Origin of the sequence: Aeromonas sp. FDAARGOS 1415, assembly GCF_019048365.1 — a bacterium.
GTDB classification, from domain to species: Bacteria; Pseudomonadota; Gammaproteobacteria; order Enterobacterales; family Aeromonadaceae; genus Aeromonas; species Aeromonas taiwanensis.
Genome location: NZ_CP077363.1, coordinates 1,950,192 through 2,006,033, shown reverse-complemented (window position 1 = coordinate 2,006,033; position 55,842 = coordinate 1,950,192). Strand labels below are relative to the sequence as shown.

Annotated in this window: 50 protein-coding genes (2 of these 50 running past the window's edge); 20 read left to right on the top strand and 30 right to left on the bottom strand. The window is 64.6% G+C overall.

Annotated features, from left to right (window positions below):
- From I6L45_RS09600 to I6L45_RS09560, 9 genes are all read right to left on the bottom strand, one after another.
- Positions 1-649, bottom strand: partial view of an FAD-binding oxidoreductase gene (locus tag I6L45_RS09600; protein ID WP_216984078.1) — the start only. The gene continues 653 nt to the left of window position 1, outside the view; 649 of the gene's 1,302 nt are visible here — the first part of the coding sequence; the start codon lies at positions 647-649; the stop codon falls past the left edge of the window.
- Positions 650-855: 206 nt separating this feature from the next.
- Positions 856-1,935 carry a class II fructose-bisphosphate aldolase gene (fbaA, locus tag I6L45_RS09595; RefSeq protein WP_216984077.1) on the bottom strand — a complete coding sequence of 360 codons (1,080 nt, stop codon included), beginning with the start codon at positions 1,933-1,935 and terminating at the stop codon, positions 856-858.
- Between the two features lie 115 nt (positions 1,936-2,050).
- Positions 2,051-3,214: a phosphoglycerate kinase gene (locus tag I6L45_RS09590; RefSeq protein ID WP_042016220.1), complete on the bottom strand. Its 1,164-nt coding sequence runs from the start codon at positions 3,212-3,214 to the stop codon at positions 2,051-2,053.
- A 63-nt stretch (positions 3,215-3,277) separates the two neighbouring features.
- Complete coding sequence (gene epd, locus I6L45_RS09585) at positions 3,278-4,288, bottom strand: erythrose-4-phosphate dehydrogenase (protein ID WP_043763230.1); 1,011 nt, start codon at positions 4,286-4,288, stop codon at positions 3,278-3,280.
- A gap of 49 nt (positions 4,289-4,337) precedes the next feature.
- Positions 4,338-5,267, bottom strand: coding sequence for an ROK family protein (locus I6L45_RS09580; protein ID WP_216984076.1), 930 nt, complete (start codon positions 5,265-5,267; stop codon positions 4,338-4,340).
- 175 nt (positions 5,268-5,442) lie between these two features.
- Positions 5,443-6,510 carry a uroporphyrinogen decarboxylase gene (gene hemE / locus I6L45_RS09575; protein WP_216984075.1) on the bottom strand — a complete coding sequence of 356 codons (1,068 nt, stop codon included), beginning with the start codon at positions 6,508-6,510 and terminating at the stop codon, positions 5,443-5,445.
- A 155-nt stretch (positions 6,511-6,665) separates the two neighbouring features.
- Positions 6,666-7,445, bottom strand: a complete 780-nt coding sequence (gene nudC, locus I6L45_RS09570) for an NAD(+) diphosphatase (protein ID WP_134694628.1) — start codon at positions 7,443-7,445, stop codon at positions 6,666-6,668.
- A 153-nt stretch (positions 7,446-7,598) separates the two neighbouring features.
- Complete coding sequence (locus tag I6L45_RS09565; protein WP_043763221.1) at positions 7,599-8,204, bottom strand: TIGR04211 family SH3 domain-containing protein; 606 nt, start codon at positions 8,202-8,204, stop codon at positions 7,599-7,601.
- 153 nt (positions 8,205-8,357) lie between these two features.
- A complete protein-coding gene (locus tag I6L45_RS09560) occupies positions 8,358-9,179 on the bottom strand; it encodes a potassium channel family protein (RefSeq protein ID WP_216984074.1) in 822 nt (273 codons plus the stop codon).
- A gap of 31 nt (positions 9,180-9,210) precedes the next feature.
- Between I6L45_RS09560 and I6L45_RS09555 the strand changes: the two genes are divergently transcribed.
- The 3 genes from I6L45_RS09555 (at position 9,211) to glnE (ending at position 13,984) form a co-directional block, all read left to right on the top strand.
- Positions 9,211-10,461: a methyl-accepting chemotaxis protein gene (locus tag I6L45_RS09555; RefSeq protein WP_134694624.1), complete on the top strand. Its 1,251-nt coding sequence runs from the start codon at positions 9,211-9,213 to the stop codon at positions 10,459-10,461.
- A gap of 79 nt (positions 10,462-10,540) precedes the next feature.
- Positions 10,541-10,981: a GNAT family N-acetyltransferase gene (locus tag I6L45_RS09550; RefSeq protein WP_216984073.1), complete on the top strand. Its 441-nt coding sequence runs from the start codon at positions 10,541-10,543 to the stop codon at positions 10,979-10,981.
- A gap of 120 nt (positions 10,982-11,101) precedes the next feature.
- Positions 11,102-13,984, top strand: coding sequence for a bifunctional [glutamate--ammonia ligase]-adenylyl-L-tyrosine phosphorylase/[glutamate--ammonia-ligase] adenylyltransferase (gene glnE, locus I6L45_RS09545; RefSeq protein ID WP_216984072.1), 2,883 nt, complete (start codon positions 11,102-11,104; stop codon positions 13,982-13,984).
- 54 nt (positions 13,985-14,038) lie between these two features.
- Here glnE and I6L45_RS09540 read toward each other — a convergent pair whose 3' ends face one another.
- From I6L45_RS09540 to I6L45_RS09530, 3 genes are all read right to left on the bottom strand, one after another.
- Complete coding sequence (locus I6L45_RS09540; protein WP_216984071.1) at positions 14,039-14,773, bottom strand: SDR family oxidoreductase; 735 nt, start codon at positions 14,771-14,773, stop codon at positions 14,039-14,041.
- Between the two features lie 139 nt (positions 14,774-14,912).
- A complete protein-coding gene (locus I6L45_RS09535) occupies positions 14,913-17,057 on the bottom strand; it encodes an AsmA family protein (protein ID WP_216984070.1) in 2,145 nt (714 codons plus the stop codon).
- A gap of 142 nt (positions 17,058-17,199) precedes the next feature.
- Positions 17,200-19,347, bottom strand: coding sequence for a prolyl oligopeptidase family protein (locus I6L45_RS09530; protein ID WP_216984069.1), 2,148 nt, complete (start codon positions 19,345-19,347; stop codon positions 17,200-17,202).
- A gap of 200 nt (positions 19,348-19,547) precedes the next feature.
- Here I6L45_RS09530 and I6L45_RS09525 point away from each other — a divergent pair, with 200 nt between their 5' ends.
- The 4 genes from I6L45_RS09525 to I6L45_RS09510 all read left to right on the top strand — a co-directional run bounded on the left by I6L45_RS09525 (position 19,548) and on the right by I6L45_RS09510 (position 22,131).
- Positions 19,548-20,810, top strand: a complete 1,263-nt coding sequence (locus I6L45_RS09525; RefSeq protein WP_210547884.1) for an MgtC/SapB family protein — start codon at positions 19,548-19,550, stop codon at positions 20,808-20,810.
- An 86-nt stretch (positions 20,811-20,896) separates the two neighbouring features.
- Positions 20,897-21,484, top strand: coding sequence for a sugar O-acetyltransferase (locus I6L45_RS09520; protein WP_216984068.1), 588 nt, complete (start codon positions 20,897-20,899; stop codon positions 21,482-21,484).
- Entirely contained in the window at positions 21,481-21,822 is a 342-nt protein-coding gene (locus tag I6L45_RS09515; protein WP_216984194.1) for a DUF1294 domain-containing protein, read from the top strand. Before I6L45_RS09520 ends, I6L45_RS09515 begins: the two co-directional genes overlap by 4 nt.
- Before the next feature lie 96 nt (positions 21,823-21,918).
- Positions 21,919-22,131 (top strand): hypothetical protein, encoded by a 213-nt coding sequence (locus I6L45_RS09510; protein WP_216984067.1) that lies wholly within the window; start codon positions 21,919-21,921, stop codon positions 22,129-22,131.
- Positions 22,132-22,213: 82 nt separating this feature from the next.
- Here the strand turns inward: I6L45_RS09510 and I6L45_RS09505 are convergent, their stop codons facing one another.
- From I6L45_RS09505 to argC, 6 genes are all read right to left on the bottom strand, one after another.
- Positions 22,214-22,852, bottom strand: a complete 639-nt coding sequence (locus tag I6L45_RS09505; protein ID WP_216984066.1) for an FMN-binding negative transcriptional regulator — start codon at positions 22,850-22,852, stop codon at positions 22,214-22,216.
- 146 nt (positions 22,853-22,998) lie between these two features.
- On the bottom strand, positions 22,999-24,381 hold the full coding sequence (gene argH / locus I6L45_RS09500; RefSeq protein WP_216984065.1) for an argininosuccinate lyase: 1,383 nt from the start codon (positions 24,379-24,381) through the stop codon (positions 22,999-23,001).
- Positions 24,382-24,583: 202 nt separating this feature from the next.
- Entirely contained in the window at positions 24,584-25,819 is a 1,236-nt protein-coding gene (locus I6L45_RS09495; protein WP_216984064.1) for an argininosuccinate synthase, read from the bottom strand.
- Between the two features lie 56 nt (positions 25,820-25,875).
- Complete coding sequence (locus tag I6L45_RS09490; protein WP_216984063.1) at positions 25,876-26,787, bottom strand: ornithine carbamoyltransferase; 912 nt, start codon at positions 26,785-26,787, stop codon at positions 25,876-25,878.
- Between the two features lie 25 nt (positions 26,788-26,812).
- On the bottom strand, positions 26,813-27,592 hold the full coding sequence (gene argB / locus I6L45_RS09485; RefSeq protein WP_216984062.1) for an acetylglutamate kinase: 780 nt from the start codon (positions 27,590-27,592) through the stop codon (positions 26,813-26,815).
- 23 nt (positions 27,593-27,615) lie between these two features.
- Positions 27,616-28,623, bottom strand: a complete 1,008-nt coding sequence (gene argC / locus I6L45_RS09480) for an N-acetyl-gamma-glutamyl-phosphate reductase (protein WP_216984061.1) — start codon at positions 28,621-28,623, stop codon at positions 27,616-27,618.
- 261 nt (positions 28,624-28,884) lie between these two features.
- On the opposite strand from argC, the gene argE reads away from it, so the two are divergent.
- From argE to I6L45_RS09465, 3 genes are all read left to right on the top strand, one after another.
- Positions 28,885-30,030 (top strand): acetylornithine deacetylase, encoded by a 1,146-nt coding sequence (gene argE / locus I6L45_RS09475; protein WP_216984060.1) that lies wholly within the window; start codon positions 28,885-28,887, stop codon positions 30,028-30,030.
- A gap of 215 nt (positions 30,031-30,245) precedes the next feature.
- On the top strand, positions 30,246-32,879 hold the full coding sequence (ppc, locus tag I6L45_RS09470; protein ID WP_216984059.1) for a phosphoenolpyruvate carboxylase: 2,634 nt from the start codon (positions 30,246-30,248) through the stop codon (positions 32,877-32,879).
- 282 nt (positions 32,880-33,161) lie between these two features.
- Positions 33,162-34,742 carry an EAL domain-containing protein gene (locus tag I6L45_RS09465; RefSeq protein ID WP_216984058.1) on the top strand — a complete coding sequence of 527 codons (1,581 nt, stop codon included), beginning with the start codon at positions 33,162-33,164 and terminating at the stop codon, positions 34,740-34,742.
- Positions 34,743-34,822: 80 nt separating this feature from the next.
- Here I6L45_RS09465 and I6L45_RS09460 read toward each other — a convergent pair whose 3' ends face one another.
- Positions 34,823-36,304 carry a diguanylate cyclase gene (locus tag I6L45_RS09460; protein ID WP_043763117.1) on the bottom strand — a complete coding sequence of 494 codons (1,482 nt, stop codon included), beginning with the start codon at positions 36,302-36,304 and terminating at the stop codon, positions 34,823-34,825.
- Between the two features lie 178 nt (positions 36,305-36,482).
- Between I6L45_RS09460 and ybaK the strand changes: the two genes are divergently transcribed.
- Positions 36,483-36,953 (top strand): Cys-tRNA(Pro) deacylase, encoded by a 471-nt coding sequence (ybaK, locus tag I6L45_RS09455; protein WP_043763115.1) that lies wholly within the window; start codon positions 36,483-36,485, stop codon positions 36,951-36,953.
- An 83-nt stretch (positions 36,954-37,036) separates the two neighbouring features.
- On the opposite strand, the gene I6L45_RS09450 is transcribed toward ybaK, so the two are convergent.
- Genes I6L45_RS09450 through I6L45_RS09440 form a run of 3 tightly spaced genes read right to left on the bottom strand, consistent with a single transcriptional unit; the run spans position 37,037 to position 38,699 of the window.
- On the bottom strand, positions 37,037-37,786 hold the full coding sequence (locus I6L45_RS09450) for a GNAT family N-acetyltransferase (RefSeq protein WP_216984057.1): 750 nt from the start codon (positions 37,784-37,786) through the stop codon (positions 37,037-37,039).
- Positions 37,776-38,213 (bottom strand): rhodanese-like domain-containing protein, encoded by a 438-nt coding sequence (locus tag I6L45_RS09445; RefSeq protein ID WP_216984056.1) that lies wholly within the window; start codon positions 38,211-38,213, stop codon positions 37,776-37,778. Before I6L45_RS09445 ends, I6L45_RS09450 begins: the two co-directional genes overlap by 11 nt.
- Positions 38,214-38,231: 18 nt before the next feature.
- Complete coding sequence (locus I6L45_RS09440; RefSeq protein WP_043763109.1) at positions 38,232-38,699, bottom strand: OsmC family protein; 468 nt, start codon at positions 38,697-38,699, stop codon at positions 38,232-38,234.
- Positions 38,700-38,850: 151 nt separating this feature from the next.
- Here I6L45_RS09440 and I6L45_RS09435 point away from each other — a divergent pair, with 151 nt between their 5' ends.
- Together I6L45_RS09435 and I6L45_RS09430 are read left to right on the top strand one after the other, a co-directional pair.
- Positions 38,851-40,278 (top strand): PLP-dependent aminotransferase family protein, encoded by a 1,428-nt coding sequence (locus I6L45_RS09435; RefSeq protein WP_216984055.1) that lies wholly within the window; start codon positions 38,851-38,853, stop codon positions 40,276-40,278.
- 154 nt (positions 40,279-40,432) lie between these two features.
- Entirely contained in the window at positions 40,433-41,284 is an 852-nt protein-coding gene (locus tag I6L45_RS09430; RefSeq protein ID WP_216984054.1) for a hypothetical protein, read from the top strand.
- A 3-nt stretch (positions 41,285-41,287) separates the two neighbouring features.
- On the opposite strand, the gene I6L45_RS09425 is transcribed toward I6L45_RS09430, so the two are convergent.
- On the bottom strand, positions 41,288-42,163 hold the full coding sequence (locus I6L45_RS09425; protein ID WP_216984053.1) for a LysR family transcriptional regulator: 876 nt from the start codon (positions 42,161-42,163) through the stop codon (positions 41,288-41,290).
- Between the two features lie 127 nt (positions 42,164-42,290).
- On the opposite strand from I6L45_RS09425, the gene I6L45_RS09420 reads away from it, so the two are divergent.
- Positions 42,291-42,692, top strand: coding sequence for a CidA/LrgA family protein (locus I6L45_RS09420; RefSeq protein ID WP_216984052.1), 402 nt, complete (start codon positions 42,291-42,293; stop codon positions 42,690-42,692).
- A complete protein-coding gene (locus I6L45_RS09415; RefSeq protein WP_043763091.1) occupies positions 42,685-43,374 on the top strand; it encodes an LrgB family protein in 690 nt (229 codons plus the stop codon). Before I6L45_RS09420 ends, I6L45_RS09415 begins: the two co-directional genes overlap by 8 nt.
- Before the next feature lie 75 nt (positions 43,375-43,449).
- On the opposite strand, the gene I6L45_RS09410 is transcribed toward I6L45_RS09415, so the two are convergent.
- Both I6L45_RS09410 and metB read right to left on the bottom strand, forming a co-directional pair.
- Positions 43,450-45,906 (bottom strand): bifunctional aspartate kinase/homoserine dehydrogenase II, encoded by a 2,457-nt coding sequence (locus tag I6L45_RS09410; RefSeq protein ID WP_210547902.1) that lies wholly within the window; start codon positions 45,904-45,906, stop codon positions 43,450-43,452.
- Positions 45,906-47,084, bottom strand: a complete 1,179-nt coding sequence (metB, locus tag I6L45_RS09405; RefSeq protein WP_216984051.1) for a cystathionine gamma-synthase — start codon at positions 47,082-47,084, stop codon at positions 45,906-45,908. Before metB ends, I6L45_RS09410 begins: the two co-directional genes overlap by 1 nt.
- A gap of 208 nt (positions 47,085-47,292) precedes the next feature.
- Between metB and metJ the strand changes: the two genes are divergently transcribed.
- From metJ to I6L45_RS09390, 3 genes are all read left to right on the top strand, one after another.
- Positions 47,293-47,616 carry a met regulon transcriptional regulator MetJ gene (gene metJ, locus I6L45_RS09400; protein ID WP_005327165.1) on the top strand — a complete coding sequence of 108 codons (324 nt, stop codon included), beginning with the start codon at positions 47,293-47,295 and terminating at the stop codon, positions 47,614-47,616.
- Positions 47,617-47,651: 35 nt separating this feature from the next.
- Complete coding sequence (locus tag I6L45_RS09395; RefSeq protein ID WP_216984050.1) at positions 47,652-48,392, top strand: AraC family transcriptional regulator; 741 nt, start codon at positions 47,652-47,654, stop codon at positions 48,390-48,392.
- Between the two features lie 83 nt (positions 48,393-48,475).
- Positions 48,476-48,814, top strand: a complete 339-nt coding sequence (locus I6L45_RS09390) for a tRNA-binding protein (RefSeq protein WP_134694569.1) — start codon at positions 48,476-48,478, stop codon at positions 48,812-48,814.
- Positions 48,815-48,887: 73 nt separating this feature from the next.
- Here the strand turns inward: I6L45_RS09390 and I6L45_RS09385 are convergent, their stop codons facing one another.
- The 3 genes from I6L45_RS09385 to nudE form a co-directional block, all read right to left on the bottom strand.
- A complete protein-coding gene (locus tag I6L45_RS09385) occupies positions 48,888-50,156 on the bottom strand; it encodes an aromatic amino acid transport family protein (RefSeq protein WP_216984049.1) in 1,269 nt (422 codons plus the stop codon).
- A 410-nt stretch (positions 50,157-50,566) separates the two neighbouring features.
- Positions 50,567-51,379: a 3'(2'),5'-bisphosphate nucleotidase CysQ gene (gene cysQ, locus I6L45_RS09380; RefSeq protein ID WP_216984048.1), complete on the bottom strand. Its 813-nt coding sequence runs from the start codon at positions 51,377-51,379 to the stop codon at positions 50,567-50,569.
- A 43-nt stretch (positions 51,380-51,422) separates the two neighbouring features.
- A complete protein-coding gene (nudE, locus tag I6L45_RS09375; RefSeq protein WP_043763069.1) occupies positions 51,423-52,031 on the bottom strand; it encodes an ADP compounds hydrolase NudE in 609 nt (202 codons plus the stop codon).
- Between the two features lie 147 nt (positions 52,032-52,178).
- Between nudE and yrfG the strand changes: the two genes are divergently transcribed.
- Positions 52,179-52,847 carry a GMP/IMP nucleotidase gene (gene yrfG, locus I6L45_RS09370; protein ID WP_216984047.1) on the top strand — a complete coding sequence of 223 codons (669 nt, stop codon included), beginning with the start codon at positions 52,179-52,181 and terminating at the stop codon, positions 52,845-52,847.
- A 69-nt stretch (positions 52,848-52,916) separates the two neighbouring features.
- Here yrfG and I6L45_RS09365 read toward each other — a convergent pair whose 3' ends face one another.
- Positions 52,917-54,023 (bottom strand): NADH:flavin oxidoreductase, encoded by a 1,107-nt coding sequence (locus I6L45_RS09365; protein WP_216984046.1) that lies wholly within the window; start codon positions 54,021-54,023, stop codon positions 52,917-52,919.
- Between the two features lie 115 nt (positions 54,024-54,138).
- On the opposite strand from I6L45_RS09365, the gene I6L45_RS09360 reads away from it, so the two are divergent.
- Positions 54,139-55,044 carry a LysR family transcriptional regulator gene (locus I6L45_RS09360; protein ID WP_216984045.1) on the top strand — a complete coding sequence of 302 codons (906 nt, stop codon included), beginning with the start codon at positions 54,139-54,141 and terminating at the stop codon, positions 55,042-55,044.
- Here the strand turns inward: I6L45_RS09360 and tyrS are convergent.
- Positions 55,039-55,842: the 3' portion of a tyrosine--tRNA ligase gene (gene tyrS / locus I6L45_RS09355; protein WP_216984044.1), read on the bottom strand. Its footprint extends 462 nt past the window's final position; 804 of the gene's 1,266 nt are visible here — the last part of the coding sequence; the start codon falls outside the window, past its right edge — the gene reads right to left on this strand; its stop codon occupies positions 55,039-55,041. The two genes, I6L45_RS09360 and tyrS, sit on opposite strands and share 6 nt — an antisense overlap.

The following is a 55,842-nucleotide window of genomic DNA, read 5'->3' as shown; positions in this document are numbered from 1 at the left end:
GGGTGACTCTGGAGTGTTCGAACAGGGAGACGCCCAGGCTTTGGGCGGCGCGCGCCTCGCCAAGCGCCAGATTGAGGGGATGCAGATGACCGGAGCCCATGTCGACCATGCCGCCGATGTAGCGATCCGACCCCACCACTGTGCGGATCTCCTCTCTGGGAACCATCCTGATCTCGTGCCGGTAGCCGAGGCTCGCCAGATGCTCTGCATCCTCCTCGAACCCCTTCAGGTGACGCGCCTTGGTGGCGAGATCGCAGTACCCCCAGGTGAGATCGCAGGCGATGTTGAAGCGCTCGACCCGCTCGCGCACCAGCTGCACCGCCTCCAGCCCCATCAGATCCAGCTCGCGCACGCCTTCTTCACCAATCCAGCGGGCAAACTGGCTGGTGTCATGGCCAATGCCGCGAATGAGCTGGCCGCCGTTGCGCCCTGAGGCCCCCCAGCCGATGCGGTTCGCCTCCAGCAGCACCACCTTGTAACCAGCGTCAGCCAGGTTGATGGCGGTATTGAGGCCGGTGAAGCCCCCGCCGATGATGCAGACGTCGGCCTCCAGCTCGCCGCCGAGCTCGGGCCACTGCCGATGGTCGTTGCGGGTCGCGGCATAGTAGGAGGCCACGTGCTCCTGATGTGTGTTGTGCTTTCCCTGCATGTTCAGCATCCTGCCCTGGTTGCATTCGTTTACTAAATTAAACGGATGTCATCGATAATACCCAGCCCCTGGGTAGCGATCCAGCCTGTCAGGATCACAGAAATGCAAAAGGTGCCCCAAAGGGCACCTGTCCGTGACGACCGCGTCGTCAATGCAAAAGGCGCCCCGCGGGGCGCCTTTTCATGCAATCAAGGTGCTGTAACGAATTACAGTACGTTGATGGCGTTCAGGTCGGAGAAAGCCTGTTCCAGACGCTTGATCATGGAAGTCTGACCGGCACGCAGCCATACGCGCGGATCGTAGAACTTCTTGTTCGGCTTGTCGGCGCCTTCCGGGTTGCCCAGCTGGCCTTGCAGGTAGGCTTCGTTGGTCTTGTAGAAGTCCAGGATGCCTTCCCAGGTCGCCCACTGGGTGTCGGTGTCGATGTTCATCTTCACTACGCCGTAGGAGATGGACTCGCGGATCTCTTCCAGAGTGGAACCGGAACCGCCGTGGAATACGAAGTCCAGAGACTTGGCCGGGATACCGAACTTCTCGGAAACGAACTTCTGGGAAGCGTTCAGGATGGACGGGGTCAGCTTGACGTTACCCGGCTTGTAGACACCGTGCACGTTGCCGAAGGAGGCAGCGATGGTGAAGCGCGGGCTGATCTTGGACAGACGCTCGTAGGCGTAGGCCACGTCTTCCGGCTGAGTGTACAGAGCGGACTGATCCATGTGGCTGTTGTCGACGCCGTCTTCTTCGCCGCCGGTGCAACCCAGTTCCAGTTCCAGAGTCATGTTCATCTTGGCCATGCGGGTCAGGTACTCGCAGCAGATGTCGATGTTCTCTTCCAGAGACTCTTCGGACAGATCCAGCATGTGGGAGGAGAACAGCGGCTTGCCGGTTTCAGCGAAGTGCTTCTCGCCCGCTTCCAGCAGACCGTCGATCCACGGCAGCAGCTTCTTGGCGGCGTGGTCGGTGTGCAGGATTACCGGTACACCGTAAGCTTCGGCAACGGCGTGCACGTGCTTGGCACCGGAGATGGCACCGATGATGGCAGCTTGCTGGCCTTCCAGCTTCAGACCCTTGCCGGCGGTGAATGCAGCACCACCGTTGGAGAACTGCACGATAACCGGGGCTTTCACCTTGGCGGCAGCTTCCAGCACGGCGTTGACGGAGTCGGTACCGACGCAGTTGACGGCCGGCAGAGCGAAGCCGTTTTCCTTGGCGATGGCGAACACTTTCTGAACGTCATCACCAGTGATCACGCCGGGTTTTACGAAGTCGAAAATTTTCTTAGACATGTTTAATCGTCCTGTCTCGTATGCCGTTAATAAAAAGTGGGGGGTTCATCATGAACCGGCACAGCGGCCACATGATAAACGAAACGGGAGGCTTTTGCCCCCCGTCCCGGGTCAATTAGGCTTTGGCGCGCTCTTCGAGAATCGCGACGGCCGGCAGTACCTTGCCTTCTACGAACTCCAGGAAGGCGCCGCCGCCGGTGGAGATGTAGGAAACCTTGTCGGCGATGCCGAACTTGTCGATGGCGGCCAGGGTGTCACCACCGCCAGCGATGGAGAAGGCCGGGGACTCGGCAATGGCGCGAGCGATCACTTCGGTACCCTTGGCGAACTGGTCGAACTCGAACACACCGACCGGGCCGTTCCACAGGATGGTCTTGGCGTTCATGATGATGTCGGCCAGGGCCTTGGCGGAATCCGGGCCGATGTCGAAGATCATGTCGCCGTCGGTCACGTCGGACACGGACTTGATGGTGGCCGGGGTGGATTCGGAGAACTCGGCACCCACGACCACGTCGGTGGTCACCGGGATGTTGGTCTCGGCAGCCAGCTTCTTGGCGGTATCGATCAGGTCGTGCTCGCACAGGGACTTGCCGACGTTGTGACCGGCAGCGGCGATGAAGGTGTTGGCGATGCCACCACCGACGACCAGCTGGTCAGCGATCTTGGAGAGGGATTCCAGCACGGTCAGTTTGGTGGAGACCTTGGAGCCGCCGACGATGGCAACCATGGGGCGCTCGGGCTTCAGCATGGCCTTGCCCAGGGCTTCCAGTTCACCGGCCAGCAGGGGGCCAGCACAGGCAACCGGGGCGAACTGGGCCACACCGTAGGTGGAGCCTTCGGCGCGGTGAGCGGTACCGAACGCATCCATCACGAAGACGTCACACAGGGCGGCGTATTTTTTGGCCAGCTCTTCGGTGTTCTTCTTCTCGCCCTTGTTGAAACGGCAGTTTTCCAGCACGACCAGCTCACCGGCGGCGACGTCTACGCCGTCCAGGTAATCCTTGGCCAGACGAACCGGGCAGGACAGTGCGTCTTTCAGATAGTTGACAACCGGAGCCAGGGAGAATTCTTCGTTGTATTCACCCTCGGTCGGACGACCCAGGTGGGAGGTGATCATCAGCTTGGCGCCCTTTTCCAGAGCCAGCTTGATGGTCGGCAGGGTGGCGACGATACGTGCATCGGAAGTGACCTTGCCGTCTTTTACCGGCACGTTCAGGTCAGCACGGATCAGAACGCGTTTGCCCGCCAGATCCAGGTCGGTCATCTTGATAACAGACATATTCAGTCCTCTATATTTTCAGGTAATGTTAAAAAAACAGTAACCTTGCACCCGTGCAGGCTCTCAGCCTGCGGCCATCATGGCCCGGGTGGTATCCAGCATCCGGTTGGCGAAGCCCCATTCGTTATCGCACCACATCAACATCTTGACGAGGTTGGCATCGCTGACCCGGGTCTGGGTACCATCAATGATGCAGGAGTGTGCATCATGATTAAAGTCTACGGAGACCAGTGGCTCTTCCGTGTAGTCCAGAATACCGTGTAATGTACCTCTGGATGCCCGTTGCAGGGCTTGATTTACGTCACTAACTGTCACTTTTTTACGAACAGTAATGCTCAGATCCATGGCGGTTACATTGATGGTAGGTACCCGCACCGCGATCGCCTCGAACTTGCCGGCAAAGTGCGGCAGAATCCGCTCCAACCCCTTGGCCAGCTTGGTATCCACCGGGATGATGGACTGGCTGGCGGCCCGGGTTCGACGCAAGTCGCCGTGATAGGCATCGATGACTTGCTGGTCATGCATGGCCGAATGAATTGTCGTAATAGTACCACAATTTATTTCGAATTCTCGATGCAATGTTTCTATGACGGGGACCACGCAGTTGGTGGTACAGGAGGCGTTCGAGACGATCCGCTCCCGTCCCGTCAGCACCTGATGATTGACCCCGTAGACGATGGTGGCGTCCACGTCCGCATCCGCCGGATGGGAAAAGAGCACCTTGCCCGCCCCCGCTCCCAGATGCAACTCGGCATCGGCCCGCGAACCGAACACGCCGGTGCAATCCAGCACCACGTCCACCCCCAGCGCCCGCCAGGGCAGCCTGGACGGATCCTTCTCTGCAAACAGGGCGATGAGGTCCTCCCCCACCAGCATGCTGCTGCCCGCCAGTTGCACCGGGTAGCGGAAGCGACCGTGACTGGTGTCGAAGCGGGTGAGGTGCACCATGGCCTCCGGCGCCGCCAGCTCGTTGATGGCGACTATCTTGATCTGTTTGTCGCGTCCGCTCTCGTAGAGGGCCCGCAGCACGTTGCGGCCGATGCGGCCGTACCCGTTGATGGCAATCTTGATCATGAAAGTTCTGTGTCCTTACCTGCGACTGAGGGATGAACGGATGGGCGGCTCACGAGAGCAGCGCTTCCCGGAAGACGCCGCGTGCCAGCAGCGCGGCCCCGAACACCCCGGCACTGTCCCCCAGCGCAGGCGCGGTGAGGGGGGTGGCGAAACGGGGATTGAAGAGAAATGGCAGCACGGTATGGCGGCCGGCGCTGTAGAGGCTCTGCACATTGCCCACCCCGCCGCCGATGACGATGACGTCCGGGTCGAGGATGTTGACCACGTTCGCGAGCGCCTGGCCGAACAGCAGGTGCAACCTGTCTATGGTGAGCCTGGCGACGTGATCGTGGGCCGTGGCTGCCGCAATCTGGGCGAGTGATAGGCGGCGCTTGGCCTTGGCCTCGTACCAGGCCTCCAGGGCCGGGCCGCTGATCATGGTCTCGACACAGCCGCGCTTGCCGCAGTAGCACTCGGGACCATCCGGCGAGAGCACATTGTGCCCCCACTCGCCGGCGATGCCGTGGTGACCGTTGAGGATGCGGCCGTTGATAACGATGCCGGCCCCCACCCCGGTGCCCATGATGATGCCGAACACCACTTTCGCATCCGGATGGTGCTGACGCACCGCCCCCAGGTGGGTTTCCGCCAGCGCGAAGCAGTTGGCGTCGTTGGCGATGAGCACGGGCACGCCGAGCCTTCGCTCCAGATCTTCCTTGAGCGGCTTGCCGTTGAGCTCGGTGGTATTGCAGTTCTTCATCAGGCCGGTTTGCGGATCCCGCGCCCCCGGCGTCCCCATGCCGATGACGGCAGGACGCTGGCCGAGCCGCTCGGCGCACTCGTCCACCAGCCTGGCAATCTGGCCGATGATGTGGTCATAACCGCCGGCACGTTCGGTGGGGATGCGATGGCGCAGCAACACCTCGTCGCCGTCCAGCACCACGCACTCGCACTTGGTCCCGCCAAGGTCGATGCCCCAATCCCACGTACTCTTGCCCATCCCGCCTCCTGCCCTGTTCAGCGACGCCATCATCCGGTGGGCAGGCGCGCTCGCCCAGCCCGTCCGTGACGGTGTTCCATGGTGGTGCAGTGTAACCCGAGCGATGGCCGGGATGCAGCCCCGCCGGCAACGAAACGGGGCCCGAAGGCCCCGTTCACTGCACTGTTTGCCGCGCTCAGCGACCGTGGTACTGGGCCGACAGCTCGTGTACCGCGTTGACGAAGACGCCGGCGTGCTCCGGGTTCACATCCTGATGGATGCCGTGACCCAGGTTGAAGACGTGACCGTTGCCATGACCGAAGCCGGCCAGGATGGAGGCGACCTCCTCGCGGATACGCTCGGGGGCGGCGTAGAGCATGGAAGGGTCCATGTTGCCCTGCAGCGCCACCTTGTCGCCGACCCGGCGCTTGGCGTCCGCGATGTCGGTGGTCCAGTCCAGACCCAGCGCATCGCAGCCGGTGGCGGCGATCTGTTCGAGCCACTGGCCGCCGTTCTTGGTGAACAGGGTGACCGGCACGCGGCGACCGTCGTGCTCGCGGATGAGGCCGTCGACGATCTTGTGCATGTACTGCAGGGAGAAGTCGCGGTAGTCGCGCGGAGTGAGCACGCCGCCCCAGGTGTCGAACACCATGACCGCCTGGGCACCCGCCTTGATCTGGGCGTTGAGATAGGCGATGACGCTGTCGGCCAGCTTGTCGAGCAGCAGGTGCAGGGTCATGGGCTCGGCGTACATCATCTGCTTGATCTTGGTGAACGCCTTGGAGCTGCCCCCCTCCACCATGTAGGTGGCCAGGGTCCAGGGACTGCCGGAGAAGCCGATGAGCGGCACTTCGCCCTTGAGCTCGCGGCGGATGGTGCGCACCGCGTTCATCACGTAGCCGAGCTCGTCTTCCGGATCCGGCACAGGCAGGGCCTGCACGTCGGCCATGGACTGGATGGGGCGCTCGAAGCGCGGGCCTTCCCCGTGCTCGAAGTAGAGGCCCAGGCCCATGGCGTCGGGTACGGTGAGGATGTCGGAGAAGAGGATGGCGGCATCGAGCGGGTAGCGGCGCAGGGGCTGCAGGGTGACTTCACAGGCCAGCTCGGCGTTGCGGCACAGGGACATGAAGTCCCCTGCGACGGCGCGGGTCGCCTTGTATTCCGGCAGGTAGCGGCCAGCCTGACGCATCATCCACACCGGGGTCATGTCCACATCCTGGCGCAGCAGGGCGCGCAGGTATCGATCGTTCTTCAGCTCTTTCATCCCAGTTCCTGACTCATCTCACGCATAAAATGGCGGACATGATACCACTTTGTGCAAGGCTGAGGGCGGCCCAAAGGTGCCGTTGGGCCGTCCGAGTGCAAAGATGTGAGGGGGCGCATACAAGCGCCCCGCGTTTCCTGCCGGTCTAGGGGCCGTCAGCCCACGTCGGCGAGACACTGCTCGATAAGCCGGCGCGCTATGGTACCGTGGGGCGGCAGCCGTGGCAGCGCACCAGCCTCGAAGAAATCGGCCGCCACCAGCTCTTCGTCCTGCACCCGGATCTCGCCGCTCTCGTAGTCGGCGGTGAAGCCCATCATCAGGCTGTGGGGGAAGGGCCAGGGCTGGCTCGCCACGTAACGCACGTTGCGCACCCGGATGCCGCTCTCCTCGAACACCTCCCGCGCCACACACTGCTCGAGGTTCTCCCCCGCCTCCACGAAGCCCGCCAGCACGGTATACATGGGGTCCTCGGCCTGATAGTGACGGCGATGGGCCGCCAGCAGGATGGCCGGCCCCTTGCGCACCGCGACTATGATGCAGGGGGAGATGCGCGGATAGACCACATGACCATGGCGACACCCTTGCGCCCACTCTTCCGCCTTCGGGATCATGGGGGCCCCGCACTCGCCGCAGAAACGATGGGTGCGGCGGAAGGTGGCGAGCTGCCAGGCGCGGCCGGCGAGGCGAAAGCCCTCTTCATCCCCCGCCACCATCAGCTGGCGCAGGGGCGACGTGGCCACGGTGTCGGCGCCCTCCCCCAGATCCAGCAGGTAACAGGGCAGATCGCCCCACTGGTCGAAATGCTCGAACGCAGTGGTGTGAAGCTCGGCTGGCAGACAGGCCTTCGGGCCCTGTGGAATGCGCCCCTGTTCATCCAGCAGGACGAGGTGATCGCCCCCCAGCACGAACCAGAAGGCCTGTTCGGTCGATGACATAAGATGAGAGCTCTTGTTGAGAAGACGTGCTAGGCACGGACAAGTGAGCCCATCTTACACCGATGAGGCGGCATGGCGACCCCCGGGCGGGTCGGATTGCCCATGAAAAAAGGCCGCCATTGGCGACCCTTTTCGTTGTGACCGCCGGGGCGATCAGTTCATCCAGCGTTCGCTGCTCTTGCGGCGACGGGGCAGCATGGGCAACAGGATACCGAGCAGGATGCCGCCACCCACCATGGCACCACCGCGGATGAACCAGTCCATCTGCATGTCGTGCTCCCGGTTGTCGTAGCTCTGGGTCAGGGCGTCGTTCTGCTCTTTCAGGTTGCCCATCTCCTCGCTCTGGCTGGCCAGCTGAGCCTTCAGGTTGGTGATCTCCTGGCTCTGTTCGGCGATCTTGCCATCCTTCTCGGCGAAACGGCGCTCGTTGTCACCGTTGAGGTTCAGCAACCTGGCCTTGGCCTCCTCCAGCTCCTTCTCGATCTGGGGCAGGCGCTCGCGCAGGCTGATATCACCCTGCAGCTCGCTGTTCTTGATCCAGCCTTCACGGCCACGACCATCCACCACCTGGGTGAAGCCGGCCTCCTGGTTCACCGCCTTGACCTCCAGCGGCTCGCCGGCCTTGACGCTGCCGAGGATCCGGTACTGGGTGCCAGGACCGTTGTGGATATAGGTAAAGATGTTGTCTGAGACATAACGGGTATCGGCCAGTGCCTGTTGGGCACACAGACAGATGAGGATCCCGAGAAGGGCGCGCATGGTCGGTCGATTCTCTTCGTTGGATGAGGTTGCAGGCCGAATGTTAAGCCGCCAGCGGGTCAAAGGACAAGCAAAGAAAAACGCCATCCCCCCGAGTGAGAGCCCGCTCGCAGCATCGTCCGTCGGCCACGCGACCATTCCAGACGCCGCAGGCTACTTCTGTTGCAGCGCCTTCACCTCGGCCCGCAGGGCCTTCAGCTCCGCCAGCAGCTGGGCCTGCTGCTCGCTCTGCTGGCGTCGCCACACGGCGGTGTCGTCGCTGGTCTTGCCGGGATGCACGAACAGGCTGGCCATGAAACCGCTGAGGGCGCCGAACAGCCCCACCCCGAACAGGATCAGCAGGCTGGCCACGAAGCGCCCCTCCTCGGTCTTGGGGACCAGGTCCCCGTAACCCACGGTGGAGAGGGTCACGAGTGTCCACCAGAACGCATCGTAGGGGGTCTGGATCTGGCTGCCGGGCTGGCCGGTCTCTAGCCAGTACATGGCACCCGAACCCACCCCCAGCAGCAGGAAGAACAGGAAGAGGATGCCGGAGAGGGTGGTCTCGTTGCGTTCCCGACGGAACATGCCGAGCAGATCCGGCCGATCCCGCAGCAGCTGGTAGACCCGCCACAGCTGGATGAGCCGCGCCCATCGCAGGGGCTCCACCATGGGCAGGCTGCCCGGCAGATAAAACCAGTTCGATTTGAGGAAGGCCATCTTGTTGGTGGCCCGCACCCAGCCGTAGGCGAAATGGGCAAGGAAGAAGTAGCAGATCAGACTGTCGACGTCATAGAAGAGTTGCAGGGTCTGCGGGCTCAGCTCACCGTGCCCCAGCCAGCGGGCTGCCACCAGGCCAACGGAGATGACCGACAGGAAGGCCATCAGCAGATCCATGGTACGCAAATGCGTTAAGTGATGTCGCATACATTTTCCAACTTTGAACACGGTTCCAATTAATAAAAGGGAAGATAATGCCGATAGCCATGACGACAAAGGAAAAATGGACGTTGAAAGGAGAGAGATTATGCAGTTGAACTCGCTGGAACGGCATATGAGCAACATCCGGCTGGTGCCCAAGGTGGTGCTGCTCATGGTGTTCAGCACCCTGCTGTTGCTGGCCAAACTCTGGTTCGATGCGAGCAATCTGGAGGCCACCCTGCTCAGCGAGGGCATAGACGCCACCATGGCCAACGCCATCGCCGATCGCCTGCTCTGGACCGGCTTGATGGAAACGGCCCTGATGGGGGTCATCTTCGTGGTGCTGCTGCTCACCGGCTCCCGTCTCATGGTCAAGCAGGTGCACTACCTGGTGGGGCTGCTTGAGCGCTTCGCCCGCAAGGATCTCAGCCACAGCGTGCTGCTCAAGTCCCGGGACGAATTCGGCGACATCGCCAAGGCGGTCGCCCACTCCCAGGAGAACCTCAAGGAGGTGTTCGGCACCCAGCGCGTCGCCTGCAAGGAGCTCAACGATATCGCCTCTCAGGTGACCCTCTGCATGGAGGAGGCAAACGAGGCGATCAACGAGGAGTTCACCCAGATTGAACAGCTCGCCAGCGCCATGAGCCAGATGGTGGGCGCCATTCGCGAGGTAGCCGCCCACGCGGAGCAGGCCTCTCACGCTACCGCCGACGCCAGCGCCCTGGCCGAGGAGGGGAGCCGCTGCGTCGCCGCCACCGTCAACACCATCGATACCCTCTCCGGCAACATCCAGCGCTCCTCCACCGTGGTGAACGAGGTGGAGCACGGGGTCGATCGCATCGGCTCCGTGGTAGACACCATCCGCAGCATCTCCGAGCAGACCAACCTGCTGGCCCTGAACGCCGCCATCGAGGCCGCCCGCGCCGGCGAGGCGGGCCGCGGCTTCGCCGTGGTGGCCTCCGAGGTGCGCGAACTCGCGAACCGCGCCCAGGCCGCCACCGTCGAGATCCAGAAGATGATCGAGCAGCTGCAGGGCAACGCCCGCCAGGCCGTCGGCCTGATGGCCGAAAGTGTGCAGCAGGCGGACAAGGGGGTGGAGCAGGTGACCCAGGCCGGGGATCAGCTCGCCACCATAGTCCAGCGCGTCCAGGGGGTGGCCGACATGAACCGCCAGATCGCCGCCGCCTCCGAGCAGCAGAGCTCGGTCGCCGAGGAGATGAACGCCAACCTGGAGCAGGTCAAGCAGGTGGTGGAAGGCTCAGTGGTGGTGCTGCGCGAGCTCAAGGATGCTTCCGAACTGGTGGAGCGCCACAGCCAGACCCTGGACGAGCATATCCAGGCTTTCAAGCTGGCCTGACTTTCACCTGGCAATCCGATTAGACTGGAAGGCCCCGCAAGGGGCCTTTCTCATTTTTATGCCACGGCAAGGAGCCAGGATGCAGCGCACAGAACCCGGGCTGGACATCAGCGACGACAAGGGACGCCTCGACGTCCCCCTCATTCACAATTTCCTCAGCAAAGAGGCTTACTGGTGCCTCGGCATCCCCCTCTCTACGGTGCAGAGGGCCATCAACCATTCCCTCTGCTTCGGCGGCTACCTCGACGGCCAGCAGGTGGCCTTCGCCCGGGTCATCACCGACAAGGCCACTTTCGGCTATCTCGCCGACGTCTTCGTGCTGCCCGACCATCGCGGCCAGGGATACAGCAAGGCCCTGGTGGCGGCCATCCTGGCCCATCCCGAGCTGCAGGGGCTGCGCCGCCTCTCCCTCGCCACCTCGGATGCCCATGGCCTCTATGCCGGCTTCGGCTTCGTGCCGCCCCGCAGCCCCGCCAGCCTGATGGAGATCTACGACCCCGAGATCTACCTGCGCCCCTGATCCCGACCCGGATCTCGAATCCGGATCACCTCCCGGACACCCGTGCTGTGACGCCGGTGCCCGGGAGTGCTAGATTGGCAACCGGCTTTTTATTCACTCTGCAGACCGTCAACCACAAGGATGGCAACCGTGGCCCAGCACTCTCCCTCTTTCTCCGCCCTTTCCCCCTTGCTGCAGGAGCAGGCCCAACGTCACTGGCAGCGACTGCTCGACCTGGCCCCCGACTATGGGGAGCTGCCGGAGGCGACCAGACAGACCCTGATGACCCTGCTCGCACTCTCCGACTTCGTTGCCGATTCCCTTATCAAGCAGCCCGAGTTGCTGGGACCGTTGCTCGCCTCCGGCGATCTGGATCAACCCGAACGCTGGCCCGCCTACGAGCCGGATCTGGCAGGCCTGCTCGCCGGGGTGGCGGATGAAGAGGCGCTCAAGCGCCGCCTGCGCCAGTTCAGGCGCAGCCGCATGCTGGTGATCGCCTGGCGCGAGCTGCTGGGGGAGTCCGAGGTCGAGGAGAGTTTCATCCATCTTACAAGGCTGGCGGATGCCCTGATCTGCGGTGCCCGCGACTGGCTCTACGCCAGACAGTGCGGCGAGCTCGGCACCCCCATGGACGGCGACAACAACCCCCAGCCTCTGCTCATCCTCGGCATGGGCAAGCTCGGCGGCGGCGAGCTCAACTTCTCATCGGACATCGACCTTATCTTCACCTTCCCGGAGAACGGCTACACGGTCGGGGGGCGGCGGGAGCTCGCGAACCAGCAGTTCTTCATCAAGCTGGGGCAGCGCCTCATCAACGCCCTGCACCAGAGCACGGTCGACGGCCAGGTGTTCCGGGTCGACATGCGGCTGCGCCCCTTCGGCGACGCCGGGCCGCTCGCCATCTCCTTCGCCGCCATGGAGGATTACTACCAGCACCATGGCCGCAACTGGGAGCGCTACGCCATGGTCAAGGCCCGGGTGCTGGGGCCCCAGTGCGAGCATGCCCAGGCGCTCACCGAGCTGCTGCGCCCCTTCGTGTTTCGCCGCTACATCGACTTCGGGGTCATCGACGGCCTGCGCCAGATGAAGGCGATGATCGCCGCCGAGGTGCGCCGCAAGGGGCTGGAGGGCAACATCAAGCTGGGGGCGGGCGGCATTCGCGAGGTGGAGTTCATCGCCCAGGCGCTGCAGCTCATCCGCGGCGGCCGCGAGCCCGCCCTGCGGGTGCGCCACCTGCCCGAGGCACTCGGCGCCATCACCCAGAGCGGCGACCTCGACACCGAGCGCAGCGCCCGCCTGCTGGCGGCCTACCGCTTCCTGCGCCGGGTCGAGAATATCCTGCAGGAGATCGGCGATCAGCAGACCCAGACCCTGCCCACCGAGGAGCGGGATCGCCAGCGGCTCATCGCCGCCCTCGGCTTTGCGGACTGGGGCGCCTTCATGGCCCACCTGGACGAGGAGATGGCCGCCGTCCATCAGGAGTTCGTCGCCGTGGTGGGGGAAGAGAAGGAGGCCCCCGCCCACCTGGATCAGCTCTGGCTCGATCTCTGGCGCACCGAGCTCGACGCCGCCGAGCTGGAAAAATTGCTGATCACCCAGGGCGTGGCGGAGCCCGCCCCCCTCTGCGCCGCCCTGCTGCGCTTCAAGGAGGAGTACAAGCGTCGCCAGGTCGGTCCCCAGGGGCGCATCGCCCTGGACTGGCTGATGCCGGAGCTGCTGCGCCTGGTGGCCGCAAGCCGCGAGCCCGCCCGCCTCTTCGAGCGGGTCTGCACCCTGCTGACCCGCATCTTCACCCGTAGCGCCTACCTGCAACTGCTGGCGGAAAACCCCGCCGCCCTGCGCCAGCTGGTGCGCCTGTGCGACGAGAGCAACCTGGTGAGCGAGCAGCTCGCCCGCTACCCCATACTGCTGGACGAGCTGCTGGATCCCCAGCACCTCTACCACCCCACCCCACTGGATCAGTACAAGCCCCAGCTGCGCCAGTTCCTGCTGCGCATCCCCGAGGAGGACGTGGAGCAGCAGATGGAGGCACTGCGCCAGTTCAAGCAGGTGCAGCTCTTGCGCATCGTCGCGGCCGACATCGCCGGCGCCCTGCCGCTGATGAAGGTGAGCGACCACCTCACCTGGCTGGCGGAGGCCATCACCGAGGAGGTGGTCAACCAGGCCTGGGCCCAGATGAGCGAGCGCTACGGAGTCCCCCCCGAGGTGGCGGTGAGCGGCCAGCGCGGCTTTGCGGTGGTGGCCTACGGCAAGCTCGGCGGCATCGAGCTCGGCTACGGCTCGGATCTCGACCTCGTCTTCCTGCACGGTGGCGATCCCAACGGGGTCACCGATGGGCGCAAGCCCATCGACAGCCGCCAGTTCTACCTGCGCCTGGCCCAGCGGGTCCTGCACCTGTTCAGCACCCGCACCCCGTCCGGCATCCTCTACGAAATCGACATGCGGCTGCGCCCCTCCGGCGATTCGGGGCTTCTGGTTTCATCCCTCTCCGCCTATGAGCAGTACCAGCAGAATGAGGCCTGGACCTGGGAGCATCAGGCCCTGGTGCGGGCCCGCCCCATCTATGGCGATGATGCCGTGGTCGCCGACTTTGCCCGCATCCGCCGCGACGTGCTGGCCAAAGAGCGCGACCTGCCGACCTTGGCCCGGGAGGTGCGCGAGATGCGCCAGAAGATGCGGGATCACCTGCTCAAAGCTGGCGAAGGTGAATTCGATCTCAAGCAGTCCCCCGGCGGCATGGTGGACATCGAGTTCATCGCCCAGTACCTGGTGCTGGCCCACGCCTGTGGCGAGCCGGATGCCCTGACCCGCTGGTCCGATAACGTGCGCATCTTCGACGAGTGCGTGTTGGCGGGGGTGCTGACCCTGGAGCAGGCGGAGGGGCTCAAGCATGCCTATCTGGAGATCCGCAACCTCGGCCATCGCCTCAACCTCTCGGAGGTCTCCCGCAAGGTGGGAGACGACCAGCTGCCGCGCGAGCGGGGCCATGTGCAGGCAGTCTGGCAGCAGTTGCTGGGGGAATAAACGAAAGGGGCGCCATGGCGCCCCTTGTCACTGAAAGGAAAGGGAACTGTTTCTCTAGCGCCCGCCGGCCACGTCGATAAAGGTGCCGGTGACGTAAGAAGCCTCGTCAGAGAGCAGCCAGGCGATAGCCGCCGCCACCTCACAGGGTTCTCCGCCCCGTTGCAACGGGATCTGCCCCTTCACCCGGTCGACCCGGCCGGGCTCGCCGCCATCGGCGTGCATCTCGGTGTAGATGAAACCCGGACGCACCCCGTTGACCCTTATCCCCTGGGCCGCCACTTCCAGCGACAGTCCCCTGGTCAGCACGTCGACGGCCCCCTTGGCGGCGGCGTAGTCCACGTACTCCCCGGGGGAGCCCAGGCGCGCCGCCGCAGAGGAGACGTTGACGATAGCCCCGCCGTCCGTCATGCGGCGCACCGCCTCCCGGCAGCAGAGAAAACAGCCGGTGACATTGGTGGTCAGGGTTTTGTTGATGCGCTCGGCGCTCATCTCCAGCACCCGCATCTGCGGCTGCAGTCTGCCGGCGTTGTTCACCAGGTGGGTGACGGGCCCGAGCCGGGCGTCCATCTCCTCGAACAGGCGCACCACCTCGGCCTCCTCGCCGACATCCGCCTGCACCGCGATACACTCGACCGGATACCCCGCCCGGATCTCGGCCACCAGCGCCTCGGCCGCCGCCCTGTCCTGACGATAGTTGAGACAGAGATGGTACCCCTGCGCCGCCAGATGGCGGGCGGTGGCGGCCCCTATGCCCCGGCTGCCACCGGTGATCAGCACCCGTTTGTTCATGAACCCTCCTGGTTCCCGCTTATGATGACTGCCCCGGATAGTATCCCATGTGCCTGGGCAAACCTGGCGCCATGGCGCCATGTTCCACAACAAAGAGCCCGCACTGGGCGGGCTCTGGTGGCAATACAGGGGAAGCAGACTACTTGAACAGCCCCTTGAGCAGCTGATCCGCCGCCCCCTTGATCCCCTCGTCATCGGCCTTGTCGCCCAGCAATTTCTTGAGGCCGCGCTCGGCCTCCTTGCGGGCCTTCTCCTCCAGCACCTTGTTGTTGCTGAGCAGCGCCTTCACGTCGAGGCGGTAGCTCGGCGCCTGCCAGTGACCGCCGATACGCACCGGTATGGTGATATCCTTGAGCTCGTCCACCGTCTTGCCCCCCTGCCCCTTGCTGCTCTCCACCACAGAGGTGAGGAACAGGAAATCGAGGGTCTCCGGCACCAGGGCGGTCTGGCCCTGCCCCTTCACCCGCAGGGCGGGGGCGAACAGCTGGATGTCGTCGCTCTGGGCAACCCCGTCGGCAATCCGGAAGCTGGCGGTGAGGGCGCTGAAGTCGGTCTTGCGCACCTCCTTCACCTGGTCCGCTCCCTTGCCGGTCAGGGTGGCCCGCGCCTCGCGGATCATCTCCGCCAGGTTGATGCCGTGCAGGGCGCCGTCATGCACGGCCAGGCTGATCTTGCCCTGCATCCGGCTGAGCAGGGCCTGCTCGGAGAGACCCGAGCCCTGCACCTGCACCTCCAGATCCCCCTTGCCTTCCAGCAGATCGGTCTGGGCCAGGGTCTGCAGTAGCGGCCGCACATCCACCCCCTGTACCCGCTTGTGGACCTGATAGCGAGCCGGCTGCTGGCGGGCATCCAGCACGCCGTTTGCCGTCACCTTGCCCCCGAGCACCCCGGCACTGAACTGCTTGAGGGTCAGCTGGCCACCCGCCAGCGCCAGTTGCAGATCGACGGCGCGAAGATCCATCCCCTTCGCCTTCAGGTTACCCAGCTGCAGCCGGCCGGCCAGATCCATCCGTTTGAGGGCGGCCAGATCCGGCTCGACCGGGGAGGGTGCCTGGGTGGCGGGAACTTGGGCCTTGGTTCCGGCCGGTGCCGCAGCCCCAGAGGCCGCAGCAGCCGGGGCATCCTTGGCCGGTTGACCAAGCCAGGCATCGAGATCCAGCGTCTCCCCCTTGAGGTCGAACTCCACCCTGGGCACGGCCCCCAGCCGCACAATCCCGTTGCCGCTCAGCAGGGCGTCGTCCGCCCCCATCACCAGATTGCTCAGGGTGACTGTCTGCTTGTCCAGCTCGGCGCGGGCAAAGCCAGCGAGCTTGAGCTGCATCTGCGGGCGCGGCAGGGCATCACCGCTGAGCTTGGCGGCCAGCACGGCGTCAGACACCTCCAGCAGCTGTTGCTCCCGATCGAAACGCGCCTTGAGGGCCCCCTCCAGAGTGCCGGCCAGGGTCGGCTTGGCCGCCGCCCCCTGCAGACTCAGGGTCAGGCTGCTCCACTCCCCGAGCGCCAGCCGATCGGCCTTGAGGGAGAAGGCGTCGAGCCGCTGGGCCGGATCACTCAGACTGCCGCTGAGGCCGAGATCCTTGAGCTCGCTCTTGATGGCCTCCCGGGCCAGCTTGAGCTGGGCCTGACCCTTGAGATCAAAGGCCAGATCCCCCTGGGCCCCCTGGGCGGCCAGGGTCACGGGCACCCACTCCCCCGGGGTCAGCTGCCCCAGATCGAGGTCCAACCGGTCGAGCCGGGAGACGGCACCCCTGCGGTCATCCCGCACCAGGGCGCTGGCGTCCACCAGCGCAATGCCTTGCAGGCTGATCTGCCAGGGCTTTTCGTCACGGGCGGTTGTGGCTGGCTGGCCCTCGCCGGAGGGCTGGGCATCAGCCCCCTTGGGCTCGGCAGAGGCGGTGAGCAGGTCGCTCAGGTTGGAGCTGCCGTCGGCCTTGGTCTGGATAAACAGGTGGGCGCCGTTCAGGGTTACCTTGCCTATCTCAAGCCGGTGGGAGAGCAGGGGCAGCAGGCCCACCGAGGCCTCACCCTGCTCGAAGCGCACCAGATCGGGTTCGGCAAAGCCGGCGGGGTTGCGCAGCGCCACCTTCTCGAGGGAGAGACCGAGGCTTGGCCAGAAGCGCCAGCCTATCGCCCCCTCCATCACCAGCTCGCGGCCGGTGCTCTTGCGCACCTGTTCCGCCAGCTGGGGTTTGAACTGATTGGGATCGATGAGGGATACCAGGGCGGCGATGGCCACCACGGCGGCCAGCGCCAACCCCAGCAGGATATAGATGATCTTCTTCACGACGGACTCCTTGAATGCGGATCTTGTGGCTGACTATACCACCGGGGGGATAACAGATGGGGCCCTTCTCCCAAAACAGGCATCCGGCGAGACAGGGATGGTCGCGCTCGGCCATGAAAAAGGGCCCCGAAGGGCCCTGATGTCACTGGACGGTCGGCAGTTGCCGATAGCCCATCTCGTACAGGGTGAAGGCATAGATGTCCGCACTCTGCTCGATCAGCTTGGCCACCGGCGTGCCCGCCCCGTGCCCGGCATTGGTCTCGATGCGGATGAGCTGGGGGTGGGGGCCGGCATCGTCGGCCTGCAGGGTGGCGGCGAACTTGAAGGAGTGGGCCGGCACCACCCGATCGTCGTGATCCGCCGTGGTCACCATAGTCGAGGGGTAGCTGACCCCGGGCCGGACGTTGTGCAGGGGCGAGTAGCCCTTCAGGTAGTCGAACATCGCCTCGCTGTCGGCACTGGTGCCGTAGTCATAGGCCCAGCCCGCCCCGGCGGTGAAGGTGTGGTAGCGCAGCATGTCGAGCACCCCCACCGCCGGCAGGGCGACCCGCATCAGGTCCGGCCGCTGGGTCATGACCGCCCCCACCAGCAGGCCGCCGTTGGAGCCACCGCGGATCGCCAGCCGGTCGGTGCGGGTGTAGCCCTCGGCCTTGAGGTACTCGGCCGCCGCGATGAAGTCGTCGAACACGTTCTGCTTGTTCTGCCGGGTGCCCGCCAGGTGCCAGGCCTGGCCGTACTCGCCGCCCCCGCGCAGGTTGGCCACCGCATAGACGCCCCCCAGATCCAGCCAGTTGGCCACCGACACGCTGAAGCTCGGGGTCAGGCTCACGTCGAAACCGCCATAGCCGTAGAGGATGGTCGGGTTGCTGCCATCGCGTTTCAGCCCCTTGCGGTAGCTGATGATGAGCGGCACCCGGGTGCCGTCCTTGCTCTGGTAGAAGCGCTGCTCGGAGACGTAATCCTCCGGTTTGAACGGCGCCGCCGAGGCGCGATAGAGGCTGATGGCGCCGCTCTTTGGCTCGAACTGGTAGAGAGTGGGCGGCTGGGCATAGTTCTCGAAGCCGAAGTAGAGGGCGGGATCGTCGTGCTTGCCGTTGAAGCCGCTGACGCTGCCAAGGCCGGGCAGCGCCACCTCCCGCACTCGCTTGCCCTCGTAGTCGAACTGCTCGACCCGGGCGGTGGCATCCACCATGTACTCGGCGAACAGGTAGCCGCTGCCGCTGTGTACCGTCAGCACCTGCTGGCGCTCGGGGATGAGATCCCGCCAGTGGCTCGGGCCCGGGTTGGCGGCATCCACCGTCACTAGCCGGCGGTTGGGGGCGTCCCGGTTGGTCAGCAGGTAAAGGGTGCTGCCCTTGTTGTCCACCAGGCTCACGTCCGCGTCCAGATCCCCCTGCACCGTCAGCAGCGGCGCGTTCTCCTGGCTCAGATCCTTCACATAGAGGCGGTTGCCGGAGGTGGAGTTCGCCGCCGAGATGAGCAGGAAGCGGTCATCCTCGGTGACGGTCGCCCCCACGTAGCGGTGGTGCTGGGCCGGGATGGCGCCGAACACCAGCCGGTCATCCTCCTGCGCCGTGCCGAGCCGGTGGAAATAGACCTTGTGCTGATCGGTCCTGGCCGACAGCTCGCTGCCATCGGGCTTGTCGTAGCTCGAGTAGAAGAAGCCCTCGTTGCCAAGCCAGCTGATGCCGCTGAACTTCACGTCCTTGAGGGGGGCCTCCAGCGGCTGCTTGCTCTCCACGTCCATCAGGTGGATCTCGCGCCAGTCGCTGCCCGCCAGCGACAATGAGTAGGCCAGGATGCGGCCATCGCGGGAGAAGCTCAGCTGATCCAGCGCCGTGGTGCCGTCGGGGCTGAGGGTATTGGGATCGAGGAACACCTCGGCCGGCTTGCCCTCCTGCTGACGCCACAGCACGTTCTGGTTCTGCAGGCCGTCGTTCTTGAAGAAGTAGTGGTAGCGCCCCTCGCGAAACGGCGCCCCCTCCTTGGCGTAGTTCCAGGAAGCGGCGAGCTTCTCCCTGATGGCGGCGCGATACGGGATCTGCGCCAGATAACCCTGAGTCACGGCGTTCTGGGCCTTGACCCAGGCCTCGGTCTCGGGGCTGCGGTCATCCTCCAGCCAGCGATAGGGGTCGGCCACGGCCTGACCGAAGTAGTGATCCACCTGCTCACCCTGGCGGGTGACGGGGTAGTGAAGGCGCGTATTCCCTGACATGGCATCCTCTTGAGTTGACTGGCCACTGCACGCACACAGCAGTGACAGGGCCAGCAGGCTGACAATGGCTCGCATCGAGGCGGCTCCCTGCGGTTTCGGTGAAGCGGGCAGGGTAACAAAGAGTGCCGTATGGCCCAACCCCCCAGCGGGTGACCCGTAACGGGAACATACCGGCACGAACCTCCTGGTCAGTCACCACGCTCTGTGAGCCAGCTCCCCCTGCCCAGAGTCTGTCTGTGCCATCCTCACAGAAACGGCAATGGGAGGAGAAACCCATGTGGATAGAGGCGGAGCCCGTCTACGGCGCCCTGGTGTCCCTGGCCATCGGTCTCATCATCGGGCTGGAGCGGGGCTGGCAGGTGCGCCAGCTGGGGGACAACCAGCGCATCGCCGGGATGCGGACCTACGGTCTTATCGGCCTGCTCGGCGGGGTCTGCGCCCTGCTGCTCCCGACCCTGGGATCCTGGCTGCCCCTGCTCGGCCTGCTGGCGGTGGTGGCAGGCTGCGGCCTCTCGGTCTGGCTGGCCCAGCGCTGGCAGGGGGAGTTCGGCCTCACCAGCTCGGTGGCCATGGTGCTCACCTATTTGCTGGGGCTGATGTCGGTGTTGCAGAGCCCGAGCGAGGCGGTGGCCTGCGCCGTGCTGGCGGCGCTCTTGATGGGGCTCAAGGGCAAGATCCAGCAGGGCATGCTGTTTTTGAGCGAGACGGAGTTTCACGCCACCCTGCGTTTTCTGCTCATCTCCCTGGTGCTGCTCCCCGTGCTGCCCGATGCGGAGATGGGCCCCCTCGACGCCTTCAACCCCTTCAAGATCTGGCTCATGGTGGTGATCATCGCGGGGATCTCGTTCTGTGGCCACTTCGCGGTGCGGCTGCTCGGCACCCGTGCCGGACTGGTGCTCACCAGCATGCTGGCAGGGCTCGCCTCCTCCACCGCCCTCACCCTGCAGTTTGCCCGCCTCAACAAGGAGCAGGGCGGGCTGGAGCGGCTGCTCGCCACCGGCATCCTGCTGGCGGGAGCCACCATGTGGCTGCGGCTGCTGATGCTGGTGCTGCTGATCCATAGCGAGCTGGCGATGCGTCTGGCCGTCCCCCTGCTGCTGCTGGCGGCCATCGTCTACGGCTTCGCCTTCTGGTTCTGGCGCCAGCGGGAAGAGCTCGCCGACAACCCGGTGCAGCCAGAAACCCGCAACCCGCTCGATCTCGCCACCGCCATCAAGTTCGGCCTGCTGCTGGCCCTCATCGGCTTCATGGCTACCCTGCTGCAGAGCAAGGTGGGCAACTCCGGGGTCTATCTGCTGGCACTGGTCTCCGGCATCACGGACGTGGACGCCATCACCCTCTCCCTCTCCCAGCTCGCCCAGAAGGAGCTGGCTCTGGAGGTGGCGGCCAGGGGCATACTGCTCGCCGGCCTGGTCAACTCCCTGGTCAAGGGGATGCTGGCACTGGTGATCGGTGGACGCAGGCTGGGGCTGCGGGTGCTGCTGCCCTACCTCCTCTCCGTCCTGCTGATCCTGCCCCTGGTCTGGCCGACGGGATGACGAGGATCACCTCCCCGGGATGGCGGACTGACGCCCCTCCCCCTTGTCACGTATACTGCCTCCTCTTGCAGCATGAGGAGGTAGCAATGGCAAGCGATTGGGACAAGATTCTGGCGGGTGGCCCCCTCACCCAGACCGAGGAGATAGCGAACGACAGGATCCGCGGCCAGGCGCTGCTGGCCGAGCTCAATGCCTCCCCGTCCGGCGATCACCCCCTGCGCCAGCGCCTCTGCGCCGAGCTGTTCGGCCAGTGCCCGGACTCGTGCTGGATCAGTACCCCCTTCACCTGCGAATTTGGCCGCAACATCCACCTCGGGGAGAAGACCTTCTTCAACTTCAACGTCACCATTCTCGACGTGGGCGAAGTGCACATCGGCAGCCATGTGCTGCTGGCCCCCAACGTGCAGATCTACACCGCCACCCACAGCCTGGATCACCGGGAGCGCCGCAACTGGACCGCCTACAACAAGCCGGTACGCATCGGCGATGACTGCTGGATCGGCGGCGGCGCCATCATCTGCCCCGGCGTCACCATAGGGCCGCGCACCATCATAGGCGCCGGGGCCGTGGTGACCCGCGACATACCGGCAGACTCCGTCGCCGTCGGCAACCCGGCTCGCGTGATCCGCACGTTAAATTCGGGCGAGCCCCGGGATCCGGAGTGGCTGTCATGATGGTGCTGGCCCTGCTGCCCCTGGGGTGGGCCGGCTGGCTCGGGGTGCACGATGCGAACTGGTGGCCGCTGGCCCTGATCCTGCTGATGAGCCTGCTGACCCTGGCCACCTACGCCTGGGACAAGCGCCAGGCCATTCGTGGCGGCTGGCGCGTGCCCGAGGCGCGTCTGCACCTGCTGGAGCTGTGCGGCGGCTGGCCCGGCGCCCTGGTGGCCCGCCAGTGGCTGCGCCACAAGACCCAGAAGGGGAGCTACCGCCTGCGGTTCTGGGCCATTGTCTGGGGGCAATTACTGCTGCTCGGGCTCTGGCTAGGCCGCCCGCTCTGGCAGGGGATCTGAACCACCAAGGCGGGCATTGCCGCCCATGGCCGGGTATGAGAAAACGGAAGACAGGGAGCTGACCTCTCCCGTTCAGGCACAGACAAGGAGTCACCCATGACCATGTGGACAGGTATCGTCCTGATCGTCTTTATCAGCGTGTTTTTCGGCTATCTCGGCAAGCGTGCCCGCTACCAGATGGGGGACGCCCGCATCACCGACCGCCTCGGCAAGCAGGATATGATCATCAGGGAGTTGCAGGAGCGGGTCGCCAATCTGGAGGCCATCATGATCGAGGAGGAGAAGCGCAGACCCTTCCGGGAGCTGTGAGACAGAGCCCGGCGGTACGGCAAACGAGACGGCAACCCGGGTTGCCGTTTCTGTTGGAGTGCCCCTGCGCCGCTCCCGGGATTCATGTCGTCGGAGGCAGCCCGGCTCCCGCCATGGCGCTCGCCAGCGCCTCCCCACCCCGCTCGCGCACCCCGTCGATGGCCCCCTGCCGGTCGGCCTCCTCCTTGTTCTGGCTCAGCTTGAACTTGCCCACCAGACGGTCGATCTCGATTTCGATGCCCACCACGGCCGCCACCATGGCATCGATATAGTCTCGCGGCGCGTCCGCCATCTTCCAGGGTGTCGGCTCGGCAGCCTCCTGGGTGCGGGTCAGGGTGGCGAGCAGGCGGCGCACGAAGCGTGCATCGTCCCGCACCCGGATACGGCCGTGGGCGTGCACCACCGCATAGTTCCAGGTCGGCACCTGCTTGTGGTGCGCCTGCTTGCTCGGGTACCAGTTGGGGGAGACATAGCCGTCGGCGGCCCTGAAGATCACCAGCACCTCGTCGCCGTCTTTCACCTCCTGCCAGAGCGGGTTGTTGCGGGCCACGTGGGCGCGCAGAACCCCGTGAGCCCCCTCCCCGGCATCGAACTCAAATGGCAGATGGTTGGCATCGAGCCCCGACTTGCCATGGGTGATCAGGGCGCCCAGGGGGTGCGCCTGCATCAGCTGATGCAGCGCAGCGGGCTCGGTGACGGCGAAATGGGGTGGCAGGTACATACGGACTCCTTGTCCTGAGGACGACGTGAGGGGGCGTCCAGGCGCCCCGTGATAGGCCCATTCTCACCCGTTACGGGGAGACTGACGAGCAGACAACACAAAATAAAAGAGAGGGCCTGGGCCCTCTCTTGTCATCCATGCCGACCTCAGCCGCGCTTGGCCAGCCAGGCCTCGGCGGCGGTGAGGGCTGCCTCTATCTGCTCGCGGGCGACGCCGCCCTTGGCGACCCGCTTGGCCAGGGTCGCTTCCAGCTCCAGGTTCGGGTAGACATCCTCCCCCACCACGGGGCTGAAGCGCTGGAACTCGGGGAGGGAGAGCTCTTCCAGGGGTTTCTTCACGCCGATCGCATAGACCACGGTCTCGCCGACGATGTGGTGCGCCTCGCGGAACGGAATGCCCTTGGCCACCAGGTAGTCCGCCAGCTCGGTGGCGTTGGCATAGCCGCCCTGGGCGGCGGTCTTGGTGCGCTCGCCGTTCACTTTCAGATCGATCAGCACCAGGGCCGACATGTCGAGGCAGTCGTGCCAGGTATCCAGGGCGTCAAACAGCCCCTCCTTGTCTTCCTGCATGTCCTTGTTGTAGGCCAGCGGCAGCGCCTTGAGGCTCATCAGCATGCCCATCTGGGCGCCAACGACCCGGCCGGTCTTGCCGCGAATGAGCTCCAGTGCGTCCGGGTTTTTCTTCTGGGGCATCAGGGAGGAACCTGAGGTCACCGCGTCGGAGAGCTCCACAAAGCCCGCCTCGCCGGTGTTGTAGAAGATGAGATCTTCAGCGAAGCGCGACAGGTGAGCCATGGAGAGGGACGCCACGTGCATCAGCTCCACCACGTGATCCCGATCGGAGACCGAGTCCAGGCTGTTGCGGGTCGCGCCGGCAAAGCCCATGTCGAGCGCCAAGGCTTCGCGGTCGATGGCATAGGCGGTGCCCGCCAGGGCGCCGCAGCCGAGCGGGCTGGTGTCGAGGCGCTTGAGGGCATCCTGCAGACGGGAGTAGTCCCGCTCCAGCATCTCCACATAGGCGAGTGCCCAGTGGGCATAGGTGACAGGCTGGGCGCGCTGCAGATGGGTGTAGCCCGGCAGCACGGCGGCCTGGTTGGCACGGGCGGAGGCGACCAGCCCCTGTTGCAGGGCAGTGATGGAACCGAGCAGCAGCTCACCCTGGGCCTTGCACCAGAGTTTGAGGTCGGTGGCGACCTGATCGTTGCGCGAGCGACCGGTGTGCAGCTTCTTGCCGAGCGCCCCGACGGCGTCGATCAGCTTCCCTTCGACCCAGGAGTGGATGTCTTCGGCGTCCGAGCTCAGGATCTGCTCGGGATCCTGCTGCACGGAGGCGAGCAGCACCTCCATCGCCTGTTGCAGCTGCGCCTGCTCGCTCTCGGTCAACACGCCCACCTTGACCAGGGCGCGGGCCCAGGCCATGGAGCCCTGGATATCCTGCTCCGCCAGACGGTAATCGAACCGCAGGGAATCGTTGAACTGCTTGAACCGGCTATCGGCTCCCTGACTGAAGCGTCCACCCCAAAGTGCCATACTGCTCTCCTTGAATGCGTTGTCGAAGGCGCCTTGCGCCGTCGAGCTTGAAATCTTGCCTTGTTTTCCTGCGAGCCTGTTATCTCACAGAAGCGGCCGAGGCGCAGCCGCTCTTGTCACACCCGATGAGGATGGCAGAGGGACTCTCTGCCTGTAAAAGAGGGGGCCATGCCCCCTCGAATCAACGGGTTATAGCGCTTGCTTAGCCGTGGGTATGATCGCCACCGATGGCCTGATGCTGCTCCTTCATGGCGCGGATCCGGCTGGCCAGGGTGTAGAGACGGATGAAGCCTTCAGCGTGGCTCTGGTCGTACACTTCGTCGGCGCCGAAGGTGGCGAAGTCTTCGGAGTAGAGGCTGTTCGGCGACTTCTTCTGCACCGCGGTGACCTGACCCTTGTACATCTTCAGGATCACCTCACCGTCCAGGTCCTCGGCGATGGCGTTGGCGGAGGCGACAATGGCCTTGCACAGCGGGGTAAACCAGCGACCGTCATAGACCAGGTGGGAGAACTCGGCACCCAGCTTCTCGCGCCAGGCGCGGGTCGGTCTGTCCAGCACCAGCTCTTCCACGGCGCGCAGTGCGGCGACCATCACGGTACCGCCCGGGGTCTCGTAGCAGCCACGGGACTTCATGCCCACCATCCGGTTCTCGGTGATGTCGATGCGGCCCACGCCGTGTTTGCCGGCACGCTCGTTCAGGGTGGTCAGGATCTGGTGCGGGCTGAGCGGCTGGTCATCCACGGCGACCACTTCGCCCTTGGCCACGGTCAGCTTGACGTATTCCGGCTCGTTCGGGGCATCCTCTGCAGAGACGGTCCACTGCCAGACCGCTTCGGACGGCTCGTTCCAGGTGCTCTCCAGCTCGCCACCCTCGGTGGAGATGTGCCAGGCGTTGGCGTCGCGGCTGTAGATCTTCTTCAGGGTCGCCTTGCAGGGGATGTTGCGGGCTTCCAGATAGGCCAGCAGATCTTCCCGGGAGCGCATGTCCCAGATCCGCCACGGGGCGATCACTTTCAGCTGGGGTGCCAGGGCGGCCACCGCGCCTTCGAACCGCACCTGGTCGTTGCCCTTGCCGGTGCAGCCGTGGGAGATGGCATCGGCCCCTTCCGCCAGGGCTGCCTCGACCATCGCCTTGGCGATCACCGGACGGGCCATGGAGGTCCCCAGCAGGTAGGTGCCTTCATAGACGGCGCCGGTCTTCAGGGTCGGGTAGACGTACTCCTTGACGAACTCTTCCCGCAGATCCTTGACGATGCACTTGACCGCGCCGGAGGCGATGGCCTTCTGCTCGATCCCTTCCAGATCGTCACGCTCCTGGCCCACATCGGCGACGAAGGCGATGATCTCTGCGTCATAGTGCTCCTTCAGCCAGGGAATGATGGCCGAGGTATCCAGTCCGCCCGAATAAGCCAGTACGATCTTGTTGATTCCGCTCATTTACTTCTCTCCGTGATGATTCGATAAAAGGTTGTGATTCTGGGTCGGTTGCCGCGTTACTTGTGCCCGAGCAGGGTCAGCAGCACGGCATTCTGGATATGCATCCGGTTTTCTGCCTCATCCATGATGAGGGAGGCTGGGCCGTCCATGACCTCCGAGGTGATCTCCAGTTCCCGGTGCGCCGGCTGGCAATGCAGCACGTGCTGGATGCCGGTGCGGTCGAGCAGGGCCTGGTTGATCTGGTAAGGCATAAAGATATCTTTTACCTGCTCCATTGGTGTGTTGTCACCCATGGAAACCCAGGTATCGGTATACACCACGTCAAACCCTTCGATGTCCGCCACGTCGTCGCTGATGTGGATGGTGGCACCGGATTGAGCCGCCAGCGCCTGGGCCTGCAAGAAGATCTGGGTGTCCGGGCCGTGGCCTTTCGGGCAGATCAGGGTCACGTCGGTGCCGAGCGTCGCCCCCAAGAGCAGCAGGGAGTGGCTGACGTTGTTGCCATCGCCCAGATACGCCAGCTTCACCTTGGACAGATCCGCGTAGTGCTCGCTGATGGTCATGAAGTCCGCCAGCCCCTGGCAGGGGTGGTAGAGGTTGCACAGGCTGTTTACCACGGGCACGCTGCCGTGTTCGGCCAGCTCGACCAGGGTCTGGTGATCGAACACCCGGGCGACGATGGCGTCGCACCAGCGGGACAGGTTGCTGGCGAAGTCCTTCACCGATTCCCGCTTGCCGAGCGCCCCGTTCTGCTGATCCAGATAGACGCTGTGGCCGCCCAGTTTGGCGATGCCGATGTCGAAGGTGACCCGGGTGCGCAGGGAGGGTTTCTCGAACAGGGTGACCACACTCTTGCCCGCCAGGGCCTGGCTGTATTTCTTCGGATCGGCCTTGACCGATTTGCCCAGGGCGATCAGCGCCTCGATCTGGGCCTTGCTCAAGTCGCTGTCTTTCAGAAGATGTTGCATCGGATGTTCCTTGTTCCGGTGGAGATCAGAGAGAGACCTGGGTGCCAACCGCACCGCCGGCCAGCAGCTTGAGCAGTTGATCCGGGTAGCGCCAGCTGGCGACACACACCGGCTTGCCCAGGGTCTCGGCGGCATGCAGGGCCGCCTTCACCTTGACCGCCATGCCATCGCTGATCACGCCCTTCTCCATCAGATCCAGGGCGGTCTGCTTGTCCAGCTGCGGTACCAGCTTGCCCTTGCCATCCAGGATGCCGCTCACATCGGACAGCATCACCAGATCCGCGCCCAGCGCCTCGGCGATGGCGGTGGCCGCCTGATCCGCATTGACGTTCATCAGCTGGCCCTCGGCAGTGATGCCGATGGAGCTCACCACCGGCAGGAAGCCCTGGCTCAGGATGCCGGCCACCAGCGCCGGGTTGCCCGGCTTGCAGTCGCCGACCGCGCCGAGATCCGGGTCGAGCTGGGTCACCTGGCACAGGCCGCCGTCGGCGAGGCAGAGCCCCACCGCCGGAATGCCGGTGGCGATGGCCTTGGCCATCATCATCTTGTTCGCGGTCCCGGCCAGGGCACCGGCGATCACGGGGATCTGCTCGAACGGGGTCACCCGCAGGCCGTGCTTCTTGGTGGAGGTCATCCCCAGCCCCTTGAGCAGGTCATCCACCAGGCAGCCACCGCCGTGCACCAGCACCAGGGGACGGTGCTGATCGTCCAGGAAGGTTTTCAGGGTGGCGAACAGGGCGGTCAGGGCCTCGTCGTTCTCGATCAGGGCACCACCCAACTTGATTACCAGCGTCTGCTTGTCCATCTTCTCGATCCTTTCCTAAAGCGTTAAATCAGGCCGGTGGCCGGTTCAAATCCGAATTTGATATTTATGCACTGCATCGCCTGGGAGGCCGCTCCCTTGAGCAGGTTGTCGATGGCGGAGACCACCACCAGCATGTTGCCCTGCTGCTGCCAGGCAAGGTCGCAGTAAGGGGTGCTCGCCACGCCGCGGATGGAGGGCATCTGGCCGGTGAGGCGCACCAGGGGCTTGCCTTCGTAGGCCTTGAGATAGGCCTGGTCTACCTGGGTCTGCGTCACGCCGTCCGCCAGCTGCACATAGATGGTGGCCAGGATGCCCCGCACATAGTTGCCAAGGTGGGGCTGGAACAGCACCTGCTTGCCGAGGTGGTGGCTGATCTCCGGCTGGTGTCTGTGATTGAAGGTGCCGTAGGGGTTCAGGCTCACCTCGCAGAAGCTGGTGTTGATGGCCGCCTTGCGGCCGGCCCCGGAAACACCGGACACCGCATTGATGATGGGCTGCCACCCTTCGGCAATCAGGCCCGCCTGCTGCAGCGGCTTGAGGGCGCACAGGGAGGCGGTCGGGTAGCATCCCGGCACCGCGATCAGCTGGGCGGCCTGGATGGCCTCGGCGTTCCATTCGGCCAGGCCGTAGGCGGCCTGCTCCAGCCACTGCTCGTTGTCGTGGGTGAAGCCGTAGAAGGAGGAGTAGAACCCTTGATCCTTGACCCGGAAGGCGCCGGAGAGATCGAACACCGGCAGCCCCTTGGCCAGGAACTTGGGTGCGAGCTCGGCACTCACCTCGTGGGCGGTGGCCAGCAGCACCAGATCGGCCTGGGTCAGGATCCGGGTCATGCCATCTTCGTCCAGGGGCAGCAGCGGCTGATCCAGCTCACCAACCCACTGGGGATGCAGGGAAGAGAAACGCTTGTGGGCGTCCTGGCTGCCGGCGGAGACATAGAGGCCGAACAGCTTGAGCTCTGGATGGTTCTGGACCAGGGCGGCCAGTTCGGCCCCCGCGTAGCCACTGGCACCGACGATAACGGTATTGAGCATGTTTGAGTATTCCAAGTCTGGGTTCGAAATTCGCAGCGTGGTGCCGCGGTGCAAGGGGTCGGCTATCGCCCCTTCGATGCAACGAGTGCGGAGGGGCAATTCAGGCGGATGTGCGTCGTCGGTTACAGATCAGGTGACAGAACATTAACTTTCCCTTACAACTAGAGGCCTTGTCGATGAGCACTCGAACAGAATATTCATGCACTCACTTTGCATTTGTATTTTCTAACAGAAAGATTCCGGGGACGCAAGGAGGAGCTGATGGCCAATCTGGATTTTTTTTCACTTTATAAGAATATTATTGCGATTCCCTCGATCAGCAGCACGGATCCCCGCTGGGATCAGAGCAACGAGGCGGTGATCCGGCTGCTGGCCGACTGGTTCGGCCAGCTGGGCTTCCACTGCGAGGTGACGGCGCTGCCGGATCTGCCGGGCAAGTTCAACCTGGTAGCGACCCATGGCCAGGGCGAGGGGGGCCTGCTGCTGGCGGGCCACACCGATACGGTGCCGTTCGATGAGGGTGCCTGGAACAAGGATCCCTTCAAGGTGACCGAGGAGGGGGATCGCCTGTACGGCCTCGGCACCATCGACATGAAGGGCTTCTTCGCCTTTATCGTGGAGGCGCTGAAGGAGATCGATCTCACCACTCTCAACAAGCCGCTGCGGATCCTGGCGACCGCCGACGAGGAGACCACCATGGCCGGGGCCCGCGCCATCGCGGCTGCCGCCGAGCTCAAGCCCGACTACGCGGTGATCGGCGAGCCCACCGGGCTGGTGCCCGTGGTGGCCCACAAGGGGCACATGTCGGAGGCCATCCGCATCACGGGCCGAAGCGGCCACAGCTCGGATCCCGCCAACGGCGTCAACGCCATGGAGATCATGCACAAGGCCATGGGTCAGGTGCTCAGGCTCCAGCAGGATCTGAAGGAGAAGTACGCGGATCACCGCTTCGCGGTGCCCCAGCCCACCCTGAACCTCGGCTACATCCAGGGGGGGGACAGCCCGAACCGCATCTGCGGCTGCTGCGAGCTGCACATCGACATGAGACCCACCCCGCAAGTCGGCCCCGACGAGCTGATGGGCATGCTCAAAGAAGCGCTCTCCCCCATCGAGATCCACCAGCCCGGCTGCCTGCACCTGCAGCACCTGCACGAGCCCATCCCGGCCTATGCCTGTGCGGACGACTCGGATCTGGTGCGCGAGGCCGAGCGGGCGAGCGGCAAGGCCGCACAATCCGTGAACTATTGCACCGAGGCCCCCTTTATCCAGCAGTTGGGATGCCAGACAATAGTGCTGGGCCCTGGCCACATCGCCCAGGCCCACCAGCCCGATGAATACCTGGATCTATCGTTTGTCAAACCGACCACGGCGGTGCTGCAGCACCTGATCCGGCGCTTCTGCCTCTGACCAGGGGGAATGTAAGTAAGTTACATAACAAGCCGTCCCCGGAGAGGTGAGGGAAATACATCTTCTGAATCGGCTTGTTATTTGACCTTGCGCAGACAATCTGGGTAGATTGTCCCCCTAAGATGACGGAGCATATGTTGTAATCGCACAACAATAAGTGAGGTCGCCTCCCGTCCCCGGAAGGTCAGGAGGCACCAACAAAATAAGGATGTGGAATGAACGAAAAGTACGCCGCACTACGGGCCAACGTAGGCATGTTGGGCCAACTGCTGGGTAAATCCATCAAGGACCATCAGGGGCAACCCTTCCTCGACAAGATTGAGACCATTCGTCAACTGGCCAAGTCCTCCCGCAAGGGGAACGAGGCGGACAGAGAGCGCCTGCTCGAGACCCTGCGCACCCTCTCCGACGACGAGCTGTTGCCCGTGGCCCGCGCCTTCAGCCAGTTCCTCAACCTTGCCAACGTGGCGGAGCAGTTCCACACCATCTCCCGCCGCTGCGAAGAGCAGGTCTGCACCCCGGATCCGCTTGAGCAGATGTTCGCCAAGCTGAAGTCCTCGAACCTCTCCCAGGAAGCCATCATCCAGGCCGTGCGTGAGCTGGACATCGATCTGGTGCTGACCGCCCACCCCACAGAGGTGACCCGTCGCACCCTGATCCACAAGCACGTGCAGCTCAACGACTGCCTCGAGGCGCTGGAACTCTCCGATCTGCTGCCCCGCGAGCGGGACAAGATCCTCAATCGCATCGAGCAACTGGTCAACCAGGCCTGGCACACCAACGAGATCCGTGAACAGCGCCCGACCCCGGTGGACGAGGCCAAATGGGGCTTCGCCGTGGTGGAAAACAGCCTGTGGCCGGCCATCCCCGAATTCATGCGCAACCTGGACGAGCGTCTGCAACACCACCTGGGTGTGCGCCTGCCCCTGGACGCCGCGCCGGTCAAGTTCACCTCCTGGATGGGCGGTGACCGCGACGGCAACCCCTTCGTCACCGCCAAGGTGACCGCCGAGGTGCTGGAGCTGGGCCGCTGGATGGCGGTGAGCCTGTTCTACAAGGACATCAAGGAGCTCACCTCCGAGCTCTCCATGGCCGACTGTACCGAGGCCGTGCGCGCCCGGGTCGGTGACAATCCCGAGCCCTACCGTGCCCTGGTGCGCGAGCTGCGCGAACAGCTGCGCGAGACCCAGGAGTTCCTGACTGCCAAGGTGCAGGGCCAGGCGAGCGAGAGCCGGGATCTGGTCAAGAGCACCGCCCAGCTGCGCGAGCCGCTGGAGCTCTGCTACCACTCCCTGCACGCCTGCGGCATGGGCAACATCGCTGACGGCATGCTGCTGGACGTGCTGCGCAAGCTGGCCTGCTTCGGCATCCACCTGGTCAAGCTGGACATCCGTCAGGATGGCGAGCGCCACGGCCAGGTCTTCTCCGAGCTGACCCGCTACCTCGGCGTAGGCGACTACGCCGAATGGAGCGAGGAGGATAAACAGGCCTTCCTGCTGCGCGAGCTGAACTCCCGCCGCCCGCTGATCCCCAATGACTGGGAACCGAGTGCCGAGACCCGCGAGACCATCGACACCTGCAAGGTCATCGCCCAGCACGATCCCGATGCGTTCGGCATCTACATCATCTCCATGGCCGGCGCCCCGTCCGACGTGCTGGCGGTACAGCTGTTGCTGAAGGAAGCCGGCTGCAAGTTCCGCATGCCGGTCGCCCCGCTGTTCGAGACCCAGGAAGACCTGATGGCGGGCACCGCCGTGATGGAGCGCCTGCTGTCGGTGGACTGGTATCGCGGCTACATCCAGGGTCGCCAGTACGTGATGATCGGCTACTCCGACTCCGCCAAGGATGCGGGCATGATGGCCGCCGGCTGGGCCCAGTATGCCGCCATGGAGTCTCTGGTGGCGCTGGCTGAGGCCAACAATATCCGCCTCACCCTGTTCCATGGCCGTGGCGGTACCGTGGGCCGTGGTGGCGCCCCTGCCCATCAGGCGATCCTGTCCCAGCCGCCGGGATCCCTGCGCGGCGGCCTGCGGGTCACCGAGCAAGGGGAGATGATCCGCTTCAAGTTCGGCCTGCCGAAAGTGGCCATCCAGAGTCTGAACCTCTACACCAGCGCCGTGCTGGAGGGGAACCTGCTGCCGCCGCCCAAGCCGAAGGAGAGCTGGCGCGCCGTGATGGAGCAGCTGGCCGCCGTCTCCTGCGATCACTATCGCAGCATAGTGCGCGGTCACCCGGACTTCGTGCCCTACTTCCGCGCCGCCACCCCGGAGATGGAGCTCGGCAAGCTGCCGCTCGGCTCCCGTCCCGCCAAGCGCAAGCCCAACGGCGGCGTCGAGAGCCTGCGCGCCATCCCGTGGATCTTCGCCTGGACCCAGAACCGGCTGATGCTGCCGGCCTGGCTCGGCGCCCACAAGGGACTGCAGCAGGCCATCGATGACGGCCAGAAGGCGGTGCTGGACGAGATGAGCCGCCAGTGGCCCTTCTTCCGCACCCGTCTGGAGATGCTGGAGATGGTGTTCCTCAAGGCCGACCTCTGGCTCGCCGAGTACTACGACACCCGTCTGGTTCCGGAAGAGCTGTGGGGCCTGGGCAAGCAGCTGCGTCAGGAGCTTTCCGATTCCATCCAGGTGGTGCTGAAACTGCGCCCGCAGGGCGACCTGCTGGACGATCAGCCCTGGATCAAGGAGTCCATCAAGCTGCGCAACCCCTACACGGATCCGCTCAACGTGCTGCAGGCCGAGCTGCTCAACCGCTCGCGCAACCACCCGGAGACCCTGCATCCCGAGCTGGATCAGGCCCTGATGGTCACCATCGCCGGCATCGCGGCAGGCATGCGCAACACCGGCTGACAAGCGGGCTATCCAGCCTCCTTCCAGCCAAAGGGCGCCCGCAAGGCGCCCTTTTTATGTCTGTCATGCAGTGCCCTTGCCCGTCAGGGGCGCGACCAGGCCGCGATATCGCCCCCTCACAGCCCCCGAGAAGGTGACCACCAGATCGCAAAAAGAACTCAATTGAAAACCAAAATAATATCGCCATGTCACAGTGATATTCAGTCTCGAATTAAGCCTTGTCAGCCTTCTTCGGGCTGGGATACTCTCGTCACTTGGCAGGGGCGATAATGAGAACTTTGCATGTTGAAGTCTGTTGCTGGCAATCAACGCATTTATTTGGGCAGTTTTATTTCATTGCTTTTATTTTTGCTTGCCGGCCATTTTTCCACCCTGGCGTTTCAGAAAAACAAGCAACTGGCTTTCTCAAAAAGCATATTAATAAAATCGGATGAGGTCACGTTACAACTTGCAACCTCATTGCGTGACGTCAACCAGGCCGGCCTCATTGAATGCGACAAACCCTCCATAGATAAAATCAGAATCATCGCCTCCAATTATCCTTACGTTGATGACATCGGCCTCGCTGAGGGTGACAAGCTGCTCTGTACCGCCAACTGGGGGATCCTAGAGAAACAATCACAGCTTCCCCGCCATGACTTCATCACGGCCTCCGGATTCGAAGTCTATCTCAAGCCTCGCGATCTCTTCCCCTCCCGGCTCATCAGAAATATGACTCGCCTCGGCAACGTCGTGGCATTTTCTTCCCGTCTGAGAGCGGAACAGATATACAAGGACACCACTGACTTTTCATATGAGCTCGTCACCAGGAACGGGGAGCACAAGTTCGTCTCGTCGGCAGGCTCCCCCACTGCAAGCACTCCTCTTTCAACCTTGTCGACCCGGCTGTGCAGCGACGCCTTCGACTACTGCATCGTGACCTACAATGCCAGCGCAGGCATACTCGCCTATCACCCTCTGCTGATCACCTTGTATTGCATCATCGCAATCTGTTTCGGCGGCCTCATCGCCTTCTCGGTTACCAGCTATCAAGAGGAGAAGCGATCTCTCGAGTTTCGTTTGATACGTGCGATAAAAAGAGAAGAGCTCTACCTTGAATATCAACCCGTGGTGCATGCCGTGCAGCATCATATTGTCGGAGTGGAAGCGCTGCTGCGCTGGAAGGATGAGCTCTATGGCCAGGTCTCCCCCGAACTGTTCATTCCCATCGCCACCAAGCTCGCACTATATAAAAACATCTCCTTCTTTATTGCACATCGTGCCCTGGATGATTTACAGCACCTGCTCAAGCAAGATAACAGCCTGATGATTTCATTGAATGTCAGCAACTATGAAATCAACAAACCGGAATATCTAGACTACCTGCACAAGCAAGTCATCCTGCACGATATAAAGCCTCATCAGATCAAGCTTGAAATAACAGAGAGGATCAACGAGTACCATCAAAAAATATCGGCGTTCGCCGCCGACGCGCGCAAGAAGGGATTCAAGGTATCACTGGATGACTTTGGTACGGGCGCATCCAACATTGTCTGGCTGACATCCATCGATTTCGACGAGATAAAACTGGACAAGATATTTATCCATGGCCTGCATGAAGAGCTGAAGAGGGATCTCTTCATCTCCATGCTCAACGGCATCGCCAAGCTGAACAAGCAGCTCGTCTTCGAGGGGGTGGAGAGCCCGCACGAACTGAGATTGATCGAGTCGTTCGACAAGCACGCCTTCATCCAGGGCTGGCTGTTCTACAAGGCCCTGCCGGCCGCGAGGCTGACCCACATCATCACAGAGAAAAGAGCATCCTCCCCGACCGCCCTTGCTGCCACATCGGATAGCACGCACCACGGGGCTGCAACAGGTTAGGGCTCGAGCTCATCGAGCTAGCCGCCCCTCAAACCAAGGGCGCCTTGATGGCGCCCTTCTTGTTTCCAGAGTCAGGCCGCCTAGGCAACCCGGTTGCGCCCCCGGCGCTTGGCCTCGTAGAGGCGCTGGTCCACGCACTGCAGCCAGTCATCCATGCGACGATAGCCCATCTGATAGGAGGTGAGCCCCACGCTGATGGTGACGGTGATCGCCTGCTGCTGGTAGACAAAGTGGTGACGCTCCACCAGCTGGCGGGTGCGTTCCATGATGACATGAGCCTCCTCCAGGCCCACCCCCCGCAGCAACATGATGAATTCCTCCCCGCCAAAGCGCGCCACCAGATCCTTGCTGCGCACCGCCTGCATCAGCAGGCTGGCCAGCTCTTCCAGCACCGCATCCCCGGCGAGGTGGCCATGCTCGTCGTTGATCTGCTTGAAGAAGTCGATGTCTATCAGCGCCAGACAGCAGGCCTCTCCCCCGGCGGGATGGCGCTGGATGTGCTCCAGAACCACGTTGGCCTGGCTGAAGAAGCTGCTGCGGTTGGGCAGCTTGGTAAGAAAGTCGTGCTCGGCGTTGAAGCGCAGTACCCGCTCCATCCGGCTGCGTTCATCCTCCAGATTGCGGGCATGGATCAGGGTCCCCAGTGCCGTGGTCAGCGGCTCGAGCAGGGCCACCAGCGCATCGTCGAAGCCACCGGGACGGTTGGCCAGAGCTATCATGCCGATGGCCTCCCCCTTGTGGCGGATGGGAATGCCGAGGAAGCTGTCCAGATGGGGATGACCGCGAGGGGAGACACCGCGGCTCGCCGGGTGGCTCGGCAGATCGTTGCAGCACACCAGGATATTGTGGGTGACCACGTGACCGAACAGGTTGTCGAGCTTGCTGAAGATGAGGCCGCCCCGGTTCTGGCGCTGCTGCTCGTACCAGGCATGGGTCTGCTCGTCCCAGGAGACGTTGGAGATGGAGGGAACGTAGAGGCTGGGGTTCCCCTCCTCGTACTGAAGGATGCCGATGAAGCCATAGGTGCTCTGGCTGACGCTCAGCAGCCGCTCAAAGACGGTGTCGCAGGCAGATGCGAGGTTGCGGTCGAGCAGAAAGCTCTGGTGGGCGGCCACGACGATGTCGAACAGCCGGCTCTGCAACTCGACCCGCTGCTTGGCCAGTACCCCGGAGGTGATGTCGTGAGCCAGCTTGATCACCCCGAGCAGGGTTCCCTTCTCGTCAGTGATGGGCATATAGGTCGCATGGATCCAGAGCGTGCCACCCTCTCGCGTGATCCGGCGAAATTCCCCCGAGTGGATTTCACCGTTCAGCACCCTCTGCCAGAAGAGGGCATGCTCGACGTGCTGCTCCCGTGGCAACAACAGCAGGTGGGATTGACCGACCAGCGCCTCGGGTTCGTACCCGAGCATGTTGCAGAAGAGTGGATTGACCGACACGATATGCGCATCGAGATCGAACTCGACCATACCGTAGGCCCGCTCCAGCGCCGTCTGCCTGGCTAGGGATTCATAACGATCGAACGCCTCGATGTTTCGAGGATGAATTGCTGGGGTATTCATGGCTACGATTCCTTTCGCTCGCCGACGCCCCCCGCTGAAATGCGGGAACAAGAGTTCAGAGCATAGGATCCGGCACTCGGTTACGCGAACACGAGTCCCATTTGATGCAGCCAGGCACTTGCCACATCCAGCGCCCGGGCGCAGACTGTCTGGCCTTGCCCTGGTTCGAGGAGACCCCATGACACCCGCCATCAACCTGCTGAAGAAGCTGAAGATCCCCCACAAGCTCTATCCCTACGAATGCGAGGCCCACGACGATTTTGGCAAGCATGCCGCGACCCAGCTCGGCCTGCCCGAGGAACGCGTGTTCAAGACGCTGCTCGCCCATCACGACAAGCAGGCGGTGGTCGCCATAGTCCCCTCATCGGGCATGTGTAGCCTCAAACAACTCGCCAAGGCGACCGGGCTCAAGAAGGTGGAGATGATGAAGCCCCTCGACGCCGAGAAGCTGACCGGCTACAAGGTGGGCGGCATCAGTCCTCTGGCCCAGAAGAAGCCGTTGCCCACCGTGCTGGACGACTCCGCCATGGCCTTCGACGAGATCCTGGTCAGCGGCGGCAAGCGCGGCCTCTCGGTCGGGGTGGCGCCGGCAGACATGGTGCGCCTGATGAACTGGATTGCCGCCCCCATCGGCGATCACCACGACTGATCAGAACGAAGGGGCTCCGACATCGGAGCCCCTTCGCGGGTGACCAGAGCACGGCGGGCGATAGAGTCCGCCTCCCCCCTTCCCTATGACTCTGCCAGACGGCAGATGGCGGTCAGCTCGGAGAGGCGCAGCCGCTGGCGCCCTGCCGCATCGAAGTTGCCCTCGTCCAGCCAGCGCTCGAAGCACGCCTTCAGGGCGGGCCACTCGCCGTCGATGACCGAGAACCAGGCCGTGTCCCGGCTGTGCCCCTTGTCCACCCTTGCCTGACGGAAGGTCCCCTCATAGTGGAAGCCGAGTCGCAGCGCCGCCTGCCAGGAGGGGCGGTTCAGGGCGTTGCACTTCCACTCGTACCGCCTGTACCCCAGGGCAAAGGCATTGTCCATCATCAGTGCCATGGCCGCCGTCGCCAGCCGCGACTGCTGCAAGGCTGGCGAGAAGTGCAGCCAGCCCACTTCCATGCTGCCCGCCCTGGGGTCGATGCGCAGGTAGCTGGCAAGTCCCAGCGCCTTGCCGCTCGCCTCGTCCACGATGGCGTAGAACTGGGGATCTGCATTCAGGCTGATCCCACGCAGCCACTCCCCCATGGCCGCCTCGTCCGCGAAGGGGCCGCTGGTGAGATAGGTCCACATGGCCCCGTTGTCGGCGTCGAAGGCCTGCCACAGATCGGCACTGTGGCGCTCGGGATCGAGCGGCGCCAGGAGGCAGCCCCAGCCGCTCAGCTCCCGATGAGGGGGAAATTCGGCGCCGCGCCACTCGGGCAGCGCCTGGCCCAGAGGCTGACCAAAGCGGTTGGTGAAGGGGGCCTCTTGCTTTGTCTGGCTATCAGCAGGCACAGGTGATCCCCCCTTCCAGCAGCACACCGGGTTCGCTGCCGGTGGCGACCGCAAAACCGTCCTGGCGCCACCAGTGCAGGCCTCCTATCAGCTCCTTGACCTCGAAACCGAGCGCTGCCAGCTTGTAGGCACCCTGGGTAGAGCCGTTGCAGCCGATGCCGTCGCAGTAGCAGACATAGACCTTGTCCCGGGCCAGCCGCGCCGTATTCTCCGGATTCATGGTGCGATGGGGGAAGGAGACGGCACCCGGAATGTGCCCCTCGGCGTAATGCTCGGGGGAGCGGGTGTCGATGATCACTATGCCCGCCTCCCCGGCCAGCAGATCCGCAGCCAGATCCGCCGGATCGGTACGAAACTTCAGCTGGGCTTCGAAGAAGGCACTGGCTTCCACGGGGCTCGCCACCCCGGTACGCAATACATGACTCATCCTGAACACTCCTTGTGATTAGACGACTATCTCTGTGGTGACGACGGTGTTGACCGAATTGGCGATGAAGCACTCCTCGTGGGCCTGGTGGTGCAGTTGCGCCAGCTCGTCATAGGTGGGCTCGCGCTCGCCCCCGAAGACGACCCTGGGGCGCAGGGTGACTGCGGTCATGGCGAGGCGCCCCAGCCCGTTCTTCGCCATGATGCCGACGGCCTCGTCCCGGTAGCGCTCCACCAGATAGCCCGCCTTCGCCGCCAGCCAGAGGAAGGTGAGCATGTGGCAACTGGAGAGGGCGGCCACGAAGGCTTCCTCCGGATCCACATTCTCGGCCACCGAATAAGGCAGCGGCACCACATGGGGTGAGGAAGAGGCCGGCACCCTGACCCCGCCATCGAACGCCCACTCGTGGGCCCGGCTGTAGCGCTGATCGACGAAGGGCTCGTGGGCCCCCCGCTGCCAACTGATGGTGGCGTTGTATTCCGACATGCAGACTCCTTCTGTTGCCAATCCAGTAGCCAATCGTGACGCCAATGGGCTGGCGTCACTGCCTGTCCAACAATGTAGCGATAAAATGGCCTTGCCACGCCGACCAATTTTGCCAATATGAGCAGACCACTTTCCCCAAAGAGAGCCAGCCATGACGGTCCTGCCCACACTCTTTGCCAGCCAGGCGCAGCACGATCTGCCGCTCCATGAGCAGCTGGTACGCACCCTGCGGGCAGCTATTCTGGCGGGCCACCTGCCCCTGCACAGTCGCCTGCCCGCCAGTCGCCCCCTGGCACGGGATCTCGGCGTTTCCCGCAGCACGGTGGAGCTGGCCTATGGCCGGCTCGAAGCGGAGGGATACCTGGTGCGCAAGATGGGGGCCGGCAGCTTCGTCGCCCTGGCGGCGGTACGCCCGGCGCCGCGCCAGGCCCAGTCGGCGGCGGGCCTCTCCTGCCGTGGTCAGGAGATGGCCGACGGGGGGGCCTGCCACGACGTGCCCGAAGTGGGGGCCTCTTTTGCCTCCAGCCAGCCGGATCCCCGCCTCTTCCCCCAGGCGCTCTGGGGGCGACTGATGCAGCAGCAGTGGCGCCAGCGCGCCGGCGACTGGATGAACTACGGGGATCCCCAGGGGCTGGGGGAGTTGCGGGCCGCCATCAGCAGCTATCTGGTGCAGTCCCGTGGCGTGGTGTGCGAGCCGGATCAGATCCTGATCCTCACCAGCTCCCAGCAGGGCATACTGCTCGCAACCCAGCTGCTCATCGATGCCGGGGACACCGTCTGGGTGGAGGATCCCGGCTATCCGGGGGCCCGCACCGCCATGGAGAGTGCTGGGGCCCGTGTGCACCCGGTGCCGGTGGACGAGGAGGGTCTCCAGCCGGCGGGGGCGCACCCCAGGCCCAGGCTCATCTACTGCACACCGGCCCACCAGTATCCCCTCGGCGTGCCCATGAGCCTGAGCCGGCGCATGACGCTGCTGGCCGAGGCCGAGCGGCACGGCGCCTGGATCCTGGAGGATGACTACGACGGGGAGTACCAGTACGACCAGCGCCCGCTGCCCGCCCTGCAGGGGCTGGACGGCCAGGGGCGCGTCCTCTACGTGGGCACCTTCAGCAAGGTGCTGTTTGGCTCGCTGCGTCTCGCCTATCTGGTGCTGCCACGGCCGCTGATGGCCGCCTTCAGCCGGGCCCGGGCCGCGGTCGATGGCCACAGCAACCAGTTCCAGCAGGCGGTGACGGCCGACTTCATCCGGGGCGGCCACTTCGCCACCCACCTGCGCCAGAGTCGCCTCGTCTACCAGAGCCGGCGGGATCTGCTGCTGGCGGAGCTGGCCGAGCACTGCCCCGCCCTCACCCCCATCCACAGCGGCGCCGGTCTGCAGTGCGCCGTGCAGCTGCCCCCCGGCGGGGAGGCGCGCTGGACAGCGATCGCCAACGCCCGGGGGCTGGGGCTGCGTCCCCTGCACCAGTTCCACCTCGCCGCCCCCGAGCGGGAGGGCTGGCTGCTCGGCTTTGCCAGCCTCGACAACCAGACCCTGCGCCAGCTGTGTCGCCGCCTGGGGCAGCTGATGCGATCCGTCTGACCGGCACGCCAACAGGTCAGAGGTGCCAGGGCCTGATAGCGCTGGGTCCAAGGGGGAAGGGCGCACTATACTGGGCGCAACGACGCAGCAGAACAGGGCCCAGATGCACCGACTCCTCTTTCTCCTCCTCGCGCTCATCCTCCCGTCCTCCCCGATGGCGGCCACCCGATTCACGCTGATCGGCCCGGAAAGCAGTGAAGACGCCCGCATGGACTACTACCGTGCGGCGATGCAGCTGGCGCTGGAGAAGACCCGCCCCGAATACGGTGACTACGAGCTGCTGGATGCGCTCAGGATGAACAAGGCCAGGATGCGGATCGAGGTGCAAAAGCCGGGCAAGAGTGCCCTCTTCATCATCGACAGCTGGCCCCAGGAGCGGCCTCATCCCGAGGTCAGCCTGCTCCCCTTCCCCATCGATCTCGGCATTCTCAGCTACCGGGTCTGCTTCGTCGGGCAGGACAGCGCGCAGGCGCTGGCCAGCGTCAACTCTCTTGCCCAGTTGCAGGGCTTCAGCCAGGGGGTGGGCAAGGGGTGGCGTGATGCGGAGATCCTGCGCTACAACGGCTTCAGGGTGCATGAGGTGAGCAACTACGAGTCGCTGTTTCGCCTGGTGGCCCGTGGCCGGGTCGACCTCTTCTGCCGCGGGGCCAACGAGATACTGACGGAGTGGGAGCGCCACCACCCCGATCTGCCCGAGCTGGCGGTCGATAACCATCTGGTCCTCTTCTACCCGCTGCTCCACGCCTTCTACAGCCATGCGAACTACGGCAAGGAGCGCGAGCGCCTGCGGCTCGGTCTGCAACTGGCCTGGGAGGACGGTTCCCTCAAGCGGCTCTGGCGCCAGCACTTCCAGCCCTCCCTGGCCTTCACCCGGCTGGCGTCACGGCAGATGTTCAGCCTGGCCAATCCCCTGCTGCCCGGCTCCGGGGCCGACTACAAGGCCTACCTCTATGATCCTGCCCGGGACGACTTTGGCATTAATCGCCAGGGCAGCCAGAAGCACTGACCCCTAACCCTGTTCGCGGCAGAGGGCGAGCCAGGCCTCGGCGGTGCGGGAGAGGTAGCGATCCCTTGGCCAGATCACCCCGAGCCGCCAGCTCAGCTCCGGCACCAGGGGGCGCAGCACCAGGCCATCCGGCGTCAGTCGCCGGCAGATGGGCTCGGGCAGGAAGGCAACCCCCATGCCGCTGCGCACCATGGCGGTGAGAAAGTCCCACTGGCTGCTGCGGGCCGCCACCTGGGGTACGAACCCCGCCTCCGCACACCCCTGCTCCAGCCGCTCGCTCAGGGTGAAGGCCTGGGTGTAGAGCAGAAAAGGTTCCTCTTTCAAGTCCGCCAGCCGGATCTCCCGGCTCTCCCGCCAGCGCGGCTGATCCGGCAGCACCACCCGGATGGGGTACTGGTCCAGCACCAGGGTGCAGAGGGCCCCCTCCTCCCGGGTCGGCAGCATGGTGATGGCGAGATCCAGCTCTCCCTCCAGCACCGCCTGCTCAATGCGCCGGCCACCGTACTCGACCAGGGAGAGCTCCACCTTCGGATAGCGGCTGCGATAGGCGCGGATCAGATCCGCATAGACGTGGCCCACCATGGGGGGAATGCCGAGAGCCAGCCGGCCGAAGCGCAGGCTCTGCAGATCCGCCAGCTCCGCCTCCAGCTGCTGCATCTCCGCCAATATGGTCTGGGCCCGGTTGAACAGCACCTGGCCGCTGTCGGTCAGGGTGAAGCGGCGCCCCGCGCGGTTCAGCAGGGGCTGGCCCAGCTCCTCCTCCATGTTGCGGATCATCTTGCTGATGGTGGGCTGGGTGACGAACAACTTCTCGGAGGCACGGGTGAAGCTCTGCTCCCGTACCAGCTCGACGAAGTAACGCAGGGCTCGGATATCCATGGCGATCTCCTGGCTGGCAAAGAGCCTTAATCATGCCTCTTTGGCATGAATTTGATAATTTAAATTCATTTTTTGCAGGTTTTGGCCCTCTTTATACTGTGAGCAGGTTCACAGAAAGATGCCCGCCATGAAAACCCTCTGCCTTCGCTGGTTGCAAACCCCCTTCCAAATCGCCCTGCTGGCGGCCATCTGGCTGCTGGCAGACACCGCGGTACGCACCTTCCACCTGCCCCTGCCCGCCAACCTGACCGGCATGTTGCTGCTGCTCGCCTGCATCCTGCTCGGGGTGGTGAAGGTCCGGTGGTTCAGCGCCGGCGCCCGCTGGCTGCTGGCGGAGATGCTGCTCTTCTTCGTGCCCGCCGTGGTGGCCGTGGTCAACTATCAGGATCTGCTGCTGCAGGAGGGGTGGCGCATCATGGTGGTGCTGGTCGTCAGCACTGTGCTGGTGCTCGGCACCACGGCGCTGGTGGTGGACAGGGTCTATCGCCTCGAGCTGAAGCTGGCCCGCCGGAGTCGCCGCCATGTCTGACTCCCTGCTCGGCCTGCTCTGCTTCGCCCTCACCCTGCTCTTCTACTACGCCAGCAAGTGGCTCTATGGCAAGAAACGCATCCTGCCCCTGATGCCCCTGCTGCTGGCCCCCACCCTGCTGGTGGCGGTGGTCATGCTGTTCCACATCCCTTACCAGGACTACATGGCGGAATCCCGCTGGCTGCTCTGGCTGCTGGGCCCCGCCACCGTCGCCTTCGCGGTGCCCGTCTACGAGAACCGCCAGCTGATGCGCCGCCACTGGCTCTCCCTGTCGGTGGGGGTGGTGGCGTCCGTGGTGATGGCGGTGGGCAGCACAGTGCTGTTGGCCCGCTGGCTGAACCTCTCCGAGCTGCTGCAGCGCAGCATGGCCATGCGCTCCATCACCACCCCCTTTGCGGTGGAGGCGACCCGCTCCGTGGGGGGCAACGCCGACCTCACCGCCCTGTTCGTGGTGCTGACCGGGGTGATCGGCATGGCGGTGGGGGAGAGCGTGCTGACGGTGCTCGCCATTCGCAGCCGCCTCGGCAAGGGGGCGGGCTTTGGCGCCTCGGCCCACGGGGCCGGGACAGCCCGGGCCTATCAGATGGGCAACGAGGAGGGGGTGGTCTCCAGCATGGTGATGATGATCGCCGGCATGGCCACCGTGCTGCTCGCCCCCCTGCTGGGCCGGCTGTTCTGGTAACGCCCTCCCGTCAATCATCCAACAAAAAAGAGGCGCCCCAGGGCGCCCCTTCTCATTGCGTGGTGTCACGCAGCCTCAGAGGCTGGCGCAGATCTGCCACAGATCGTACTGGATGGCGGCCGCCGTCACCTCGCGACCCGCCCCCGGCCCCTGGATAACCAGAGGGTTGGTGCGATAGCTGTCGCTCTCGATGGCGAACACGTTGTCGCAGGGCAAGAGGTTCGCAAACGGGTGGTGAGGCTCCAGCGCCTCCAGCCCGACCCGCGCCTTGCCGTCGTGCTCGAAGCGGGCGACGTAGCGCAGCACCTTGCCGACCCGGCGCGCCCCCTCGAACGCGGTCAGGATGGGATCGTCCAGATCCTTGAGCCGGTCCATGAACTGATCCGTGCTCACCTTGCGCAGGGCCGGGGGCACCAGGTTCTCCAGCTCGATGTCGGCGGAGTCGAGCTCGAAGCCCGCCTCCCGCGCCAGAATGAGCAGCTTGCGGCGCACATCCTGGCCGGAGAGATCCTCCCGGGGATCCGGCTCCGTCAGGCCGTGCTGCCACGCCTCGTCCACCAGCTCGGAGAAGGGACGGGTGCCGTCATACTGCTGGAACAGCCAGGAGAGGGTGCCGGAGAAGATGCCGGAAACCCCCTGGATGCGGTCACCGCTCTGGCGCAGCATCTGGATGCTGGACTGGATGGGCAGCCCGGCCCCCACGGTGGCGTTGTAGCGCCACTGCACCTGATGGTCGCGGCAAGTCTGCTTGATGCGCTGGTAGAACTCGCTGTCGGCGGCACCGGCAAACTTGTTGGCGGCGATGATGTGGACGCCGAGCTGGGCGAAGTCCGGGTAATAACGGCTCACCGTCTCGCTCGCGGTCAGGTCCAGGGCGATGAGGGCGTCAAAGCCGTGCTGCTCCAGCTGGGAGAGCAGCTCGGGCCAGATGAGCGGCCTGGGATTGAAGCTGTCGCGTACCTTGAGCGGGTCCAGCCCCTCTTCATCCAGCAACCCCCCTTCCGAGCTGAACACCCCGTAGAGGGTGAGTGCCAGATTGAGCTCGTGCTCGAGGCGCGCCTTCTCCCGGGCGTAGAGCCCCAGCCAGTGGCCGCCGATGTTGCCCTTGCCGAACACCACCAGGCCGACCCGGGTCGGGCGGCTGAACAGGGCACTGTGCAGGGCGATGAGCAGCGGCTCCAGCACCACCTGGCGCAGCACGGCCACCAGGCTCAGGCCGTCTTTGGCCACCTGGACGAACTCCAGGGGCTGATCCGCCAGCAACTGGTAGAAGCGGTGGCACTGCTCGGCGTTGTCGGTGACGCCGGCGCCCACCAGGGCGACCAGGCTGAACCCCTCCTTCTGGATGAGGCCGGTGAAGTTGCCCTGCAGCTGGAAGTCCCGCAGCACCTCGAAGGCCCCTTGTGCCACCTCCAGGGTGTAGGCGAGGCGCAGCACCCGGCGATCCGGCTGGCGCTGCAGGGTGAGCGGGTGGAGGCGATGACGGGCCAGGTGGGCCTCGATGGCTGCCACCGTCTGCTCAAAGTGGGTCTGCGGCAGCACCTTCAACTCGATGAGGGCTATCTGATCCACCGAGGAGACGATGCGGGCACCGCCGGAGCGCGGGGCGCGGCGCAGAATGTGGGTGCAACCCTCGTCCGGGTTGTAGCTGCAACGCAGGGTCAGGCGCTGACGGCTGTCGGCCACCGGCTGCAGGGTGCGCGAATGGAGCACGGAGGATCCGAGACGGGCCAGTTCGTTGGCCTCGGCGAGGCTCAGACGCTCCAGCAGGCGCGCCTCCTTCACCCGACGCGGGTCGGCACTGTAGACCCCGGCCACGTCGCTCCAGATGGTGGTGGACTCGCCGTCCGCCAGGGCTGCCAGCAGGCTGGCGCTGTAGTCGGAACCGTTGCGCCCCAACAGCAGGGAACGCCCTTCCATGTCGGCGGCGATGAAGCCGGTCACCACGATGCGGCCGGGATGCTCCGCCAGGCGGGCCTTGAGCAGTTCGCTGGAAAGGGCGGTATCCACCTTGACCAGGGCGCCGTCTTCCGCGCGCAGGAAGCTGCGGGCATCGAGCCAGGCGGCCGGTTCGCCACGACTGGTGAGCAGGGCGGCCAGGAGGCGCGCCGACCACACTTCGCCAAAGGCGAGCAGGCCGTTGCGCTCGAAGCGGTCAAACTGCCCCTCCAGGGTCTTGGCGATGAGCTGCATGTCGTCCGCCAGTTGCTGGCTCAGGGAGAGCAACAGCTCCCCTTCCAGCAGGCCGTCGATCAGGCTCTGCTGGTAGGCGTGCAGGGCCGTGATGGCTTCCCCTGCGGCTTCGTCTCCCGCCTCGGCCAGCTCCACCAGCTGGATCAGCCGGTTGGTGGTCTTGCCAGCGGCGGAGACCACCACCAGTTCATGACCACCCGCCTGCTGCTCTATGATGGCGGCGACCCGGCGATAGCAGACCGGATCCGCCAGGCTGCTGCCGCCGAACTTGTGCACATGGCGCCGCTTGAAGACTGCCTCTGTCACCACCACACACTCTCCTTGCTGTTGCTGTTCCATTACTTCACCTGTTCTGCCTGTTGTGCCAACTGCGCCTGTTCAAAACCTCTAGCCAGATCGGCCACCAGATCTTCACCGTGTTCGATGCCGACCGAGAGGCGCAGCAACTGGGCGCTGATGCCCGCCGCCTGCTGGGCCGCCGGTGTCATGGCCCTGTGGGTCATGCTGGCCGGGTGGGCCACCAGGCTCTCCACCCCGCCGAGGGACTCGGCCACCGAGAAGAAGGTAAGGCCCGCGAGGAAGGCGCGAATGCCCGCCTCGTTGCAATCGAGCTCAAAACTTAGCATGGCGCCGAAGCCGGACTGTTGACGGCGCGCAATGTCGTGGCCCGGATGGCTCGGCAGGCTGGGGTGGTAGATGCGCTTGACCAGCGGCTGGGTCTGCAGGAAGGCGAGGATGCGATCCGTGTTCTCCTGATGGGTGCGCAGCCGGGGAGCCAGGGTGCGCAGGCCCCGCAGGGTGAGATAGGAATCGAACGCACCTGAGGTCAGCCCCAGGCAGTTGGCCCACCACACCAGGGACTCGGCCAGCGCGGGCTCCTTGGCGATGGCGACCCCGCCCACCACGTCGGAGTGGCCGTTGATGTACTTGGTGGTGGAGTGGACCACCACGTCCGCCCCGAGCGCCAGCGGCTGCTGCAACAGGGGGGAGAGGAAGGTGTTGTCCACCACCACACGGGCGCCCGCAGCGTGGGACGCCTCGGCGATGGCCGCGATGTCCACCACCCGCAGCAGCGGGTTGGAGGGGGTCTCTACCCACACCAGCGCAGGTTTTTGCGAAAGTGCCTCGGCCAGTGCCACCTCGTCCCCCTGATCGACGAACTGCACCTGGTAGTGGCCCTTGGCCGCCAGGTACTCGAACAGGCGCCAGGTGCCGCCGTAGCAGTCGTGGGGAGCGATCAGCAGATCTCCCGCCTTGAGCAGGGCCGTGGTCACCAGGTGGACAGCCCCCATGCCGGTGCCGGTCACGACGGCACCGGCCCCCCCTTCCAGGGCCGCCAGGGCGTCCGCCAGATTGGTGCGGGTCGGGTTGCCGGAGCGGGCATAGTCGTATTGACGGGGCTCGCCAAAGTCGGCGAAGGTGTAGTTGCTGGAGAGGTAGATGGGCGGCACCACGGCACCGTGCTGTGTGTCTGTCTCAATCCCGGTGCGTACCGCCAGGGTGGCCTTGTGGGTCATGTCACTCTCCTTGATGTCTCTTCAAACGCCGGTTCGCTGTTGCTGCCACGCGTCATCCCGCCATTGCAGGCTCATGGTGCACCACACTACGCCAGCTTAAAAAAGCCGTCAACACTTCCAGACGTCTAAATGGCTTTGCTGTTGGATTGCCATTGAAATCCTTAAGGGTTAAAATCCGCGCTCACGGCCAAACGAGAACAGGTGGAACATGGGTACAGAGTGGAACGGCGACTACGTCAGCCCCTATGCGGAGCACGGCAAGAAGAGCGAGCAGGTCAAGAAGATTACCGTCTCGATCCCGCTCAAGGTGCTCAAGGTGTTGACCGATGAGCGCACCCGTCGCCAGGTGAACAACCTGCGTCATGCGACCAACAGCGAGCTGCTCTGTGAGGCCTTCCTGCACGCATTCACCGGCCAGCCGCTGCCTTGCGACGACGATCTGCGCAAGGATCATCCGGACAGCGTGCCCGCCGAGGCGCGTGCCATCATGGAAGCGCTGGGCAAGGAAATCGAAGATTTCGACGCCGAGTGATCCGGCTGCCCATGGCAAACGACGCTTTCCCTTCGATGACGCGGCCCGGTGCCGCGTCATCGCTATCCGCCTCCCCCTTCAGCCTGCGCCGCTACCAGCACGACACACACAGTCACAGCCATGACCATGCCCAGCTGGTGATCCCCCTGGATGGCCCCCTCGAAATCGAGGTGCAGGGCCAGGGCCGCCGCCTCGCCCCGGGGTCGGTCTGCGTCATCCCGCCTGGCCTTCGCCACGACTACGCCGCCGATCCGGCGTTCTCGTTTCTGGTGCAGGAGAGCGACTGGCTGCCCCACTCCCTCGGTGAACGTCCCTTCCTCGAGCTGGACGACACTCAACGGCATTATCTCGCCTTTCTGCACCGCATGGTGGCAGAGGGGCGCCATCTGGCCGGTATGGATCAGGTGTGGCTCGGGCTGCTGGCCGAGGGGCGCGGCATGCCCGCCATCGCCCCTCGTATCGCCAGGGTACAGCGCCATATCGAGGCCCACCTCGCCCAGCACCTCACCAACGAGCGGCTCGCCGCCATCGCCTGCCTCGGCCAGAGCCAGTTCAAGCACGCCTTTCGCCAGCAGGTGGGCATGAGCGTCTCCCGCTACATCCTGGAGCGGCGCCTGACGCTGGCCCGCACCCTGCTGGCCCGGACCGCCCTGCCCATCGGCGAGGTGGCCAGTCGCTGCGGCTACCAGAATCAGGGGGCCTTCGCCGAGCGCTTCCTGGCCGAGACCGGCCTCACCCCCACCCTCTGGCGCCGACAAAACGGCTCCCTGCCGTAACCGAACGGCCCCTCACCGAAGACAGCGCCCTCCTTTCACGGCATGCTGGAGCCCATGCAAGCCATGGCAGAGGAGGAGCCAAGATGCAGACCATAAGCTGGCAGGATTTCGAGATGGTGGAGCTCAGGGTCGGCACCCTGGTGCGGGTCGAGCCCTTCCCCGAGGCGCGCAAGCCTGCCTACAAGGTGTGGGCGGATTTTGGGCCCGAGCTCGGGGTGCGCAAGAGCAGCGCCCAGATCACCGACCTCTATCGACCGGAGGATCTGGTGGGGCGCCAGATCGTCGCCGTGGTCAACTTCCCCCCCAAGCAGATAGGGCCCATCCAGTCGGAGTTCCTGCTGACCGGCTTCTACCGCCCGGATGGCGCCGTGGTGATCGCCATCCCTGAGCAGGCGGTGGAGAACGGTGCCAGGCTGGGTTGACGCAGCAGGCCCCATGAAAAGAGAGAGGCGACCCCGGGGTCGCCTCTCTCTTTTTGCTGTTCGCGAAACGCGGTCACTTCATCAGGCTGAAGAGCAGGGCCGACACCGCCAGGGCACCGGTCAGCAGGATGAAGCCGTTCACCCAGCCGTGACGGAAGCGGGCCAGCGCCTCCACCTTGTAGATGGCCACCACCGGCATGATGAAGAGGATCATGGCGATGACAGGGCCGGAGAGGGTTTCCATCAACCCCAGGATGCCCGGGTTCATGACGGCCGCCCCCCAGATGGCGAAGAACATCAGGGCGATGCCGAGCTTGTCCGCCTTCGCCAGCGACAGGCCGGTGGGCTTGGCGAGCAGGCTTTTGAGGCTTTCGCGGGCACCCAGGAAGTGGCCGAGGAAGGAAGAGCTGATGGCTATGAAGGCGATGAGCGGCCCCAGGGTCACGATCACCGGGTTGTCGGTGATGTTGGCGAGATAGGAGAGCACGGAAACGTTCTGGGCCTTGGCCTCGGCCAGCTGGGCCGGGGAGAGGCTCAGCACGCAGGAGAAGACGAAGAAGAGCACGAAGCCCACCAGCATGACGGTGGTATTGCGCAGGATCAGGCCGCTCTTGGCCTCCGCCTGCTCGCCATATTCCCGGCGCTGCACGTTGGCAAAGCCGGAGATGGCGGCGGCATGGCTGAAGGCGAACACGGTGACCGGCAACGCCAGCCAGACGGTGTTGAGGAAACTGACGCTTTCAAAGGCGGTCACTTCCGGCCACTGCCACTGGGGAATGAGGTAGCAGGAGAGCGCCAGCAGGATCGCCGCCAGCGGGTAAACCATGACGGCGAAGGCGCGCAGCATCGCCTTCTCCCCGGCCAGCATCACGGCGATCATGGCGAACACCAGCACACCGGAGAGCATCACCCGATCCGGCATGGCGGTGCCCAACTGATTGACCATGAAGCTCTCCACCGTGTTGGTCAGCCCGACGCCATAGATGAGCAGGATCGGGAAGATGGAGAGGAAGTAGAGGGCCGAGATGAGGCGACCGGCCATCTTGCCGAAGTGTTCCTCGGCCACCTCGGTGAAGTCGGCGTGGGGACGGGAAGAGGAGAGCACGAAGCGCGCCAGCCCGCGGTGGGCCAGGAAGGTCATGGGGCCGGCCAGTACGGCGACCACCATGAGAGGCCAGATCCCCCCCAGTCCCAGGTTGATGGGCAGGAACAGGATGCCGGCACCGACAGCGGTGCCAAACAGGCTGATGACCCAATGGGTGTCGTGACGGCGCCAGCTGCTGGCAGTCGGGGTGGATTGGGAGGCGGACAGCTCCCGGGAGGCTTCTGCAGATAAACTCATCGGCAAACCACTTTCACATAGTATTAAAATCTAAAAACATTGTGCTCTTTTAGAATTTAATTCTCAAAAATAGACAGTGGCAGATCTCACTGGCTGAACCGAGGTTTACCAGTGAGATTGGGCGAGAGTTGGCCCAAGCGGCTTTTATCTAATCCTGAAAACACACTGAATGCGAAATATAAAACCAAATTATCATTCAGGTTTGATTTTTTATATTGGTTAAATCAACCTTTTCAGAATTACATGAAAATATGCACCAATTAACCTCCCGTAATTGCGACGATTCACTACCACAAGCCGATTAACCAGCGAATCCACCTAAAAACTACGCAAATAAACAGCATAACACTCCAAGCAATCAGGCGGCCCTGAGGCCGCCTGATGGTTGCATATGGTACTCACGTCAGGGCTCAGTGGGCCAGGATCCTGCCCCAGGCGAGCTCAGGGTCCCCCATCACGATGAAGTCAGGGTTCTCCAGCGACTCCGTCTCGTTGTAGCGCAGCGGCTGCAGCGCCAGGCTGAGGATGCGGCCACCCGCCGCCTCGACGATGCACTGGGCGGCGGCGGTGTCCCACTCGCCGGTGGGGCCGAGGCGCACGTAGCAGTCGGCGACCCCCTCCGCCACCAGGCAGGACTTGAGGGAGCTGGAGCCAAGCGGGATCAGCTCGTAATGGATGGCAGGGTTGAGGCGACGGGTCAGGTTCTCCAGCTTCTGGCGGCGGCTGATGGCCACCACCAGGGAGTCGGGCTGATCGTGTTCGTGGTGAATGGCGCTGATGGGATGCACCTCGCCGTTCGCCTCCTTGAAGGCGCCGTGACCGCGCACCGCCCAGTAGAGCAGGTCCGACTCGGGGGCATAGATGACCCCGAGCACCGGCACATTGTCCCGCACCAGGGCGATCAGGGTGGCGAAGTCACCGCTGCCGGCGATGAACTCGCCGGTGCCGTCGAGCGGGTCCACCAGCCAGTACTGGCGCCAGTTGGAACGCTGGCTGAAGGGGATGTCGGCCGCCTCTTCCGTCAGCACGGGGACATGGGGAGTGAGCGCTGCCAACGCCTGTTTGAGGTAGGCGTCGGCAGCAAGATCGGCACTGGTGACCGGGGTCGCATCCTCCTTCAACTGGCGCTCGAACTGACCGCCGCGATAGATCTCGTGAAGGATCCGCCCCGCTTCGCGGGCGATCTCCTTGACCTCCGGTATCCAGGCCAACAACTCCTGCATAATCCTGCCCTCTGTCTCTGATTACCAAACAGCCCCGAACGGGCTAATCCTCCTGCTCCGCCAGCCACTTCTGGGCCAGCAGCAGGGCGCTGATGCTGCGCGACTCGGTGAAGTCGGGGCGCGCCAGCAAGTCGTCGATGCGGTTGAGGGGCCAGGGGATCACCTCGAGTGGTTCGGGCTCGTCGCCGACCCGCTGCTCGGGGTAAAGATCCCGCGCCAGCAAGATGTCCATCCGGCTGGAGAAGTAGCCGGGCGCCAGAGACACCTGCTTGAGCAGGGTCAGGCTGGCGGCCCCGAAGCCCGCCTCCTCCATCAGCTCCCGGTTGCCCGCCTCGAGGGCGCTCTCGCCCGGGTCGATCAGCCCCTTGGGAAAACCCAGCTCGTAGGAGTGGGTGCCGGCGGCATACTCGCGCACCAGCAGCAGGGTATGGGCATCGAACAGGGGCACCACCATGACGGCGCCCCGGTTGCCGCCGCGCATCCGCTCGTAGACCCGCTCCTCGCCGTTGGAGAATTTCAGGTGCAGGGACTCCACCTTGAACAAGCGACTCTCGGCCACTATCTCGGCCTTGAGGATCTCTGGCTTGCTCTTGTCGTGGGCCATGGTCTCGGCACTGAGGTGCACGGGGTTGCGCTTGCGGGGATCGCTCATCGGGGCTGACTGCTCGTTAAAAAATCGTGTTTCAAGAGTAAACGACTACCAGGGCGAACACCACGGGGCAAGGGCGGGAAAGATGCCCGAAAAATCCGTTATAATGCGCCCCGTTTTCCCCACTCCCCATAGACATCGAGAGACCCCATGCCGACTCCCCTGCCCTGGCACCAGATAGATACCGTTTTGCTCGACATGGACGGCACCCTGATCGATCTCCATTTTGACAACCACCTGTGGCAGACCCTGGTGCCGGCGCGCTACGCCGAGCGACTCGGCCTGCCGCTCGCCGAGGCGAAGGCGCAGATAGATGCCCATTATCACGCCGTCAGCGGCACCCTCCACTGGTACTGCGTGGATTACTGGACCCGGACGCTCGGGCTCGACATCCGCGCCCTCAAGCAGGAGATCCTCGAGAAGATCCAGTGGCGTCCCCACGTCATCCCCTTCCTGGCCGCGCTCAAGGCCGCCGGCAAGCAGCTGGTGCTCTTCACCAATGCCCACCCCGCCAGCCTGTCGGTCAAGGATGCGTGCCTCGGCCTCGCCGAGCACCTCGATCTCATGGTGAGCACCCACGAGCTGGGCTGGTCGAAGGAGAGCCAGCACTGCTGGCAGGCACTGGCCGAGCGGCTGGCGTTCGACCCGGCCCGCACCCTGTTCGTGGATGACAGCGAGCGGATCCTGCGCGCCGCCGCCGATTACGGCATCGGCTACCAGCTCGCCATCCAGAACCCGGACAGCCGGCAGCCCGAGCAGCGCATCACCGCCTTCCCGGCGATCCGCGACTACGCCGAGCTGTTGCCCCTCGGCGCCTGACACCCTCAAGGCCCTCCTCGCGAGGGCCTTGTCATATCGGCTCAGCAGCCAGTCCGCTGATTAAAGCCCTCAAGCTGCATCGCGCGGGGCCAGTACCCCCATGCCGGCCAGGTAGTCGAAGGCGCTTGGAGTGAAGCCAAGCTCTGCGAGGTGCGCCGCCGTGAAGGGGGCACAGTGCAAGGGCAAGCCGCGGCTCACCCGTTCCATCCAGTCCGGATTGCCGATGGCCGCCGTGCCCACCGCCACCAGATCGGCGCCGCCCGCCAGAGCCAGCTCGGCCGAATCTGCGTCGTGGATCTTGCCCGCCACCATGAGCGGCACCCGCCCAGCCAACCCGACCCGCACCGCCTCCAGCAGGGCGCCGCCGTCGGGATCCCCCGCCACCGCCTTGAAGCTGTCCCCCATGGAGAAGTGCAGGTAGTCGATCCCCTCGTCCGCCAGCAGGTGCGCCACCGCCAGCTGATGGGGCAGCTCTATGCCCTGGATATGGGCATAGCTCTCGGGGGAGAGGCGCACCCCGACCAGAAAGCTCCGGGGCAGGCGGGCGCGGATGCCGCGCACTATCTCCACCAGGATCCGCGCCCGGTTGGCGATGCTGCCACCCCAGCGGTCGGTGCGCCGGTTGTGCAGGGGGTTGAGGAAATTGCAGAGCAAGAAGTTGTGGGCGGCGTGCAACTCGACCCCGTGCAGGCCGGCGCCATGGGCCCGCTCGGCGGCGCCCACGAAGGCGTCAATGAGCGTCAGAATCTCCTCCTCGCTCAGCCCCTTGACCCCGAGGGGGTAGCGCCCGCCCGGCGCCAGCTCGCACGGGCCCACCGGCGCCCCGTCGTTCAGTTCGGGCAGAGCCCGCATCCCGCCGTGATGCAGTTGCACCACCGCCAGCGCCCCGGCCTGCCGCGCACTGTCGGCCAGGGCCGTGAAGGCCAGCTGCTGGGTGTCGGTCATCAGGGCCGGCTGCCCCGCCCAGCAGCGTCCGCCGGGCTGTACCTGGGTAGCGGCGGCGATGAGCAGGCCGAAACCGCCCTGGGCGCAGCGCGCCAGCCAGTCGAGCTCGGCCTGACCGGGATCGCCGTCGGCGCCGCTCATGTTGTGGGTCAAAGGGGCCAGCACGGCCCGGTTCTTGAGCCGCAATCCGGCCCGTTCGAAGTGGAAGCTGTCGCCAAGTGCCTTGTTCATCGCCCTCTCCCGAGATCGCAATGGAATGCCGCCACTATAAACCGGGACAATCAGGATATAATCAGGCACACAAGCAAGGCATTCATTCCCATCAAGACACAATAGGCCACCCCTCATGCGTCACCACAAGCTCGACACCCTCTACCTGATGCGCCTGCTGGTCGCCATCGTCCGCTGCGGATCCTTCGCCGCCGCCGCCGCCCAGCTCGGCATTACCCCGAGCAAGGCGTCCAAGGATCTGCGCCACCTGGAGCAGAGCCTTGGCAACACGCTCCTGAGCCGAACCACCCGCCGGGTACAGCTGACCGACGCGGGGGAGCTCACCTACCGTCAGGCCGACCAGATGATCGCCCTGCACGAGCAATTGCTGGACGGCCTGCAGCGCCGCCGCTCGGCCCTGTGCGGGGAGCTGCGCATCACGGCGCCGGATCTGTGGGGCGAGGTGGTGCTGACCCCGGTACTGCTGCGCTTTCGCGCCGACCACCCCGAGGTGCGGATCATCGCCGACTTCAGCAATACCCCGGCCGACCTGCTGCGCGACAACCTGCACGTGGCGTTTCGCAGCACCGAGCTTGGCTCCCAGCCCTATCTGGCGCGCTCCATCGCGGTGGATGATCTGGTGCTCTGCGCCAGCGCCGACTACCTGGAGCGCCACCCGCCCTTGAGCGAGCCGCAGGATCTGCAGCAGCACCCTCTCATCACCCGCTGCCAGGAGTACAGCCGCCACGAGCGCTGGACCCTGCTTGCCCAGGGGCGCGAGATCCCGCTGGAAGTGGCGGGCGAGCTGGCCTTCAGCAGCAAGAGGGCAATTCACCAGGCGATGCGCCAGGGGCTGGGGATCGCCCGCCTGCCGCGCTACCTGGTGGCGGCCGAGCTGGCCGAGGGGGTGGTGCGCGAGGTGCTGCCCGACTACCGTCCCAAGGGGGCCCATTTCTATGCCCTCTACACCCAGCGCCGTGCCGAGTCGGCCCTGGTCGGCCACTTCCTCGACTACGTCATCGAGGCGCTCACCCCCTCATGAGCGGATCACCAGGTGGTACTGCTTCTTGCCCCGGCGCAGCAGCAGATAGCGGCCGAACAGCCAGTCGCCGTCGGTCACTGGCTCATCCCGGCGGATCGCGCCGTTGAGGCTGACCGCCCCCGCCGCCAGCAGCTCGCGGGCGATGCGCCTGGAATTCGCCAGGCCACACTGCACCAGCAGGGTCACCAGATCCGCTTCCCCCTCGATGGGGCTGCTCGGCAGGCCATCCTGGGCCAGCTGGGCCAGATCGCTCTCGCCAAGGCGAGCCACGTCACCGCTGAACAAGAGCTCACTGATGCGCCGCGCCGCCGCCAGCGCCCCCTTGCCGTGCACCAGCTCGGTCAGCTCGTCCGCCAGCACCTGCTGGGCCAGCTTGCGCCCTTGCCGCTTGGCGTCCTCCGCCTCCAGCGCCTCAATCTCGGCCAGCGGCATAAAGCTGTAGTAGCGCAGGAAGCGGTAGACATCCTCGTCCGCGGTGCCGAGCCAGAACTGGTAGAAGGCGTAGGGTGAGGTGAGCGCCGGATCCAGCCAGATTGCGCCCCCTTCCGTCTTGCCAAACTTGGTGCCGTCCGCCTTGGTGATGAGCGGCAGCGTCATGCCATAGACCTGGGCATGATGCAGCCGCCGGGTGAGATCCATGCCGCTGGTGATGTTGCCCCACTGGTCGTTGCCGCCGATCTGCAGGGTGCAGCCGAGACGCTGGTTGAGCACGGCGAAGTCCTGGGATTGCAGCAGGGCGTAGGAGAACTCGGTGAAGGAGATGCCCTGATCCGGGCGGGCCAGGCGCTGGCGCACCGA

What these genes read in the sequence shown, in the direction of transcription:
- fbaA (WP_216984077.1), bottom strand. Translation starts at nt 1,935, where the DNA reads ATGTCTAAGAAAATTTTCGACTTCGTAAAACCCGGCGTGATCACTGGT.
- I6L45_RS09590 (WP_042016220.1), bottom strand. Translation starts at nt 3,214, where the DNA reads ATGTCTGTTATCAAGATGACCGACCTGGATCTGGCGGGCAAACGCGTT.
- epd (WP_043763230.1), bottom strand. Translation starts at nt 4,288, where the DNA reads ATGATCAAGATTGCCATCAACGGGTACGGCCGCATCGGCCGCAACGTG.
- I6L45_RS09580 (WP_216984076.1), bottom strand. Translation starts at nt 5,267, where the DNA reads ATGGGCAAGAGTACGTGGGATTGGGGCATCGACCTTGGCGGGACCAAG.
- hemE (WP_216984075.1), bottom strand. Translation starts at nt 6,510, where the DNA reads ATGAAAGAGCTGAAGAACGATCGATACCTGCGCGCCCTGCTGCGCCAG.
- nudC (WP_134694628.1), bottom strand. Translation starts at nt 7,445, where the DNA reads ATGTCATCGACCGAACAGGCCTTCTGGTTCGTGCTGGGGGGCGATCAC.
- I6L45_RS09565 (WP_043763221.1), bottom strand. Translation starts at nt 8,204, where the DNA reads ATGCGCGCCCTTCTCGGGATCCTCATCTGTCTGTGTGCCCAACAGGCA.
- I6L45_RS09555 (WP_134694624.1), top strand. Translation starts at nt 9,211, where the DNA reads ATGCAGTTGAACTCGCTGGAACGGCATATGAGCAACATCCGGCTGGTG.
- I6L45_RS09550 (WP_216984073.1), top strand. Translation starts at nt 10,541, where the DNA reads ATGCAGCGCACAGAACCCGGGCTGGACATCAGCGACGACAAGGGACGC.
- glnE (WP_216984072.1), top strand. Translation starts at nt 11,102, where the DNA reads ATGGCAACCGTGGCCCAGCACTCTCCCTCTTTCTCCGCCCTTTCCCCC.
- I6L45_RS09540 (WP_216984071.1), bottom strand. Translation starts at nt 14,773, where the DNA reads ATGAACAAACGGGTGCTGATCACCGGTGGCAGCCGGGGCATAGGGGCC.
- I6L45_RS09530 (WP_216984069.1), bottom strand. Translation starts at nt 19,347, where the DNA reads ATGCGAGCCATTGTCAGCCTGCTGGCCCTGTCACTGCTGTGTGCGTGC.
- I6L45_RS09525 (WP_210547884.1), top strand. Translation starts at nt 19,548, where the DNA reads ATGTGGATAGAGGCGGAGCCCGTCTACGGCGCCCTGGTGTCCCTGGCC.
- I6L45_RS09520 (WP_216984068.1), top strand. Translation starts at nt 20,897, where the DNA reads ATGGCAAGCGATTGGGACAAGATTCTGGCGGGTGGCCCCCTCACCCAG.
- I6L45_RS09515 (WP_216984194.1), top strand. Translation starts at nt 21,481, where the DNA reads ATGATGGTGCTGGCCCTGCTGCCCCTGGGGTGGGCCGGCTGGCTCGGG.
- I6L45_RS09510 (WP_216984067.1), top strand. Translation starts at nt 21,919, where the DNA reads ATGACCATGTGGACAGGTATCGTCCTGATCGTCTTTATCAGCGTGTTT.
- I6L45_RS09505 (WP_216984066.1), bottom strand. Translation starts at nt 22,852, where the DNA reads ATGTACCTGCCACCCCATTTCGCCGTCACCGAGCCCGCTGCGCTGCAT.
- argH (WP_216984065.1), bottom strand. Translation starts at nt 24,381, where the DNA reads ATGGCACTTTGGGGTGGACGCTTCAGTCAGGGAGCCGATAGCCGGTTC.
- I6L45_RS09495 (WP_216984064.1), bottom strand. Translation starts at nt 25,819, where the DNA reads ATGAGCGGAATCAACAAGATCGTACTGGCTTATTCGGGCGGACTGGAT.
- I6L45_RS09490 (WP_216984063.1), bottom strand. Translation starts at nt 26,787, where the DNA reads ATGCAACATCTTCTGAAAGACAGCGACTTGAGCAAGGCCCAGATCGAG.
- argB (WP_216984062.1), bottom strand. Translation starts at nt 27,592, where the DNA reads ATGGACAAGCAGACGCTGGTAATCAAGTTGGGTGGTGCCCTGATCGAG.
- argC (WP_216984061.1), bottom strand. Translation starts at nt 28,623, where the DNA reads ATGCTCAATACCGTTATCGTCGGTGCCAGTGGCTACGCGGGGGCCGAA.
- argE (WP_216984060.1), top strand. Translation starts at nt 28,885, where the DNA reads ATGGCCAATCTGGATTTTTTTTCACTTTATAAGAATATTATTGCGATT.
- ppc (WP_216984059.1), top strand. Translation starts at nt 30,246, where the DNA reads ATGAACGAAAAGTACGCCGCACTACGGGCCAACGTAGGCATGTTGGGC.
- I6L45_RS09465 (WP_216984058.1), top strand. Translation starts at nt 33,162, where the DNA reads ATGTTGAAGTCTGTTGCTGGCAATCAACGCATTTATTTGGGCAGTTTT.
- I6L45_RS09460 (WP_043763117.1), bottom strand. Translation starts at nt 36,304, where the DNA reads ATGAATACCCCAGCAATTCATCCTCGAAACATCGAGGCGTTCGATCGT.
- ybaK (WP_043763115.1), top strand. Translation starts at nt 36,483, where the DNA reads ATGACACCCGCCATCAACCTGCTGAAGAAGCTGAAGATCCCCCACAAG.
- I6L45_RS09445 (WP_216984056.1), bottom strand. Translation starts at nt 38,213, where the DNA reads ATGAGTCATGTATTGCGTACCGGGGTGGCGAGCCCCGTGGAAGCCAGT.
- I6L45_RS09440 (WP_043763109.1), bottom strand. Translation starts at nt 38,699, where the DNA reads ATGTCGGAATACAACGCCACCATCAGTTGGCAGCGGGGGGCCCACGAG.
- I6L45_RS09435 (WP_216984055.1), top strand. Translation starts at nt 38,851, where the DNA reads ATGACGGTCCTGCCCACACTCTTTGCCAGCCAGGCGCAGCACGATCTG.
- I6L45_RS09430 (WP_216984054.1), top strand. Translation starts at nt 40,433, where the DNA reads ATGGCGGCCACCCGATTCACGCTGATCGGCCCGGAAAGCAGTGAAGAC.
- I6L45_RS09425 (WP_216984053.1), bottom strand. Translation starts at nt 42,163, where the DNA reads ATGGATATCCGAGCCCTGCGTTACTTCGTCGAGCTGGTACGGGAGCAG.
- I6L45_RS09420 (WP_216984052.1), top strand. Translation starts at nt 42,291, where the DNA reads ATGAAAACCCTCTGCCTTCGCTGGTTGCAAACCCCCTTCCAAATCGCC.
- I6L45_RS09415 (WP_043763091.1), top strand. Translation starts at nt 42,685, where the DNA reads ATGTCTGACTCCCTGCTCGGCCTGCTCTGCTTCGCCCTCACCCTGCTC.
- I6L45_RS09410 (WP_210547902.1), bottom strand. Translation starts at nt 45,906, where the DNA reads ATGGAACAGCAACAGCAAGGAGAGTGTGTGGTGGTGACAGAGGCAGTC.
- metB (WP_216984051.1), bottom strand. Translation starts at nt 47,084, where the DNA reads ATGACCCACAAGGCCACCCTGGCGGTACGCACCGGGATTGAGACAGAC.
- metJ (WP_005327165.1), top strand. Translation starts at nt 47,293, where the DNA reads ATGGGTACAGAGTGGAACGGCGACTACGTCAGCCCCTATGCGGAGCAC.
- I6L45_RS09395 (WP_216984050.1), top strand. Translation starts at nt 47,652, where the DNA reads ATGACGCGGCCCGGTGCCGCGTCATCGCTATCCGCCTCCCCCTTCAGC.
- I6L45_RS09390 (WP_134694569.1), top strand. Translation starts at nt 48,476, where the DNA reads ATGCAGACCATAAGCTGGCAGGATTTCGAGATGGTGGAGCTCAGGGTC.
- I6L45_RS09385 (WP_216984049.1), bottom strand. Translation starts at nt 50,156, where the DNA reads ATGAGTTTATCTGCAGAAGCCTCCCGGGAGCTGTCCGCCTCCCAATCC.
- cysQ (WP_216984048.1), bottom strand. Translation starts at nt 51,379, where the DNA reads ATGCAGGAGTTGTTGGCCTGGATACCGGAGGTCAAGGAGATCGCCCGC.
- nudE (WP_043763069.1), bottom strand. Translation starts at nt 52,031, where the DNA reads ATGAGCGATCCCCGCAAGCGCAACCCCGTGCACCTCAGTGCCGAGACC.
- yrfG (WP_216984047.1), top strand. Translation starts at nt 52,179, where the DNA reads ATGCCGACTCCCCTGCCCTGGCACCAGATAGATACCGTTTTGCTCGAC.
- I6L45_RS09365 (WP_216984046.1), bottom strand. Translation starts at nt 54,023, where the DNA reads ATGAACAAGGCACTTGGCGACAGCTTCCACTTCGAACGGGCCGGATTG.
- I6L45_RS09360 (WP_216984045.1), top strand. Translation starts at nt 54,139, where the DNA reads ATGCGTCACCACAAGCTCGACACCCTCTACCTGATGCGCCTGCTGGTC.